General features: G+C 67.6%; 49 protein-coding genes and 1 pseudogene (1 of these 50 running past the window's edge). 28 read left to right on the plus strand and 22 right to left on the minus strand.

Annotation, left to right across the window (positions count from 1 at the left end):
• On the minus strand, positions 1 to 3,968 hold a 3,968-nt coding region (locus HWX87_RS17205), incomplete at its 3' end, for an autotransporter-associated beta strand repeat-containing protein (protein WP_176048239.1).
• Here HWX87_RS17205 and HWX87_RS38045 point away from each other — a divergent pair.
• Positions 3,967 to 4,107, plus strand: coding sequence for a hypothetical protein (locus tag HWX87_RS38045; RefSeq protein WP_244137698.1), 141 nt, complete (start codon positions 3,967 to 3,969; stop codon positions 4,105 to 4,107). The two genes, HWX87_RS17205 and HWX87_RS38045, sit on opposite strands and share 2 nt — an antisense overlap.
• 565 nt (positions 4,108 to 4,672) lie before the next feature.
• Here the strand turns inward: HWX87_RS38045 and HWX87_RS17210 are convergent.
• Together HWX87_RS17210 and HWX87_RS17215 are read right to left on the minus strand one after the other, a co-directional pair.
• Positions 4,673 to 5,332: a YdcF family protein gene (locus tag HWX87_RS17210; RefSeq protein WP_176048240.1), complete on the minus strand. Its 660-nt coding sequence runs from the start codon at positions 5,330 to 5,332 to the stop codon at positions 4,673 to 4,675.
• A gap of 259 nt (positions 5,333 to 5,591) precedes the next feature.
• Positions 5,592 to 6,626 (minus strand): rod shape-determining protein, encoded by a 1,035-nt coding sequence (locus tag HWX87_RS17215; protein WP_176048241.1) that lies wholly within the window; start codon positions 6,624 to 6,626, stop codon positions 5,592 to 5,594.
• A gap of 271 nt (positions 6,627 to 6,897) precedes the next feature.
• Between HWX87_RS17215 and HWX87_RS17220 the strand changes: the two genes are divergently transcribed.
• Positions 6,898 to 9,303, plus strand: a complete 2,406-nt coding sequence (locus HWX87_RS17220) for a patatin-like phospholipase family protein (protein WP_176048242.1) — start codon at positions 6,898 to 6,900, stop codon at positions 9,301 to 9,303.
• A gap of 197 nt (positions 9,304 to 9,500) precedes the next feature.
• Here the strand turns inward: HWX87_RS17220 and HWX87_RS17225 are convergent, their stop codons facing one another.
• Together HWX87_RS17225 and HWX87_RS17230 are read right to left on the minus strand one after the other, a co-directional pair.
• A complete protein-coding gene (locus HWX87_RS17225; protein ID WP_119338161.1) occupies positions 9,501 to 10,631 on the minus strand; it encodes an ATP-binding protein in 1,131 nt (376 codons plus the stop codon).
• Positions 10,632 to 10,695: 64 nt separating this feature from the next.
• Positions 10,696 to 11,406: a response regulator gene (locus HWX87_RS17230; protein ID WP_176048243.1), complete on the minus strand. Its 711-nt coding sequence runs from the start codon at positions 11,404 to 11,406 to the stop codon at positions 10,696 to 10,698.
• A 220-nt stretch (positions 11,407 to 11,626) separates the two neighbouring features.
• Here HWX87_RS17230 and HWX87_RS17235 point away from each other — a divergent pair, with 220 nt between their 5' ends.
• The 3 genes from HWX87_RS17235 to HWX87_RS17245 all read left to right on the plus strand — a co-directional run bounded on the left by HWX87_RS17235 (position 11,627) and on the right by HWX87_RS17245 (position 13,790).
• Positions 11,627 to 12,541 (plus strand): glutaminase, encoded by a 915-nt coding sequence (locus tag HWX87_RS17235; protein WP_176048244.1) that lies wholly within the window; start codon positions 11,627 to 11,629, stop codon positions 12,539 to 12,541.
• 341 nt (positions 12,542 to 12,882) lie between these two features.
• Positions 12,883 to 13,116, plus strand: coding sequence for a hypothetical protein (locus tag HWX87_RS17240; RefSeq protein WP_011549124.1), 234 nt, complete (start codon positions 12,883 to 12,885; stop codon positions 13,114 to 13,116).
• A 173-nt stretch (positions 13,117 to 13,289) separates the two neighbouring features.
• Positions 13,290 to 13,790 (plus strand): hypothetical protein, encoded by a 501-nt coding sequence (locus HWX87_RS17245; RefSeq protein WP_208456536.1) that lies wholly within the window; start codon positions 13,290 to 13,292, stop codon positions 13,788 to 13,790.
• Positions 13,791 to 13,966: 176 nt separating this feature from the next.
• Here HWX87_RS17245 and HWX87_RS17250 read toward each other — a convergent pair whose 3' ends face one another.
• Together HWX87_RS17250 and HWX87_RS17255 are read right to left on the minus strand one after the other, a co-directional pair.
• The gene (locus HWX87_RS17250; protein WP_208456537.1) at positions 13,967 to 14,506 is read right to left on the minus strand and encodes an ATP-binding protein; all 540 of its coding nucleotides are present in this window, start codon (positions 14,504 to 14,506) and stop codon (positions 13,967 to 13,969) included.
• 211 nt (positions 14,507 to 14,717) lie between these two features.
• Positions 14,718 to 15,104: a VOC family protein gene (locus HWX87_RS17255; RefSeq protein ID WP_176048245.1), complete on the minus strand. Its 387-nt coding sequence runs from the start codon at positions 15,102 to 15,104 to the stop codon at positions 14,718 to 14,720.
• 321 nt (positions 15,105 to 15,425) lie between these two features.
• Here HWX87_RS17255 and HWX87_RS17260 point away from each other — a divergent pair, with 321 nt between their 5' ends.
• Complete coding sequence (locus tag HWX87_RS17260) at positions 15,426 to 16,061, plus strand: isochorismatase family cysteine hydrolase (protein WP_176048533.1); 636 nt, start codon at positions 15,426 to 15,428, stop codon at positions 16,059 to 16,061.
• A gap of 135 nt (positions 16,062 to 16,196) precedes the next feature.
• On the opposite strand, the gene HWX87_RS17265 is transcribed toward HWX87_RS17260, so the two are convergent.
• The 3 genes from HWX87_RS17265 to HWX87_RS17275 form a co-directional block, all read right to left on the minus strand.
• The gene (locus HWX87_RS17265) at positions 16,197 to 16,928 is read right to left on the minus strand and encodes a ribonuclease T2 (protein WP_176048246.1); all 732 of its coding nucleotides are present in this window, start codon (positions 16,926 to 16,928) and stop codon (positions 16,197 to 16,199) included.
• Between the two features lie 265 nt (positions 16,929 to 17,193).
• On the minus strand, positions 17,194 to 17,772 hold the full coding sequence (locus tag HWX87_RS17270; RefSeq protein WP_176048247.1) for a hypothetical protein: 579 nt from the start codon (positions 17,770 to 17,772) through the stop codon (positions 17,194 to 17,196).
• A 93-nt stretch (positions 17,773 to 17,865) separates the two neighbouring features.
• The gene (locus HWX87_RS17275; RefSeq protein ID WP_176048248.1) at positions 17,866 to 19,263 is read right to left on the minus strand and encodes a DUF308 domain-containing protein; all 1,398 of its coding nucleotides are present in this window, start codon (positions 19,261 to 19,263) and stop codon (positions 17,866 to 17,868) included.
• A 340-nt stretch (positions 19,264 to 19,603) separates the two neighbouring features.
• Here HWX87_RS17275 and HWX87_RS17280 point away from each other — a divergent pair, with 340 nt between their 5' ends.
• The 7 genes from HWX87_RS17280 to HWX87_RS17310 all read left to right on the plus strand — a co-directional run bounded on the left by HWX87_RS17280 (position 19,604) and on the right by HWX87_RS17310 (position 27,227).
• Positions 19,604 to 20,242, plus strand: a complete 639-nt coding sequence (locus HWX87_RS17280; protein ID WP_176048249.1) for a hypothetical protein — start codon at positions 19,604 to 19,606, stop codon at positions 20,240 to 20,242.
• A gap of 84 nt (positions 20,243 to 20,326) precedes the next feature.
• A complete protein-coding gene (locus HWX87_RS17285; protein ID WP_176048250.1) occupies positions 20,327 to 20,884 on the plus strand; it encodes a helix-turn-helix transcriptional regulator in 558 nt (185 codons plus the stop codon).
• 81 nt (positions 20,885 to 20,965) lie between these two features.
• Entirely contained in the window at positions 20,966 to 21,547 is a 582-nt protein-coding gene (locus HWX87_RS17290; RefSeq protein ID WP_176048251.1) for an HD domain-containing protein, read from the plus strand.
• A gap of 54 nt (positions 21,548 to 21,601) precedes the next feature.
• The gene (locus HWX87_RS17295; RefSeq protein WP_176048252.1) at positions 21,602 to 22,330 is read left to right on the plus strand and encodes a class I SAM-dependent methyltransferase; all 729 of its coding nucleotides are present in this window, start codon (positions 21,602 to 21,604) and stop codon (positions 22,328 to 22,330) included.
• Between the two features lie 268 nt (positions 22,331 to 22,598).
• The gene (locus HWX87_RS17300) at positions 22,599 to 23,792 is read left to right on the plus strand and encodes an efflux RND transporter periplasmic adaptor subunit (RefSeq protein WP_176048253.1); all 1,194 of its coding nucleotides are present in this window, start codon (positions 22,599 to 22,601) and stop codon (positions 23,790 to 23,792) included.
• 2 nt (positions 23,793 to 23,794) lie between these two features.
• The gene (locus HWX87_RS17305) at positions 23,795 to 25,840 is read left to right on the plus strand and encodes a MacB family efflux pump subunit (protein WP_176048254.1); all 2,046 of its coding nucleotides are present in this window, start codon (positions 23,795 to 23,797) and stop codon (positions 25,838 to 25,840) included.
• A 13-nt stretch (positions 25,841 to 25,853) separates the two neighbouring features.
• Positions 25,854 to 27,227 (plus strand): efflux transporter outer membrane subunit, encoded by a 1,374-nt coding sequence (locus HWX87_RS17310; protein ID WP_176048255.1) that lies wholly within the window; start codon positions 25,854 to 25,856, stop codon positions 27,225 to 27,227.
• A gap of 34 nt (positions 27,228 to 27,261) precedes the next feature.
• On the opposite strand, the gene HWX87_RS17315 is transcribed toward HWX87_RS17310, so the two are convergent.
• Entirely contained in the window at positions 27,262 to 28,800 is a 1,539-nt protein-coding gene (locus HWX87_RS17315) for an MFS transporter (protein ID WP_176048256.1), read from the minus strand.
• A gap of 178 nt (positions 28,801 to 28,978) precedes the next feature.
• Between HWX87_RS17315 and HWX87_RS17320 the strand changes: the two genes are divergently transcribed.
• Positions 28,979 to 29,899, plus strand: coding sequence for a LysR family transcriptional regulator (locus HWX87_RS17320; RefSeq protein WP_176048257.1), 921 nt, complete (start codon positions 28,979 to 28,981; stop codon positions 29,897 to 29,899).
• A 43-nt stretch (positions 29,900 to 29,942) separates the two neighbouring features.
• Here HWX87_RS17320 and HWX87_RS17325 read toward each other — a convergent pair whose 3' ends face one another.
• The 6 genes from HWX87_RS17325 to HWX87_RS17350 all read right to left on the minus strand — a co-directional run bounded on the left by HWX87_RS17325 (position 29,943) and on the right by HWX87_RS17350 (position 37,413).
• Positions 29,943 to 31,082 (minus strand): enoyl-CoA hydratase/isomerase family protein, encoded by a 1,140-nt coding sequence (locus tag HWX87_RS17325; RefSeq protein WP_176048258.1) that lies wholly within the window; start codon positions 31,080 to 31,082, stop codon positions 29,943 to 29,945.
• Complete coding sequence (locus HWX87_RS17330; RefSeq protein WP_176048534.1) at positions 31,079 to 31,870, minus strand: enoyl-CoA hydratase; 792 nt, start codon at positions 31,868 to 31,870, stop codon at positions 31,079 to 31,081. Before HWX87_RS17330 ends, HWX87_RS17325 begins: the two co-directional genes overlap by 4 nt.
• On the minus strand, positions 31,870 to 32,769 hold the full coding sequence (gene mmsB / locus HWX87_RS17335) for a 3-hydroxyisobutyrate dehydrogenase (RefSeq protein ID WP_069252269.1): 900 nt from the start codon (positions 32,767 to 32,769) through the stop codon (positions 31,870 to 31,872). Before mmsB ends, HWX87_RS17330 begins: the two co-directional genes overlap by 1 nt.
• Positions 32,770 to 32,787: 18 nt before the next feature.
• Positions 32,788 to 34,302, minus strand: a complete 1,515-nt coding sequence (locus tag HWX87_RS17340; RefSeq protein WP_176048259.1) for a CoA-acylating methylmalonate-semialdehyde dehydrogenase — start codon at positions 34,300 to 34,302, stop codon at positions 32,788 to 32,790.
• Positions 34,303 to 34,412: 110 nt separating this feature from the next.
• Positions 34,413 to 36,119 (minus strand): AMP-binding protein, encoded by a 1,707-nt coding sequence (locus HWX87_RS17345; RefSeq protein ID WP_176048260.1) that lies wholly within the window; start codon positions 36,117 to 36,119, stop codon positions 34,413 to 34,415.
• Between the two features lie 160 nt (positions 36,120 to 36,279).
• Entirely contained in the window at positions 36,280 to 37,413 is a 1,134-nt protein-coding gene (locus HWX87_RS17350; protein ID WP_023477775.1) for an acyl-CoA dehydrogenase family protein, read from the minus strand.
• Between the two features lie 137 nt (positions 37,414 to 37,550).
• Here HWX87_RS17350 and HWX87_RS17355 point away from each other — a divergent pair, with 137 nt between their 5' ends.
• From HWX87_RS17355 to HWX87_RS17375, 5 genes and pseudogenes are all read left to right on the plus strand, one after another.
• Entirely contained in the window at positions 37,551 to 38,585 is a 1,035-nt protein-coding gene (locus HWX87_RS17355) for an AraC family transcriptional regulator (protein WP_176048261.1), read from the plus strand.
• Between the two features lie 121 nt (positions 38,586 to 38,706).
• Positions 38,707 to 40,263: a nodulation protein NfeD gene (locus HWX87_RS17360; RefSeq protein ID WP_176048262.1), complete on the plus strand. Its 1,557-nt coding sequence runs from the start codon at positions 38,707 to 38,709 to the stop codon at positions 40,261 to 40,263.
• Positions 40,260 to 41,033 (plus strand): slipin family protein, encoded by a 774-nt coding sequence (locus HWX87_RS17365; RefSeq protein ID WP_176048263.1) that lies wholly within the window; start codon positions 40,260 to 40,262, stop codon positions 41,031 to 41,033. The genes HWX87_RS17360 and HWX87_RS17365 overlap by 4 nt, the downstream gene beginning before the upstream one ends.
• A gap of 155 nt (positions 41,034 to 41,188) precedes the next feature.
• Positions 41,189 to 42,130 (plus strand): Abi family protein, encoded by a 942-nt coding sequence (locus HWX87_RS17370; protein WP_176048264.1) that lies wholly within the window; start codon positions 41,189 to 41,191, stop codon positions 42,128 to 42,130.
• A gap of 318 nt (positions 42,131 to 42,448) precedes the next feature.
• Positions 42,449 to 42,682: pseudogene (locus HWX87_RS17375) on the plus strand (slipin family protein); the annotation flags it as partial.
• An 81-nt stretch (positions 42,683 to 42,763) separates the two neighbouring features.
• On the opposite strand, the gene HWX87_RS17380 reads toward HWX87_RS17375, so the two are convergent.
• Positions 42,764 to 44,041 (minus strand): haloacid dehalogenase-like hydrolase, encoded by a 1,278-nt coding sequence (locus tag HWX87_RS17380; RefSeq protein ID WP_176048265.1) that lies wholly within the window; start codon positions 44,039 to 44,041, stop codon positions 42,764 to 42,766.
• Between the two features lie 438 nt (positions 44,042 to 44,479).
• On the opposite strand from HWX87_RS17380, the gene HWX87_RS17385 reads away from it, so the two are divergent.
• From HWX87_RS17385 to HWX87_RS17410, 6 genes are all read left to right on the plus strand, one after another.
• Entirely contained in the window at positions 44,480 to 45,379 is a 900-nt protein-coding gene (locus HWX87_RS17385; protein WP_176048266.1) for a M24 family metallopeptidase, read from the plus strand.
• Positions 45,380 to 45,424: 45 nt separating this feature from the next.
• Complete coding sequence (locus tag HWX87_RS17390) at positions 45,425 to 47,212, plus strand: SDR family oxidoreductase (RefSeq protein ID WP_176048267.1); 1,788 nt, start codon at positions 45,425 to 45,427, stop codon at positions 47,210 to 47,212.
• A gap of 29 nt (positions 47,213 to 47,241) precedes the next feature.
• A complete protein-coding gene (locus HWX87_RS17395) occupies positions 47,242 to 48,150 on the plus strand; it encodes a metal-dependent hydrolase (RefSeq protein ID WP_176048268.1) in 909 nt (302 codons plus the stop codon).
• A 79-nt stretch (positions 48,151 to 48,229) separates the two neighbouring features.
• Complete coding sequence (locus HWX87_RS17400; RefSeq protein ID WP_176048269.1) at positions 48,230 to 48,517, plus strand: hypothetical protein; 288 nt, start codon at positions 48,230 to 48,232, stop codon at positions 48,515 to 48,517.
• Positions 48,518 to 48,769: 252 nt separating this feature from the next.
• Positions 48,770 to 49,147: a DUF2917 domain-containing protein gene (locus HWX87_RS17405; RefSeq protein WP_176048270.1), complete on the plus strand. Its 378-nt coding sequence runs from the start codon at positions 48,770 to 48,772 to the stop codon at positions 49,145 to 49,147.
• 326 nt (positions 49,148 to 49,473) lie between these two features.
• Complete coding sequence (locus HWX87_RS17410) at positions 49,474 to 49,848, plus strand: DUF2917 domain-containing protein (protein ID WP_176048271.1); 375 nt, start codon at positions 49,474 to 49,476, stop codon at positions 49,846 to 49,848.
• Positions 49,849 to 50,008: 160 nt separating this feature from the next.
• Here HWX87_RS17410 and HWX87_RS17415 read toward each other — a convergent pair whose 3' ends face one another.
• Positions 50,009 to 50,287 (minus strand): hypothetical protein, encoded by a 279-nt coding sequence (locus tag HWX87_RS17415; RefSeq protein ID WP_006480752.1) that lies wholly within the window; start codon positions 50,285 to 50,287, stop codon positions 50,009 to 50,011.
• A 783-nt stretch (positions 50,288 to 51,070) separates the two neighbouring features.
• Here HWX87_RS17415 and HWX87_RS17420 point away from each other — a divergent pair.
• The gene (locus tag HWX87_RS17420) at positions 51,071 to 52,372 is read left to right on the plus strand and encodes an NCS2 family permease (RefSeq protein ID WP_176048272.1); all 1,302 of its coding nucleotides are present in this window, start codon (positions 51,071 to 51,073) and stop codon (positions 52,370 to 52,372) included.
• 90 nt (positions 52,373 to 52,462) lie between these two features.
• Here the strand turns inward: HWX87_RS17420 and HWX87_RS17425 are convergent, their stop codons facing one another.
• The 3 genes from HWX87_RS17425 to HWX87_RS17435 all read right to left on the minus strand — a co-directional run bounded on the left by HWX87_RS17425 (position 52,463) and on the right by HWX87_RS17435 (position 55,457).
• Positions 52,463 to 54,421: a serine protease gene (locus tag HWX87_RS17425; RefSeq protein ID WP_176048273.1), complete on the minus strand. Its 1,959-nt coding sequence runs from the start codon at positions 54,419 to 54,421 to the stop codon at positions 52,463 to 52,465.
• A 232-nt stretch (positions 54,422 to 54,653) separates the two neighbouring features.
• A complete protein-coding gene (locus HWX87_RS17430; protein ID WP_011354308.1) occupies positions 54,654 to 54,941 on the minus strand; it encodes a DUF1488 domain-containing protein in 288 nt (95 codons plus the stop codon).
• A 240-nt stretch (positions 54,942 to 55,181) separates the two neighbouring features.
• On the minus strand, positions 55,182 to 55,457 hold the full coding sequence (locus HWX87_RS17435) for a DUF2964 family protein (protein ID WP_235212474.1): 276 nt from the start codon (positions 55,455 to 55,457) through the stop codon (positions 55,182 to 55,184).
• A 185-nt stretch (positions 55,458 to 55,642) separates the two neighbouring features.
• Between HWX87_RS17435 and HWX87_RS17440 the strand changes: the two genes are divergently transcribed.
• Entirely contained in the window at positions 55,643 to 57,547 is a 1,905-nt protein-coding gene (locus tag HWX87_RS17440; protein WP_176048274.1) for a sigma-54-dependent Fis family transcriptional regulator, read from the plus strand.
• 82 nt (positions 57,548 to 57,629) lie between these two features.
• A protein-coding gene (locus HWX87_RS17445) for a 2Fe-2S iron-sulfur cluster-binding protein (RefSeq protein WP_077220533.1) crosses the window boundary here: on the plus strand, positions 57,630 to 57,671 show its beginning. Its footprint extends 261 nt past the window's final position; 42 of the gene's 303 nt are visible here — the first part of the coding sequence; the start codon lies at positions 57,630 to 57,632; the stop codon falls past the right edge of the window.

Raw genomic sequence — 57,671 nt, forward strand, 5'->3', positions numbered from 1 at the left:
GTACCGGTGAGGTTCACTGCGCCGCCCGCCGCAAGGCTGCCGCCTGCGCCCAGCGCCAGCGTGCCGTTCGCGATCGTCGTGCCGCCCGTGTACGTGTTCGTACCCGTCAGCGTCTCCGTGCCGGTGCCCGACTTCGTGATCGCACCGGTACCGCCGATCGTGCCGCCGAACGTGTGATTGCCGGCGTCGCCCAGCGTCAGGTTTTGCGAGCCGAGATTGACCGCCGAGCCGGCCGCGCCCGCGAGCCCCCCGATCGCCTGCGGCGTGGTCGACGCGCTGACGTCGAGCGTCGTGCCCGCATTCGCCAGATTCACCGTGCCCGTCGCCGACAGCGAACCGCCTGCGCCGATCGCCAGTGTGCCCGCGTTGACCGTCGTGCCGCCCGTGTACGTGTTCGCGCCGGTCAGCGTCTCGGTGCCGCTGCCTTGCTTCGTGACGCCCGCCGTTCCGGTGATCGAACCGCCGAACGTCTGGTTCGTGCCATCGCCGAACGTCAATCCATTGCCGCCCAGCGCAACCGTCGTGCCGGCCACACCGCTCAGCGCGCCGACCGTCTGGTTCGCACCCGATGCGCTGATATCGAAGCTAGCGCCCGCGCCGCTCAGGTTGACGGCGCCGCCCGCCGCAAGGCTACCGCCTGCGCCGAGCGCCAGCGTACCGCCCGCGATCGTCGTGCCGCCCGTGTACGTGTTCGTACCCGTCAGCGTCTCCGTGCCCGTGCCCGACTTCGTGATCGCACCGGTACCGCCGATCGTGCCGCCGAACGTGTGATTGCCGGCGTCGCCCAGCGTCAGGTTTTGCGAGCCGAGATTGACCGCCGAGCCGGCCGCGCCCTCGAGACCGCCGATCGCCTGCGGCGTGGTCGACGCGCTGACGTCGAGCGTCGTGCCCGCATTCGCGAGATTCACCGTGCCCGTCGCCGCAAGCGAACCGCCCGCGCCGATCGCGAGCGTGCCCGCATTGACCGTCGTGCCACCCGTATACGTGTTCGCGCCGGTCAGCGTTTCGGTGCCGGTACCCTGCTTCACGATCCCACCCGTGCCGCCGATCGAACCACCGAACGTCTGGTTCGTCGCGGTACCGAAGGTCAGCGTGTTGCCGCCGAGTGCGATGTTTGACCCCGTCACGCCACTCAGTGCGCCAACCGTCTGGTTCGCACCCGCCGCGCTGATGTCGAAGCCGGCACCCGTACCGGTGAGGTTCACTGCGCCGCCCGCCGCAAGCGAGCCGCCCGCGCCGATCGCCAGCGTGCCGTTCGCGATCGTCGTGCCGCCCGTGTACGTGTTCGTGCCGGTCAGGGTTTCGGTGCCGCTGCCTTGCTTCGTCACGCTGGCCGTGCCCGTGATCGCGCCGCCGAACGTCTGGTTCGTACCATCGCCGAACGTCAATCCATTGCCGCCCAACGCAACCGTCGTGCCGGCCACGCCGCTCAGTGCACCGATCGTCTGAGCCGCGCCCGAACCGCTGACGTCGAACGTTGCGCCCGCGCCGCTCAGGTTCACCGCGCCGCCCGCCGCAAGGCTGCCGCCTGCGCCCAGCGCCAGCGTGCCGCCCGCGATCGTCGTCCCGCCCGTGTACGTGTTCGTGCCCGTCAGCGTCTCGGTGCCCGTGCCCGACTTCGTGATCGCACCCGTGCCGCCGATCGTGCCGCCGAACGTGTGACTGCCAGCGTCGCCCAGCGTCAGGTTTTGCGAGCCGAGATTGACCGCCGAGCCGGCTGCGCCCGCGAGCCCCCCGATCGCCTGCGGTGTGGTCGACGCGCTGACGTCGAGCGTCGTGCCCGCATTCGCCAGATTCACCGTGCCCGTCGCCGACAGCGAACCGCCCGCGCCGATCGCCAGTGTGCCCGCGTTGACCGTCGTGCCGCCCGTGTACGTGTTCGCGCCGGTCAGCGTCTCGGTGCCGCTACCTTGCTTCGTGACGCCCGCCGTGCCCGTGATTGCGCCGCCGAACGTCTGGTTCGTCGCATCACCGAACGTCAGCCCGTTGCCGCCCAACGCAACCGTCGTGCCGGCCACGCCGCTCAGCGCGCCGACCGTCTGTGCCGCGCCCGAACCGCTGATGTCGAACGTCGCACCCGCGCCGCTCAGGTTCACCGCACCGCCCGCCGCAAGGCTGCCGCCCGCGCCCAGCGCCAGCGTGCCGTTCGCGATCGTCGTGCCGCCCGTGTACGTGTTCGCACCGGTCAGCGTTTCGGTGCCGGTGCCCTGCTTCACGATCGCGCCCGTGCCGCCGATCGTGCCGCCGAACGTCTGGTTCGCCGCATCGCCCATCGTCAGCGTGTTGCCCCCGAGCGCGACGGTCGAACCGGCCACACCGCTCAACCCGCCGATCGTCTGGTTCGCACCCGACGCGCTGATATCGAAGCTGGCGCCCGCGCCGGCGAGGTTCACGGCGCCCGTCGCCGCAAGCGAGCCGCCCGCGCCCAACGCCAGCGTGCCCGCATTGACCGTCGTGCCGCCCGTATAAGCGTTCGCGCCCGTCAGCGTCGTGGTGGCGGCCCCGTTCTTGGTCAGGCCACCGGCCCCGGACACCTGCCCCGACAGTTCGAGGTTGTTGCTGCCCCCCAGCGTGAGAGTCGCACCGGTGTTGATCGCGATGTTGTTGCCGACCGTCATGCCGGCGTTGGTGTCGAGCGTGCCTGATCCGCCGACGGTCAGCGTGCCCGTGCCGAGTGCGGCGCCGTTGCCGAGCACGATGCCGCCGCTGTTGAGGTTGGTGCCGCCCGAGTAGGTATTCGCGCCGCTGAGCGTCAGCGTGCCCGTGCCGTTCTGCGTCAGGCTGCCGCCACCGTTGATCGAGCCGGACAGCCCGAGATTGTTGCCGCCCTGCACCGTGAGCCCGCCCGCGCCGAGCGTCACGTTGTTGCTGAGGTTGACGGCCGAGTTGGCGCTCTGGATCGCCCCGCCGTTGCCCGTGATCGTGCCGGTGCCGAGCCCCGCGTTGTTGTCGACGATCGCGACGCCGCCGCTCAGCGTCGCGTCCTGCGCGGTGGATGCACCGCTCAGCGTCCACGTACCGCTGCCGACGTCCAGGTGCTGAAAATTGATGTAGTTGCTGCTGTTGATCGAGCCGGTCGCCGGCCCGCCGCCCTGCTGCTGCAGGTTGAGCGTGTTGTTGCCGCCCGCGCCGCCGTCGACGATGCCCGTCGCCGCCACGTTGAGCGTGTTCGGGCCGACCGTGATGTTGAACGCGCCGCCGGTGCCGCCCGCCGCGTTGACCGACGAGCCCGTCATGGCATTGAACGTGTTGTTGCTGTTCGCGCCCATCGACACGCTGCCGTTGATCGTGCCCGAGTTGGTAAACGTATTGCCCTGCCCGGGCGTGCCGTTCGAGCCGAGCGCGACGCGGCCGTTGATCGTGCCGCTGTTCGACATGTTGACCGTGGCGCCGCCGTATGCGGTGACCACGGGCGCGTCCGCGCCGACGAGCGTCGCACCGACCAGCGGGTTGGACCCGATCGTGCCGGTGTTGGTGATATTCGACGTGCCGCCCGTGCCGTTCTGGACCGACAGCGCCATGCCCGTCACGCCGCTGATCGCCACGCCGGTCGAACCGTTCATCGTGCCGTTGTTGACGACGGTGGTGTTCGCGCTCGCCGACGCATTGCCGACCACGGCCCCGCTCGACAGCACGCCGAGGCCCGTGCCGAGTGCGGACGGATCGATCGTGCCGTTGTTGGTCAGCGTGACGCCGTTGCCGGTCAACGACATCGCGGTACCGCCGACGCCGAGCAGCACGCCGACGCTTGCGCCGGGGTTGACCGTCGCGTGCACGTTGTTGGCGCTGTTCGAGTAGCTCGGCTGAAGCGGGTTCGCGACCCCGGAGCAGGTCACCGTCGTGCCTGCCGTGCTGCAGGTCGCATTGGCAGGCACGATACCCGCGCCGGACAATGCCAGGAAAACGCCCGTGGGTAACAGCAGTCTCGGAAACGGCTCACCGGCTTTTTTCGAACGCGCAAGGTTCATGCTTTCCCTCGTTTTTGGCTTTGGTTTTGATATTGGTATTGCGGCCGTACCGGACCGCGCGCAGCAGAAAATCACGGACAAAAGCGTCCGCCCCGGCAGTCGCGATGCGACGTCGGTTTATTCATGGATGGATTTTTAATCAGCCCGGGATCGGGATTGCAGACGCAAGACTAGTCGAATGACATGATGGTGGCCCCTGTTTTTCTGCAGCAACTTTCTGGTTGATTTGATTACTGCCCTGCTTTTGTCAGACAAGGCTATATCAAACTCAAACCATTTTCCAGTCGATGTTTACCCATCGGATCAAGGGCTGGCGAGCATGTATTTTTTACTTGCCAAAAGACGCCCCGCGACGACGTCCCGCATGCTTTTCGTCTTTCCGATTTGATTTTTCGCAAAAATAACAGAATCACCGCATCCGTGAAAACGCTGATGCGCAGCTTCGCTTCAAGGTATATGCGTCCCGCAGTGCAATATTTTAATTCTCACAAATCGCCGACACGATTAATCAGCATCCACTTAATAATTGGATTAAACCTGGATTTTCGGGTGCCTGGCGAAATTGCCTTGATTTTCACCTTGCATCAAAACTGCAATGCGAATCGTTATCGCTTGCCGAATGTCTGAAACATGCGTGCCGCGAAGAGGAAACCGGAAGGAAAAAGAGAACCACGCGCACGCGGCAGCGTTCGCCGTGCGGCGCGTTACGAAAACAGGCTCATCAGATAAAGCATCGGCCGGAACGAAACAGGCCGCGCATCGGGGTTCACCCACAACCGCACCGCATACACCGCGTAGGCCGGCACTTCGCGCCAGCTCGAATAGACATCGCGCAACTGGAAACGGCCCGGATACGCGGCAGAGATGTTCGCCCTTGCGATGCCGACGCGCTCGAATGCGAGGCGCGCTCGCGCGAGGTGGTAGTACTGGCTGACGATCAGCACGCGCGACAGGTTGTGCGCCTGCAGGTACGCGAGCGTGTGCTGCGCGGTCGCGAGCGTGTTGTCGCCCTGGTCGTCGACGGCGATCCGGTCGGCCGGCACGCCATGCGCCACCAGATAGTCGCGCATCGCGGTCGCCTCGTTCAGCCCGGGGCCGTCGATCGCGCCGCTGACCAGGAACGCCGGGCACTGCCCCGTGCGGTAGCAGCGCACGCCGACATCCAGCCTGGCGGCAAGCACCGGCTTCGGCGCACCGGTCTCGTCGAGCGCGTTGCCGAAGATCACCGCGACATCGGCCGGCTCGCTCGGCATCCGCATCCCGTACGTGACGAGCGCAACGGCTGCGACGATCCAGAGGCAAGCAACGACGGCCAGCAGGCGGCCCGTTCGGGCAAGGAAGCCCCGTTTGGTGTGGTTTTTCAAGGTTTTCGGTCTCTCAGGTCGTCGGGCTCGTCGTGCGTTTCGGCTTGCCCGGTCCCGCACGGGCGCGTAACGCTAGCACGGTGCGCGTTCGGGTGTCCACGCGACGGGCCGATGCCGGACGGCGGCCAGCCTTCCGGCAAGTCGACCGGAGAAGCGTGCCCGGCGGTGCAGGCAGGCAAGACGGAGGTCTGCGAAGATCTGCGGAGATCGAAAGAATGCGAATGGCCGCGCCGCGATGCACGGCCCGGCAGGGCCCGAATCAGTCGACCGGGCACATCGCGAGCCGCCCCATCGCCTCGCCGGCGCCGCGCACCGCGCAGGTGGCCGGTTCGTCGGCGATCCGGGCGACCAGCCCCGTCTCGTCGTGCAGCAGGCGTTCGAGATCGGCGAGCAGCGCGCCGCCGCCCGTCAGCACCACGCCGCGATGCGCGATGTCGGTCACGAGCTCGGCCGGTGCGTTTTCCAGCACCGACTTCACCGCACCGATCACCTGCTTGAGCGGCGCGGTCAGCGCGTCCGCGACGTCGTGGTTGGACAGCTCGACCGAGCGCGGCAGGCCGTCGCTGATGCTGCGCCCGACGGCGCGCGTCGACGTGCGCGGCACCGCGCTGGTGGCCGAGCCGATCGTCTTCTTCACGTGCTCGGCCGTCTGCTCGCCGAGCAGCACGCCATACAGGTTGCGGACATGATTGACGATCGCCGCGTCGAACTGGCTGCCGCCGACGCGGATCGCCTCGCGGTAGACGATCCCGCCGAGCGCGATCACCGCGACTTCGGTCGTCCCGCCACCGATGTCGATGACCATCGAGCCGACCGGCTCCGTGACCGGCAGGCCGGCGCCGAGCCCGGCCGCGAGCGACTCCTCGATCAGTTCGACGTCCGATACACCGGCCGCGAACGCGGCCTCGCGGATCGCGCGGCGCTCGACGGCCGTCGCGTCGGACGGCACGCACAACGTGACCTCGACACGGCGGCCGAAGCGCGAGCGCGTGCGCGACATGTCGATGAAGCTGCGGATCATCTGCTCGGCCGCGTGCGCGTCGGCGATCACGCCATGCCGCATCGGCCGCACGGCTTCGAGATGCCCCGGTTCGCGGCCGAGCAGCGCCTTCGCGAGTTCGCCGACCGCCTCGAGCGTCGGCCGTGCGTCGGTCGCGCCGCCCTTGCGGAAGCAGACGACCGACGGCTGGTTCAGCACCACGCCGCGCTCGTGCGTATAAATCCGCGTACTCGCCGTTCCAGGGTCGATCGCAACGGGTTGCGCAAACAACTTTCCGAACAGCGGTGTCGACATATCAAACCTTTGTGAACGAACGGGCCAGGACAGCCGCGCCGAATTTTTCGCGGCGCGTCCATGCCGCCCCATCACGAGCTTAGCGGCAAATCGTTCCGATACTTTAGGCAATTCCGATGATTTTTTCGCGACGCAATTGTCAAATTTGCCGTTCCGGACGCATCCGGCTACGCAACGGCCTCTCGCATTGCCTCTGTAAAACACGGTAATCTCTCGGTCTTGCCTGCTCCCGGCAGGCCTCAGACGCCCGATCACGCCAGGTATTTCCACCATGACAGCGACCGTTTCCTTCCGCTGGGCGCGGGTGCGCCCGCTCTGCACGACGCTCGTCGCCTTCTGGTGCTGCACGGTCGCCGCGCAGCCGCTGCCGGCCACCGCACCCGCCGCCGCCCCGGCCGTCACCGCTGCCGCTGCTGCTGCCGCGCCGGCTGCCACGCCCGCTGCGCCGGCGAACGCCTGCACGGCCGACGGCGGCCCGGCCGGCCGCCCGTCGATCGGCCTCGTGCTGTCCGGCGGCGGTGCGCGCGGCTACGCTCACCTCGGTGTACTGAAGGTGCTGGAAGACAACCGCATCCCGATCGACTGCATCGCGGGCACCAGCATGGGCGCCGTCGTCGGCGGCCTGTACGCGAGCGGGATGGCGGCCGACGAGATGCAAAAACGGCTGTCGGAGGTCAACCTCGCGGATATCGCGTTCGACGTGACTGAGCGCGCGGACCTGCCGCAAACCAGCCGGGAAGACGAACGGCTGTACATCAACGGGCTGACGCTCGGATTCGGCAAGAAAGGCGTGAAGGCGCCGGTCGGCCTCGTGCAGGGCAACCGGCTGCAGGCGCTGCTCGCGAACTGGACGGCCGCCGTGCCGACCAACCAGCCGTTCGACCACCTGCCGATCCCGTACCGTGCGGTCGCGACCGACCTGCAGACGGGCCAGATGGTCGTGCTCGACCACGGCTCGCTGCCGCTCGCGGTCCGCGCGAGCATGGCGATGCCCGGCCTGTTCGCCCCGGCCGAGATCAACGGGCGCGCGCTCGTGGACGGCGGGCTCGTCAGCAACCTGCCCGTCGACACCGCGCGGCAGATGGGCGCGAACGTCGTGATCGCGGTCGACATCGGCTCGCAACTGCGCCCGCTCGACGCGCTTGCATCGCCCGCCGACGTGATGCAGCAGATGGTCGGCATCCTGATCCGCCAGAACGTGACCGCCCAGCGCAAGCAGCTCGACGCACAGGACGTGCTGCTCACGCCGGACCTCGGCGCGCTCGCGTTTACCGATTTCCAGAACGCGAAGCAGGCGATCGCCGCCGGCGCGGCCGCCGCGACCGCCGCGCTGCCGAAGCTGCGGCGTTTCGCGCTCACGCCGGAGCAGTACGCGGCCTACCGGTCCGCGCACGCGCAGCCGCTGCCGCCGCCGATCCGGATCACGCGCATCGACATCAAGACCAGCGGCGGCGTGCCGAAGCGCGTCGTCAGCAACGCGCTGCACGTGAAGCCCGGCGATACCTACGATCCGCAGACCGTCAGTCAGGATCTGCTCGGGCTCACGACGGGCGGCAATTTCGAGAGCGTCACGCAGCAGATCGTGAGCCACGGCGACGACAACGTGCTCGAGATCAACGCGCGAGAGAAGTACTGGGGGCCGAATTTCCTGCTGTTCGGGCTCGGCATGTCGAGCAGTTCGACCGACGAGGGCGGCTTCCGCCTGCATGTCGGCTACCGGCGGCCTTGGCTCACGGAATCGGGGCTCGAATTCCGCGCGGACACGACGATCGGCAGCGACCTGCAGTCGGCGCGCGTCGAATTCCGCCAGCCGCTGTCGATGGCCTACGGCGTCTACCTGTCGCCCTACGCGGAGTACCAGCGCCGCTACGCGAACCTGTACGACGACACCGGCGACGTGAAGATCACGCAGTACCTGATGCAGACGGCGCGCGCCGGGATCGATTTCGGCCTGCCGATCGCGCGGCTCGGCGACTTCCGGATCGGTATCGGCTACGTGACCGGGCACGGCTCGCCGACCTACAACCTGCCGTTCGACGACGGCAGCGGCCAGAACCTGCTGTGGCCGAGCTTCACCTCCCAGGCGCTGACCGCGCGCGCACGCCTCGTCATCGACCAGCTCGACGATCCGCTGTTCCCGCGCAAGGGCTATTTCACCGAACTGCGCGTCGAGCGCTCGCTGGTGTCGCGCAACGGGGGCTCGGCGAGCCAGTTCGACGACAGCATCAACAACGCGCCCTACACCGAGATCTACGGCAAGGCGATGGTGGCGCAGCAGTTCGGCCGGCACAGCGTCAGCGCGACGATCGAAGGCGGCAAGAGCATCGGCGGCACCAACCTGATCAACGCGTTCAACTTCACGCTCGGCGGCTTCCAGCACCTGTCCGCGTATGCGGCCGACCAGCTGAACGGCAACGAGCTCGCGTACGGTCAGATCACCTACATGAACCAGCTGATGACGTTCAACGCGTCGCCGATCAAGGCGCTGTCGGTCGGCGCCAGCGCGGAAGTCGGCAACGTGTGGTCGAGCGGGCAGCAGATCGGCGGCGGCGCGCTCAAGCAGAGCTATACGTTCTTCACGAGCCTGTCGACCGCGTTCGGGCCTGTCTACATCGGCGTGGCGCTCGCGCCGGGCGGCCGCCGCAACTTCTACCTGCAGCTCGGCCGCACGTACTGAGCATGCGCGGATGCCGCTTCGGCGGCATCCGCGTTTTACCGCGTTGCCGTCTTGCCTTCGCACTCCCGATCAGAAATCCCCGGCCATCGCCACCGCCCGCGCTTGCGCGTGCTCGATACTGTCGTGCGCCCTCGCATTCCACGTGCAAGCGCGCCGCGATTGCGGCGATCGAGGATCGAACCTCATCTGCGGAATGGCTAGACCGGCCAGCTGATTTCGAAGCGCGCGCCGCCGAGCTCGACCGGATCGACGACCGCGATCCGGCCATTGTGCGCATGGAGCACCTGCCGCGTGATCGACAGGCCGAGCCCGTAGCCGCCGGTGCGGCGGTCGAGGCGCACGAAGGCATCGAAGATCCGTTCGCGCTCGCTCTCGGGCACGCCGGGGCCGTCGTCCTCGACGAAGATCCCGATGTTGCCGTGTACGAGCGAGATCCCGACGACGATCCGCGATCGCGCGTACTTGCTCGCGTTGCGCAACAGGTTGCGCATCGCGTATGACATCAGCCGCCGGTCCATCTTCACGCGCAGGTCCGATGCGATCGCGATGCGCGACTCGATCGCGCGCTCCGGATACAGCAGCTGCGCGTCGTTGACCTGATGCTCGAACCACGCGACGGGCGCGGTCATCTCGAGGTTCGACTGCAGCGAGCTGTACTCGAGCCGCGCGAACGTCAGACTCATGTCGATCAATTCCTCGAGCTCGGTCACGTCCTGCGCGATGCTCTCGAGCGCGCTCTGGTATTCGGCCGCGGAACCCGGCTCGCGCAGCATTTCGAGCGCAAAACGCACGCGTGCGAGCGGCGTGCGCAGTTCGTGCGAAATGCCGTTCGTCAGGTCGCGCTGCGCGGCGATCAGCCGCTCCATGCGCATCGCCAGCGCGTTCAGCGTCCGCGCGAGCGGGCCGATGATCACGCTGTGCGATTCCCGCGCACGCGTGTTGAAGCGCCCGCCCGTGAAGTCGATCGCGCGTTCGCGCACCATCACGAGATCCGACCAGACGGGCCGCATCCACCGGTACGCGGCGAGCGCGGGCGCGGCGAACACGAACGCGAGCACGATCCAGATATCGCCCGGCAGCGAGTCGAACGCATGCCACACGACCTGTGGCGACAATTCGACGCACAGCGCGAGCGCCGGCACGAGCGCGGTCAGCAGGACGAGGCCGAGCAGATGCAGGTAGGTCCGCACATAGAGGCGCGACCAGCTCGGAATGCGGTCGGCGCGCGTGTCGGTCCACGCGCGGCGGAAATGCAGCCAGCGCCATTTGACGTAGCGCAGCGTCGGCAGCGGCGGTGCATCGGGGTGCGAACGGGTTCGTCGGATCATCGCGGCTCCCGGCCGGCGGGCGGAATGCCCGCGCGGAACGTGACGGCGTCGCGCGCTGGCCGCGTCATTCCCACGCGTGCTTGCTGAATTGATAACCCTTGCTGCGGATCGTCTTGATCCGCTGCGGGTTGCTCGCGTCGTCGCGCAGCTTGCGGCGCAGCTTCGAGATGCGCCCGTCGATCGTGCGGTCGAGGCCGTCGAATTCGACGCCGCGCAACTGCAGCATCAGGTCGTCGCGGCTGACGACTTCGCCCGCGTGGCACACGAGCGCCCACAGCAGGTCGAATTCGGCCGACGTCAGGTCGGGGGTGCTGCCGTCGGGCAGCACGACGGTGCGGTCGGTACGGTCGATCGAGAACTTGCCGAACGCGTAGCGCTCCGGCTGCGGCGCGGCGCTCTCGGTCGCGCGCGCGGGCGCACGGCGCAGCTGCGCCTTGATCCGCGCGAGCAGGATGCGCGGCTCGACCGGCTTGTGCACGTAGTCGTCCGCGCCGAACTCGAGGCCGAGCAGCTCGTCGAACGGCTCGTCGCGCGCCGTCACCATGATGATCACGCCGTCGTACTGCTTGCGCGCCTCGCGGCAGATTTCGAAGCCGTCCTTGCCCGGCAGGTTCACGTCGAGGATGACGAGATCGGGACGAAGGGACAGGATCGCCGGCACCGCGGCGTCGCCGTGCAGCACAGTGTCGACTTCATAGTCGTTCTTGCGCAGGTAGCCGGCGATCAGCGTGGACAGGCGGGTGTCGTCTTCGACGAGCAGGATACGAAAAGACATGGGCAGCGGTCGGATCATCAGGAGGGCCGCGGCGGCGCCGGCCGGTGCCGGACGCCGGCCATCGGCCGAAACGTACCGCATGATACTGCGACCGCCGCTTGCCCGTTTGACGGTCTTGAAAATAAGGGCGCGATACCGTCCGAGCTTGACGAATCGGCGCCGGGACGGTTCCATACGGGCTCGCCGGAATCCGGGCCGCGCCTCTACCCTGCCTGACGTGATGAATTACCAGACGATCCTCGAACGCATCCACACCGAACTCGCCCCCTGGATTGGCCAGGGGCGGGTTGCCGACTACATTCCCGAACTCGCGAAAGTGCCTGCCGACAAGTTCGGGATGGCCGTCGTGACGCTCGACGGGAACGTTTACACGGTCGGCGACGCGCACGAGCGTTTCTCGATCCAGAGCATCTCGAAGCTGTTCGCGTGCACGCTCGCGTTCCAGCTGCTGGGCGACGACCTGTGGGAACGGGTCGGCCGCGAGCCGTCCGGCAACGCGTTCAATTCGCTGGTCCAGCTCGAGAGCGAACGCGGCAAACCGCGCAATCCGTTCATCAACGCGGGCGCGCTGGTCGTCACCGACGTGCTGTGCCGCCGCTTCGTGAAGGCCGAGACGGCGCTCGTCGAGTTCGTCCGGCGGATGATCGGCACGAACGACATCGACTACGATTCGCGCGTCGCGCAGTCGGAGCTGCAGCATGCCGAGCGCAACCGCGCGATGGCGCATTTCATGGCGAGCTTCGGCAACATGCAGATGCCGCCCGACACGGTGATCGACGCGTATTGCCGCCAGTGCGCGATCACGATGAACTGCGTCGAACTCGCCAGCGCCGCGCTGTTTCTTGCGAACGGCGGCGTCGCGCCGGTGACGGGCGAGCGGATCGTCGATTCGAGTTCGGCGAAGCGGCTGTCGGCGCTGATGCTGACTTGCGGCACTTATGATGCGGCCGGCGATTTCGTGTATCGCGTCGGGCTGCCGGCGAAGAGCGGCGTCGGCGGCGGGATCGTTGCGGTGCTGCCGGGGGAGATGGCCGTGTGCGTGTGGGCGCCGGGGCTGGATGCGAACGGGAACTCGCTGGCGGGGACGTTGGCGCTGGAGTGGTTGACGACGTATACGGGGCGCTCGATTTTTTGAGGCGTCAAGGTCAAGCACGCCTCATCTGGCGCAGCGGCGGCAGATTCATGTCGGCGCGCGCCGGCCCGCTCAATGGGGAATTCGGCTATCGGCAGCAATCGACCCTGAACGGCCCTTCAGACTCATCCAAAGCGGCCAATCGTTGTGACCTGCGGCGGGATTGTGTAGCCAAGCTCGATGAGTATCTTGGCCTCGGCGCGACTGCGGAATCATTCCCGATTGAATCGCTTCTCCCGCAGCGTACCGTTGGAACCTTCAACGGAGTCGTTCTGCCAAGGGCGGCAAGAACGGACACAGCGTGTACGATCTGGTCTTCAAGCAAACCATCCAAGGAGAGAGGAATGAATCCGGAACAGGCCCGAGCCGAAGAAACCCAGGCGATGGAGCGCATGGTGGCCGCCACGCTGCGCGTGCAGAGTACGTTTGCCTCGATGCAGAAGCAATTTCCGCCGCAAGGCAGCGGCGAGCCTTCGCCGTTCGCGCTGCAAACCTTTGATGCCGCCCTGCAGGAACTTGAAGACGCACAGGCCGCGTTCGATGCGCTGCTGAACGATCTGATCGACGGTAACCGCTAAAGGCTACGCCCTTATCTGCACCGGTTGTCGACGATCTAAATTGCTGTGTCGAACGGCCGTTTGTGGCCGATCCCGGTCATCGAGCGAGGCGCAGCACTTGCACGCAGTTTGTGCCGAAGGCACGACATGTCAGTTCATATTGCCGGAGCGCCGGCACGTTGGCGCTGGAGTGGTTGACGACTTATACCGGAAGGTCGATTTTTTCAGGCGGGAAAGTTTGGCGTGCTGAATCTGGTGCGACAGCGGCAGGTGAATATCGGCACACTCTGCAGGCGATCCAGTCCGCGTTGCTCGCCGAGATCAGCCTGATCCTGACACGCGGCTACGAGCCGCGAGCATCCGGCCTCGGTTTCGCCCGTCGTCAGTTTCGCTCGCCGGGAATCGGCACGTTCCGCTTGCTCTATCCCGCCCGCCGAGACGAACTGGCCGATATGTTCGGCAGCAACGGACACGATGTCGACGGAACGCATATCGACGTTTCATTCAGTCTGAACGGTCAGCGTGTACGGATGTTGCCGCTGGGCGTATTCACGCCGCCTTTCTGGCAGCGGCGCCGCGTGCGGCGATGCGCGTCAGCCCTCGCGAAAATCCAGGCCGCGCTGATGCAGCACGGGTTTCAAATTCACCGCAACACAATGGAAAGCCTGCAGATTCATGGTGATCTGGTGCACTAGCGGAGATGATCGTCGGCACCACCGCAAGCGTTCCGCCAATCAATCGAACTATCGACCTTCCGTGAATCGGGCGCTCGAAAACTCGAGCACCACCTTCGAGTGCAGGAGCCGAGCGCTCCAACTCCTGCCGCTCCGCTACCTGTACCCAAAAAGCAAGCGCCAGCCCGATCACACGATCACGCAGCCGCGATATGAGAATCGAACACGATTGCCGATGTGAGTTCGAGCGACGTCGGCGCTTCGAATTCCTTTTCCATGAAGTCGAACATGGCAGGCGAAACCTCGAACGAAAACGTCTCGCCCTTTTCCGAATTCCTCGCCAAAACACGGCCGCGGCGGATGTCAGGCGGGGCCGTGACAAAGTGCAATTCACTCGAAATACCAGCGTCCCTGGCTCGATCGACAAACGCCGAACGATTTCGCGCCTTCATGAAACCGAGATCGAGAATGACGTTCCCGCCATTTTTCGCGATCTGCTCGGCAGTACGCCAGATTTGACTCTCGCAGCGCTGCACCCGCTCCATGAGCCAGCTCAATTGAAGCGGCTCCGGAAGATCCGGCCCGTACAGCTGTGCCATCCACTCATCGATCGAGAAACGCGTCGCGCCGGACGACGCTGCGAGCGTACGCGCGTAAGTCGACTTGCCGGCACCTTGCGGCCCAAAAACGATATGTACCACTCCCATGAATTCCCCTTCTTCCAGGTCGAGCGCCAAAGTGGCGCCTGTTTATCGTGTCCGGCGTTGTCGAGGCGGCACTGCCCGACCGCCGGATGTCATTGATTTCGATGCCGCCATCTGACCATCCGCGTCGACTCCGGATTCGAGCCGCCGCCGAAAATGGCGAAGCGATCGGGCTGCCGAATCGATCCGCCCCGACGCAAACCCAATGAGGCATGCGTCGCTTGAACGCTAACGCCCTGCGCGCTCATTCAGCTTGCGCGAAGTTCAACTCGACGCCGTTTCCGCACGGATCGTTGAAGAAAATCTGCACCTGGCCCATGAGCAGAACGTACTCGCGTGTGAATTCCACGCGGGCGTCGGTCAGGTGACGCGCCATTTCGCTGGCATCCGCGCAGGAAAACGCGACGTGATCGAACGTATTGGCAACGTTCGACGAACGCGACTCGTCCGGCCGCGCTTCCGTCAGATGCAGCACGTCTTGCTTACCCGCGTACACCCCATACCCGAAGCGCTTGAACGGCGGGCGAAACCCTTCCTGCAAGCCGACGATGTCGACATGGAAATCGCGAAGCACATCGAGTGTCGATCGATCCGCCCGCAGATTGTAGTGATTGAATCCGGCAACTGGCATGACCTGTAGCTCGTGTTGGCGCAACGTGACATGAAATGGCACCGCCGCTTTGGACACGATCCACGCGAAACCGGCCAACCGGCAGCGGCGAACAGTTGCAGCCGACCATCAACATCGGCGTCGCCCTGCCGCGACCGACCGTTGGTCGATCACGCGCTCGCCAGTATATTGCGGCCGCGCGCAAACCTGGCGTCGCTGCGACGAAAACTGCCGCGCGACGCAGCAAAATGCCCCTACGAAAATCGCATCGGCGGCCGACCCGATTTTCCGGTACAAATCGGGGACGCTGAAATTCCCGCGGGCTATCGGAGACCCTCGTTCATGACTCGGCAAAACGCACCGGATATCGCATCGACACCCCGCACGAACCCCGGCGACGACCCATCCGCGCCGATTCCCGCCATCGTGCCGTCAAGCACGGCGCTGCTCGTCATGCATTACCAGACCGACATCCTCGGCCTCTTTCCGTCGGTCGCGCCCGGGCTGCTCGCCAATACGCGCCGACTCTGCGATGCGGCGCGGGCAAGCGGCATCGGCGTCTGGTTCGCGAACCTCCGGTTCAGCCCCGGCTATCCGGAAGTCAACCCGCGCAACAAGAACGGCCAGGGGATCAAGCAGCTCGGCCTCTTCATCGACGACGGCCCGTCGCCGGAGCTCGGCCGGCAGGCCGACGAGCCGCTGATCGTCGCGCACCGCGCCAGCGTGTTCTTCGGCACCGATCTGCAAGCGCGGCTGGTTGAACAAGGCGTCGATTCGCTGATCATGGTCGGCATCGCGTCGACGGGCGTGATGCTGTCGTCGATCGCCCACGCGAGCGACGCGGACTTCCGCCTGTATACGGTCAAGGATTGCTGCTACGACCCGGACCCGGTAGTTCACGAGCACCTGTTCTCCACCGCCTTCGAATCGCGCACGACGGTGCTGTCGCTCGAGGACGCGTTGCGGCTGCTCGCATAAGCGCACGCTACGCGCACACGAGCCGAGCCGCAGCGCGACGCACCGAAACCGGCCCGGCTGCCGTGGCCGGGCATTCCGCCGAAGGTGCAATGGGCGACGGCGTGCGCGACGACGCACGCGCCGCCCCCCTCCCCGTTACTTCGCGATGTACACGCCCGACGTCGGGCACGTGCCCTGCGTATTGCCGTCAGTCACGAGCGACGCCGTGCTCGGGAACTGCGCGGCCGCATTCGTCTTCACCGCGATCCAGGCTTCGGTGAAGTAGCTCACGCCGTTCGTCTTCGTGCACTTCAGCGACACCGCGCTGCGCGTATTGCTGCCGAATGCGCCTTCGAATGCGGACAGCAACTGGTTGCGCGTAACCGTCTTGCCCGCGTTCGCCTGCAGGAATGCGTTGAACGACGTATTGCCGAGCCGGCTGATCATGCCCGACGCCTGGTTCCAGTAAGCATCGGGCGTCGCCGAATTCGAGCAGGTGCCGTGCTTGAACCATTCGTGCTTGTCGAGACACGACGCGACACCCGGCATGTACGTCGACAGCGTGTTGCGGGTCGCGCTGCTGATCGGATAGGCGTCCATGCTGCACCACTGGTGCGCGTTGTCGAGGTCGATGTCGTTCTGCGGCACGCCGCAGTAGAACGGCTGGTTGCCGTCATAGCGGTTCGGCCACAGGCCATGCAGCGACAGGCTCGTCGCCGCATACGAGCCGGCGAGGTTCGTGCATTCCGGCGTGTCGTGCGACGCGCAGAAGCCGGGCTCCCACGATGCGGCGAGCAACAGGTAGTCGTAGCTGGTCTGCGCGGCGGCGTGCAGCGACACGGAAGCGACGGCGAGTGCGGCAGCGGCGCGGGCGAGCGTCTTGAGCATGGCGTGTTTCCTCGGAAAAGGCATGCGGTCGCGGGATGCGCCGCACGGTTGTCGAATGTCTGCCCGCGATTGTTGCCGTCGCAACGTGGCACGAATATGAAGGTGGACGAAAGAATTCGCGGGCCGCCCGGACACCCGGCATGCCGATACGGGTCAGGCCGGCCACGATCGCGAGCGGCCGACCGTCCCGCCGCGCGCCGGACACCGCACTATCGATGCCGGCACGTCGACGGCCGCGCGACACGCATCCGCGGCGAACGGGCACTCACGAACCGGTGCCGAGCTGCGTGCACGCACGCGCGGACGCTTCGGGGCCTTCGAGCGCGAGAATCTGCCACACGCCGATGCTGACGCGCTGGCGCGCCGCCGTCGACGCATCGGCCAGCAACGCCTCGACACGCGGTGCGGCATCGGGCGCCTTCTGCTGCAGCGCCGCGTGATGCCGCGCGCGCGACGCCGGCTCGGATTCGTACACGTCGCAGAGGCGCACCATGCCGGCGAGCCCGGCCACGTCGTCGTCCTTGTCGATCGCGCCGGGCTCGACGGGCGCGAGCCCCTTGCGCTCCTCCGGCGGCAGCTTGTTGCGCGCGCCTTCGTCGATCGCCGTGGCGGACGCCGGCGGCAAGCCGCCGATCGCCGCGACGATCCGGCTGCCCGCGGCGATCATGTCGCCCTGGCATTCGATCTTCTCGGCGGCCGCGACGTTCGAGCAGAACGATACCGACGTCCGGTACACGTCGTTGCTCATGCGCGGCACTTCGTCCGTGCTGGCCTGCGCGAGGCCGGTGCTGGCCAGCACGAGCGCAGCGGGAATCAGGATACGGAAAGCTCTCGTCTCGTTCATTGTCGTCGTCTGTGGGTTGTTATGGCGGGCACACTCGCCGGGCCGCACGGTGGCGCCCCCTGTCACGCCGGGCCCTCGTCCGGCGCCACGCGATCACTTCATCGACGCCGCCTCCGATCCGCCGGGCGACAGCGCCGCACTGTCCTGCTCGCGCCACGCACGGCGCGACGCCATGATCGCCTTCACCGCCGAACGCGCGACCTTCCACCACGCGAACGGCCGCGGATCGGCGAGCATGCTGAGCGCGCGTGCATAGTCGAGCGTGAGGCCGGGCGTCCACGCCATCGTCACCGCGCGCTTGCGGATCTGCGCGGCCACCCACAGCTCGGGCGTCAGCAGCAGCCGCACGAACGCGCCCCACCCGGCCCGCGTGCCCTTCAGCCGCCACACCGCGCCGTCGAGCGCGGCTTCGAGCGCATTCGACACGGTGCTCGAGCAGTTGCGGTGCGTGAGGTTGTACGTGACGTCCTGCCGGTACGACGACCAGAATGCGCCGAGCTTCGCCGGATCGTAGTTGCGGATGCGCACGCGCACGGTCGACGGGCACCACGCGTTCGACTCGGTCGCGTAGTCGGGCTGGAACAGGCCCGGCACGTCGTTCTCGTGCGTCGCACGCAGGATGCGCGTGAATTCATCCGGAGAACGATCGATTTCGACGCCCGGGTACAGGCTGATATAGATGCCTTCGGGCGACTCCAGCGCCGCATGCCCGGTCGAGATCACACCGTTGACGTCCACCGCCGCGATATAGCGGTCGATCACCGGATAGCGCTGCGCTTCCGCCTTCGACGTGCCGGTCGGCGTCCACACATGCACGGTGAGCGCAGGTTCGCCGTCGGCCGGCGGGCCGTCCCATTCGGATTGCGCGAACCGCGGCCGGTCGCGTGCATCGTCGAGATCGGGCACGAGCGCGGGCGAGGTCGCGAACGCGGGATTGCGCGTCAGCCGCCGCACGCGCGCGGCGAGGCTCAGCATGTGCATGCCGCCGAACATCAGCAGCAGGCCGAGGCAGTACGGCACGGTGCCGACGTAATGCGTCGGGTACGGCTGGAAGAAGAACACCGCCAGCAGGATCTCGATGACGCCCCACGCGAACGCGACGTTCCAGCGGCGGTAGCGCACCATCCACGCGGACGTGCACTGCAGCAGCCCGTCGACGAGGAACAGCGTGCCGAAGATCATCGACAGCAGGAAATGGCCGTGGTGATGGCCGGCGAACACGAGCCCCGCGGCCACCACGACCACGATGCCCTTCACGTAGCGCAGGATGCGCTGCCCGCCGACGCCGCTACCGGCCACCGCGAGCGTCGCGAGCCCCTCGATCAGGAACAGCCACGCGAACAGCTCGATCGGGAAATGCAGCGCGCCGTCGAGCGCGTCGACGAAAATGCCGACGCCGGCTGCCACCCACACCCAGCCGAGCACGGTCAGGCCGCGCCAGCGGGTTCGCAAGTATTCGATGCCCAGCAACAGCAACACCAGTCGTACCATCGCGCCCTCGTGTCGTTTTTCGGGATACGCGCGGCCTCGCGTTCCCGGTCATGTCGGCCTGGCGTCGTGCGACGCGGCGGCCGGAAGGCGGTCATCGTTGCCGGCGCGTCATGCCTCGACATGACCGATGGCGGCCGGCACGCGCCGCTCTGGCCGAATAATAAGATATGGCGGAGCCGGTTGAAAGCGGGACGAAAACGTTTTCGTCCGCGGGCGGGTCAGTCCGGCCGGCCGCTGCCATGGCAGATTTCCCGTTCGACAAGCTGCCGCGGATACGCGAGAATCCGGCTTCCGAGGGCGAAAGCCACCAAACCGAACCGCACAGACGGGACAACAAGAAATGAGCACATTCATCACGCGCCGGCGCCTGCTGGTCGCCGGCATGGCCGCGAGCAGCCTCGCGCTGTCGGGCTGCTTCACGCCGAAGCTGTACAAGGACGACGCATACCGCGAATACGTCACGAGCTTCATGATCACCCAGGACGGCAAGAAGCTGGTCGTCCTCGGCACGAACTACCATTACATCTTCGACCTGCCGGCGCAATTGCGGCCGGTACTGTTGTCCGGCTACCGGAAATCGCTGCATACGACGTTCGCCGACTTCCATGCGCGCGGCGGCAGCATCACCGGGCACTACCGGATCGTCTTGCCGAAGGACGCGCCGGACGACGCCCGCCAGGCCGCGAGCACCGACGGATTCACCGCCGAGCCGGCCGGCCTCGTGCTCGAAGGCGACATCGAAGGCAAGCGCTATTCGACGGAAGGTTTCGCCGAGCAGGACAAGGGCGCCGCGCAACCGTTCAACCAGCGGTACTCGGTGTACATCAAGGAATCGCCGTCCGTCGTCGGCATGGGCCTGCGGATCCTCGCCACGCCGATCACGGTGGCCGCCGATGGCGTGCTCGTGCTGGGCGGCATCGTGCTCGTGCCGTTCGCGGCCATCGCGATCGAGGCAAACGGCGGCCTCAAGATCATGTGACGGCGCAGGCGTCGCCGCCGTTGCGCCGGTGACGCCAGACCACGACACGCGAGCGCAACCAACGACCGCAACCGGAGCGTCGCCATGACCGCGTCACCGCTACACGCGCCGCCGCTCGGCCCGCAGCTCAAGCGCTGGCGCGCGCTGCACCGCGTCAAGCAAAGCCATGCGGCCGAACTGTTCGGCGTCGCGCAGTCGACGATCTCGCGCTGGGAAGCCGGCCGCCAGCAGATGTCGCCCGACGAACGCGCGACGGCCGAGCGGCTGCTCGCCGCGCGCCTCGATTCCGCCGGCGATCACGCGCTCGCGCGGCTGATCGCGGGCAGCGCGGGCCGCATGCATCTCGTGTGCGATCTCACGCACACTCTGCTCGCCTGCTCGCCAACGCGCGCAGCCGAATTCTCGCAACCGCTGTCGATGCTGCTCGGTACGTCGCTGTGGTGCTTCGCGACGCCGGAGATCGTCCGCATGGAAGCCGCGCTCGACCCGCTCGGCTGGCATGACCGCGCGGGGCCGCCGAGCGTCGAGTTCGACACGGGCGCGAACGCGTCGCGCGTCGTGCCGATCCGCGGCAGCCGGTGCCGATGGACGCGCATGACGCTGTCGGACGGTTCGGCCGCGCGGCTCGTCGAGACGCTTTAGCGCGCACCGCGCATATTTCATGCGTGGACGAACCGCGCGCGGCCGGCGTACGCTGGACGGCTCATCGCAAGGACGACGATCATGAACCCCGATACGATCCACGCGCGACTCGATTTCCTGCGCGAAGCCGAACGCCTGAAGGACGTGCTGCGCAGCGGCCACACATCGGGCGGCCGTCCCGAAAGCACGGCCGAGCACAGCTGGCGGCTGTGCCTGATGGCGCTCGTGTTCGCCGACGCGCTGCCCGGCATCGACACGCTGAAGCTGCTGAAGCTGTGCGTCGTCCACGATCTCGGCGAGGCGCTGCATGGCGACATCCCCGCGATCGAGCAGGCCGCACACCCCGACAAGAGCGCGCACGAACGGGACGACCTCTTGACGCTGACCGCATCGCTCGACCGCGCGCGGCGCGACGAGATCGTCGCGCTGTGGGACGAATACGAGGCAGCGGCGTCGCCGGAAGCGCGCGCGGCGAAGGCGCTCGACAAACTCGAAACGATCCTGCAGCACAACCAGGGCAGCAATCCGCCCGATTTCGACTACGCATTCAATCTCGACTACGGCCGCCGCCATACCGACGCCGCGCCGCTGTTCAGCGCGATCCGCGCCATCGTCGACGCCGACACGCAGCGCAGGATCGACGCGGGAAGGCACCCCGCGTAAGCTCGCGGGTTCGGGCACGCCGCACCGTGTGCCCGCTCGCACGAGGCCCGACGCATGGCGCAGAACATCTACGACGACCCGGCCTTCTTCGAAGGCTACAGCCGCCTGAACCGCTCGGTTCTCGGGCTCGACGGCGCACCCGAGTGGCCCGCGCTGCGTGCGTTGCTGCCCGACCTGCGCGGCCGCAGCGTGCTCGACCTCGGTTGCGGCTACGGCTGGTTCAGCCGCTGGGCGGCCGATCACGGCGCGGCCAGCGTGCTCGGCGTCGACGTATCGGAGCGCATGCTCGAACGCGCGGCATCGACTGCCGCGCATCCGGCGATCACGTACCGTCGCGCCGACCTCGAAACGCTCGCGTTGCCGGACGCCGCGTTCGATCTCGCCTACAGCTCGCTCGCGTTCCACTACATCGCGCATCTCGACACGCTGCTGCGCACGATCCATCGCGCGCTCGTGCCGGGCGGGCAGCTCGTGTTCTCGATCGAGCATCCGATCTACACGGCACCGCGCCGGCCCGGCTTCGTCGTCGACGCGCAAGGCAAGCGATCCTGGCCGGTCGACGGATACCAGTGCGAAGGCGAGCGCGTGACCGACTGGCTCGCGCCGGGCGTCGTCAAGCAGCATCGCACGCTCGGCACGCTCGTGAACCTGCTGATCGGCAACGGCTTCACGCTCACGCACCTGGACGAATGGGGGCCGACGCCCGAGCAAGTCGACGCGATGCCCGCACTCGACGAGGAACGCGACCGCCCGATGATGGCGATCGTCGCCGCGCAGCGGTAGCTGCGAGCCCGCGCGCGATGCCTTCCCGGATCGCAATCCCGACGCCGCCCGCCCCCGCTCGCGCGCGGCATTCGCACAATTCAGCACAATTTCCACACGATTTGTCGCGAAATCCTCGCTTACCATGAGCGCCTGATTCGACTCGGCACGCCCGCGCGATGCGAACGCGGATGCTGTCGCGGGCGCTACGCCCGGCATGCGACGCCGACCGGATCGTCCCGCTCGGCCGCACGCATCGCCGGCGCCGCTTCATCCTCGCAGTGTTCTCATGGCCCAGAAGACCCATCGCCGCCGGCGCATCGTGCTGGCTACCCTTGCCGTCGTCGCGATCGCCGCCGGCCTCACGCTGAAGGCCTGCGCGCCCGACAAGCATCCGCAGTACCTGTCCGCGCCCGTCACGCGCGGCGATCTCGAGAACGCGGTGCTCGCGACCGGCGCGCTGCAGGCCTTCAAGCAGGTCGACGTCGGCGCGCAGGTATCGGGGCAGTTGAAGACGCTGAAGGTCAAGCTCGGCGACAAGGTCACGAAGGGCCAGTGGCTCGCCGAAATCGACCCCGTGATCTCCGAAAACACGCTGCGCCAGGCGCGCGCCAGCGAAGAGAGCCTGCGCGCGCAGCAGCAATCGACCGCCGCGCAGGTGACGCAGGCCGAACTCGCGTTCCGGCGCCAGCAGGCGATGCTGCCCGACGATGCGACGTCGCGCGAATCGTTCGAGGCCGCGCGCGCGACGCTCGACGTGCAGCGCGCGACCCTCGCGTCGCTCGCCGCGCAGATCCGCTCGGCCCGCATCCAGATCGAAACGGCACAGGCCAACCTCGGCTACACGCGCATCGTCGCGCCGATCGACGGCGAAGTCGTCGCGATCGTCACGCAGGAAGGCCAGACCGTGATCGCGCAACAGCAGGCGCCGGTGATCCTGAAGCTCGCGAATCTCGACACGATGACCGTGAAGGCGCAGGTATCGGAAGCCGACGTGATCCGCGTGAGCGCCGGCCAGACCGCGTATTTCACGATTCTCGGCGAACCGGACAAGCGTCACTACGGCAAGCTGCGCGCGATCGAGCCGGCGCCGCAGAACTACGCCGACGCACAAAGCACGCTCGGCGGCGGCGCGGGCGGCAGCGCCAAACCGAACGCCGCGGTGTTCTACAACGCATTGTTCGACGTGCCGAATCCCGAGCACCGGCTGCGCATCTCGATGACCGCGCAGGTCAACATCGTGCTCGGCAACGCGCGCAACGCGCTCAGCATCCCGGCCGCCGCGCTCGGCGAGAAGCGCAAGGACGGCGCCTATGCGGTGCGCGTGCTGCGCGCCGACGGCAGCACGGAAACGCGCAACATCCGCATCGGCATCAACAACAACGTGCGCGTCGAAGTGCTGGCCGGCCTGAAGGACGGCGAGCGCGTCGTGATCGGCGAAGCCTCCGCCGACGACCACGCACCGCTGTCGGACGTGGTGTGACGATGAGCCAGCCCCTGCTGAAACTCTCGGCCGTCACGCGCCGCTTTCCGGCCGGCGACAAGGACGTCGTCGTCCTGAACGACGTCAGCCTGTCGATCGACGCGGGCGAGATCGTCGCGATCGTCGGCGCATCGGGCTCCGGCAAGTCGACGCTGATGAACATCCTCGGCTGCCTCGATCATCCGAGCGAAGGCATCTATACGGTCGGCGGGCGCGACACGCACATGCTCGACAGCGACGAGCTCGCGCAGCTGCGCCGCGAACACTTCGGCTTCGTGTTCCAGCGCTATCACCTGCTGCCGCACGTCGACGCGGTCGCGAACCTCGAAATGCCGGCGATCTACGCGGGCACCACGCGCGCGGCGCGGCACGCACGCGCCCGCGAGCTGCTCGCGCGCCTCGGGCTCGCGGATCGCGCGCACCATCGCCCCGGGCAGCTGTCCGGCGGCCAGCAGCAGCGCGTGAGCATCGCGCGCGCGCTGATGAACGGCGGCCAGGTGATCCTCGCCGACGAACCGACCGGCGCGCTCGACACGAAAAGCGGCCAGGACGTGATCCGCATCCTGCACGAGCTGAACGCGCTCGGCCATACGATCGTGATCGTCACGCACGACAAGGCCGTCGCGCGCCACGCGCGGCGCATCATCGAGATCAGCGACGGCGAGATCGTCGCCGACCGGCCGAACCGCCAGTACGCCGAAGCGCTCGCGGAAGCCGGCATCGAGGCGGCCGACGCCACCGCGACGGCAGCCGCCGCGCCGCGCGCAACCGATCGCCACGACGAACCGACGCCCGCAGACACCGGCGCCGATACCGATACCGGCCCGCGCGCCCCGCGCTTCGCGGCCGGCACGGGCCGCTTCGCCGAGGCCTGCCGGATGGCGTGGATCGCGCTCGTGTCGCACCGGCTGCGCACGCTGCTGACGATGCTCGGCATCATCATCGGGATCACGTCGGTCGTGTCGATCGTCGCGGTCGGCGAAGGCGCGAAGCGCTACATGCTCGACGAGATCGGCAGCATCGGCACCAACACGATCAACGTCTATCCGGGCACCGACTGGGGCGACAGCCGCGCGGACACGATCCAGACGCTCGTACCGGCCGACGTCGCCGCGCTCGCCGAGCAGCCGTACGTCGACAGCGCGACGCCCGAAACGTCGCGCACGCTGCTGCTGCGCTACCGTAACGTCGACGTCAACGCGCTCGTGAGCGGCGTCGGCGACCGCTTCTTCCAGGCGCGCGGGATGCGCTTCGCGTTCGGCGCCGCGTTCGACGACGACGCGGTGCGCCGCCAGGCGCAGGTCGCCGTGATCGACCAGAACACGCGCCGCAAGCTGTTCGGCGCGACGCGCAACCCGATCGGCGACGTGATCCTGGTCGACAACGTGCCGTGCGTCGTGATCGGCGTGACGGCCGACAAGAAGAGCGCGTTCGGCAGCGTGAAAAGCCTGAACGTGTGGGTGCCGTACACGACCGCGAGCGGGCACCTGTTCGGCCAGCGCTATCTCGACAGCATCACCGTGCGCGTGCGCGACGGCCAGCCGAGCGCCGCCGCCGAGAAAAGCCTCGAGAAGCTGATGATCCAGCGCCATGGCCGCAAGGATTTCTTCACGTACAACATGGACAGCGTGGTCAAGACCGTCGAGAAGACCGGCCAGTCGCTGACGCTGCTGCTGTCGCTGATCGCCGTGATCTCGCTCGTCGTCGGCGGGATCGGCGTGATGAACATCATGCTGGTGTCGGTCACCGAGCGCACGCGCGAGATCGGCATCCGGATGGCGGTCGGCGCGCGCCAGTCCGACATCCTGCAGCAGTTCCTCGTCGAAGCGGTACTCGTCTGCCTGCTCGGCGGCACGATCGGCATCGCGCTGTCGTTCGGGCTCGGCGCGCTGTTCTCGATGTTCTTCACGCAGTGGAAGATGGTGTTCTCCGCCGGCGCGATCGTGACGGCGTTCGTCTGCTCGACGCTCACCGGTGTGATATTCGGCTTCATGCCCGCACGCAACGCGTCGCGGCTCGATCCGATCGATGCGCTCGCGCGCGACTGACGCAAGGCCCGCCATGACGCATTCCTCACCGCTTCGCCGCCTCGGCGCATTCGCCTGTGCGGCCGCGCTGCTCGCCGGCTGCGCGGGCACACGCCACGATCCGCTGCCGGCCGTCGCGATGCCCGCGAACTGGGCCGCGCCGATCGCGGCCGACGCGCCGGCCACCACGCGCGACTGGTGGCGCAGCTTCGGCGATCCGCAACTCGACGCGCTGATCGACGACGCGCTGCGCGCCAACAACGACCTCGCGATCGCGGCGATCCGCGTGTATCGCGCGCAACTGCAAGCCGGGCTCGCCGATACGAACCTGACACCCAACGTGACGGCCGGCGCGAACGGCGCCGTGTCGCGCACGCTCGATACGCACCGGATGAGCCGGTCGAGCGGCATCAACGGTTCGCTCAGCTATGAAATCGACCTGTGGGGCCGGCTGGCCGCGCTGCGCGACGCCGCGCGCTGGGAAGCCGATGCGACGGCCGCCGATCTCGAAGCCGCCCGGCTGTCGCTGATCGGCACGACCGCGTCGCTGTACTGGCAGATCGGCTATCTGAACCGGCAGATCGCGCTCGGCGACGCGAACATCGCGTATGCGGTGCGCACGCTCGCGGTCGTCCGGTCGCGGCACACGGCCGGCGCCGTGTCGGGGCTCGACCTCGCGCAAGCCGAACAAAGCCTCGCCGCGCAACGCGCCGCGCAGACGCAGCTGATCCAGCAGCGTACCGAGAACCGCCACGCGCTCGCCATCCTGTTCGACCGACCGCCGCAGCAGCGTGCGGCCGAACCGCCGGCGCTGCCCGACGCGGCGCCGCCGGAAGTGGCGGCCGGCCTGCCCGCGAGCCTGCTCGGCCGGCGGCCCGACTTGCGCGCGGCGGAATTCCGGCTGCGCGAATCGCTCGCGCAGGTCGACGCGACGCGCACGAGCTTCTACCCGACCTTCACGCTGACCGGCAGCGCCGGCACGACGAGCACGAGCCTCGAGCGCGTGCTGACGAATCCGGTCGGCACGCTCGGGCTCGGCCTCGCGCTGCCGTTCATCCAGTGGAACACGATGCAGTTGCAGATCAAGGTGTCGAAGTCGCAGTACGAGGAAGCCGTGGTCGGATTCCGCCAGCGGCTCTACACGGCGCTCGCGGAAGTCGAGAATGCGCTGTCGGCACGCGTGCAGCTCGAACGCGAAGCCGAGCAGCGCGCACTGTCGCTGGCCCAGGCGCAGCGTGCCGAGCGGCTGGCCGCCGCGCGCTTCGCGGCCGGCGCGACCGCCGTGCAGCCGTGGCTCGACCAGCAGCAGGTGCTGAGGAGCGCGCAAAGCGCCGACGAACTGACGCGCCTGAACCGGCTCAACAACCAGATGACGCTGTACCGCGCGCTCGGCGGCGGGACGTCCTGACGGACAGTCGAATCCGGCAGGCGGCCCGGCCGCGTCATTCGCACACGGCCGCCCCGCGCCGCGCGGGCGCGAACGCCACCGCGCTCGCGGTCGCCAGCACGGCCACACCGGCCGCGCCGTACACCATCACCCAGCCGAAGCCGTGTACGAGCGCCGCATGCAGCGCCGCACCGGTCGGGTCGGCCTGCGCGAGCGCCGGCGCGATCGCGTGCAGCCCGTCGGTGCGGCCCGACGCGATCTCCTGCGCGAGCCGGCGCAGCGCCGCGTCGCCGATCGCGCCCGCCGCCCCGCCCTTCAGGCTCGCGACGATCCCCGCGACCAGCACGAAGCCCATCGCCGCGATGTTCAGCGCGAGCGAGATCATCCGCGCGCTCATGTCGATCCCCGACGCCATCCCGGCGCGCGAACTCGGCACGGCCCCCGTCGTCGTATTGGTGACCGGCGTGTTCGTCAATCCGAGCCCGATGCCGGCGATCACGCAGCCGGGCAGCATCGTCAGCCAGCTCGCATGCTCGGCCGCGCTGCCGAGCCGCATCAGCGCGAAGCCGGCCGCGATCGTGAACAGGCCGCCCGGAATCACGACGCCCGGCCCGTAGCGCAGCGCGAGCCGTTCGCCGAACGGCGGCGCGACCAGCGTCGGCAGCGTATACGCGAGCAATGCGAGGCCGGCCGTCACGCTGTCGTAGCCGAGCGCGACCTGGAACCAGATCGGCAGGTAGATCATGAACGGCCAGAAGCTGAAGTTCATCCCCATCGAGCCGAAGATCGCGCCGGTGAACGCGCGGATCCGGAACACCGAGAAGTCGAACATCGGCCGTGCGCTGGCGCGCTCCGCGATGACGAAACCGATCACTGCGAGCACGGTTGCGCCGAGCACGCCGAGACCGGCCGCGCTCGCGAGCCCCAGCTCGGCGCTTTGCGTGATGTAGAACGCGAGGCCTAGCACCGCGAGCGACAGCGTGACGATGCCTGCGACATCGAGCGTGCCCGCATGCGGATCGCGCGACTCCCGCACCGCGCCGCCGATCAGCACGAGCGCGACGGCCGCGAGCGGCGCATGGACGAGGAACACCCACGGCCAGCTCGCCAGCGCGACGATCGCGCCGCCGACGATCGGCCCGAAGCCGAGCCCGATGCCGAACACGATCCCCCAGATCCCGAATGCGCGACCGCGCTCGCGGCCCTCGCGGAACTGGTGCGACAGTACGGCAATCTGGCAGATCAGCATCGCGCCGCCGCTCGCGCCCTGCAGCAGCCGGCCCGCGACGAGCACCGGCACGTTCGGCGCGAGCCCGCACAGCAGCGACGTCGCACCGAACAGCACGGTGCCGATCACGTACACGCGCTTGCGGCCGAACCGGTCGGCAAGCGTGCCGGCCGCCATCAGTACCGTCGTGCATGCGATCGTGTACGCGTTCATGATCCACTGCATGCCGTTGAAATCGCCATGCAGCACGTGTTCGAGCGTCGGCAGGATCACCGGCACGCTCGAGATTTCGAGGCCGAACATCAGCGACGTGAGACAGACGGCCGCGAGCGCGACCGCATTCCTGCGGGAGTCGGATAGCGTCATGCGTATTGCGCGGCGGCCCGGCGACAGGCCGCGCGCCTCCAGGTGAGTGGGATTCGCCGCGTGCGGCCGGCATCGCACGCTGGACGGGAATCGGTACTATAGTGAGAATTCCCATCCCCATTGACGCATGCATTTCCACGAACTGGGGAATCTCAGGACTCAATCGACGCAACCCGTGATGACCGACAGACTCGACGGCGTAACGACCTTCGTTCAGGTAGTGGAATCGGGCAGCTTCGCGCTCGCGGCGGAACGGCTCGACATGACGCGCTCGGCGGTCGGCAAGGCCGTCGCGCGGCTCGAGAAGCGGCTCGGCGCGCGGCTGCTGCAGCGCACGACGCGCAGCCAGAGCCTGACCGACGACGGCCAGGCGTATTACGACCGCTGCGTGCGCGCGCTGGCGGAACTGGAAGCGGCGGAAGCCGATCTCGATTGCGGCCGCAACGAAGCCCGCGGCAAGCTGCGGCTGAGCGTGCCGCTCGCGTTCGGGCACCACTGCGTGACGCCGATCGTGCTCGACCTCGCGCGCAATTACCCGCACCTGCGGATCGACGTGTCGATCACCGACCGGTTCGTCGATCTCGTCGAGGAAGGCATCGATCTCGCGGTACGGATCGGCACGCTCGCGGACAGCACGAGCCTCGCGGTGCGCCGGCTCGGCACGCAATACGGCAGCCTCGGCGCCGCGCCGTCGTATCTCGCGCGCTACGGGATGCCGAAAACGCTCGACGACCTGAAGCAGCACCGGACGATCGCGTATTCACGCTCGGGCGTGGTCCAGCCGTGGGACTTGCGCGCGCCGGACGGCTCGACGGTGCGCATCGACATGCCGCATCAACTGAGTTTCGACGACGTGCAGGCGATCGCGGCGGCCGGCGCGTCGGGGTTCGGGATCGCATGGGTGCCGAGCTGGCTGCTCGACCATTACGTCAAGCGCGGCGAAATGGTCGTCGTGCTCGATCGCTGCTTCGTCTGCGAAGGCGACATTCACGCGATCTGGCCGAAGACGCGCTACCTGCCGCGCAAGACGCGCTGCGTGATCGACGCGCTCGCGCAGGCGATTCCGCCGATGATCGAGCGGCCGGACGAAGCGCGCTGAGATGAGTTGAAACCGACGCGCCGCCGCACGGCGCGCCGGGAGATCACGCCGCGCCGAGATCGGCGAGCGGATGCGCGAACAGCTTCCACGGCGACGTCAGGAAATGCCGCACGCGTTCGGCGCGCACTTCGACGAGCGACGCGGGCGCCCAGCGCGGCTTGCGATCCTTGTCGACGAGATGCGCGCGCACGCCTTCGCAGAAGTCGCCTTCCTCGATCGCGCGCGCCACGATGCCGAGTTCCATCCGGAACGATTCGGCCAGCGTCATCTGCCGGCCGCGCAGCAGCGCTTCACGCGTCACGGAGAGCATCGTCGGCGAATGGCTCGCGAGCGCATCGAGCGTCGCCTGCAGCCATTGACGGTGCTCGCGCGACAGGTCTTCGCGTGCGAGTTCCTGCGTCAGCGTCGCGACGATCCGCTCGACGGTCGAGCGCTTGTCGAAATGGCGCACGATCCACGGCATCTGGCTGTCGAGCGCCGCATGCGGCACCACGTTGCACGGCGGCTCGAATACCTTGCGCAGCAGCGGCAGCGCGTCGCCGTCCCACTTGACGTTTTCGATGCGCGTCTCGAACGTGTCGAGCCACGCGGACGGCACGCACAGATCCGCGAGTTTGGCGGTCAGCGCGTCGGCGCCCGACAGCATCGCGCCGGTCAGCCCGACGTACAGCTCGAGTTCGACCGGCATACGCGACAGGAAATGCGTCGCGCCGACGTCGGGCACGAGGCCGATGCGCGTCTCCGGCATCGCGATCTTGCTGCGCTCGGTCGCCACGCGCAGCGCGGCGCCTTGCGCGAGGCCCATGCCGCCGCCCATCGTCACGCCGTCCATCAGCGCGACCACCGGCTTCGGGAACGTGTGGATCGCGTAGTCGAGCCGGTATTCGTCGACGAAGAACGGCAGCCAGGTTTCGCGCTGCGCGACCATCCGGTACAGCGCACGCACGTCGCCGCCCGCGCAGAAGCCCTTCTCGCCCGCGCCGCGCAGCACGACCGCGACGATCTGGTCGTCGGCGCGACAGCGCTCGAACAGTGCGGCCAGTTCGCCGATCATCGCGTACGACAGTGCGTTGAGCGCGGCCGGACGGTTCAGCGTGATCAGCGCCACGCGGTTCACGACGCGGAACAGCACCTCGGGCGCGTGCTCCGCGAACGCGTCGTGATTCGTGACCGGCGTGCTCATCGTTGCGGCTCTCCGTCGGTGTTCCACTGCGGCGCGCGCTTGCCGAGGAACGCGGCCACGCCCTCGCGCGGATCGTTCGTCTCGAACAGGTCGACGAAGCGTTCGCGCTCGACCGCGAGCGCCGCGCTGCGCGGCACGCCGCGGCGCGCGAGGCCGATCAGTTCCTTGCTGTACGCGACCGCGTGCGGGCTCTGCCGCGCAACATTGCGCGCGAGCGCCAGCGCCGCATCGCGTGCGGCGCCGCTTTCGACCACGTCCTCGACGAGGCCGATCCGCAGCGCGGTGGCCGCATCGACCCGCGCGCCGGTCAGGATGATCTTCTTCGCCCAGCCTTCGCCGACGAGCCAGGGCAGCGTCTGCGTGCCGAGCCCGCACGGGAGCAGGCCGACCGACGGCTCCGGCAGCGCCATCTGCGCATGCGTCTCGGCGATGCGCAGGTCGCACGCGAGCGCGCATTCGAGCCCGCCGCCCATCGCATAGCCGTTGATCGCGGCGATCGTCACGACGCGCGCGTCATGCAGCGCCTCGAACGCCGCGCCGAAGCGCGACGCCATCGCGCGCGCGACCGCGCGGTCGCCGTCGGCGAACGTGTTGAGGTCGGCGCCCGCGCTGAAGAACTTCGGGCCGTCGCCGGTGATCACCAGTGCGCGCACGCGCGGGTTCGCATTCAGTTCCGCGACGGTTGCCTGCAACTGCTGCAGCCCGTCGGCGGTAAAGGCGTTCGCGGGCGGACGCTTGAGCGTCGCGCACGCGATCGCGCCGTCGTCGACGTAGTCCAGTTCGATCATCACGCGTCCTTCTTCGTTGCCGGTTGATACAGGCGGATCACCGCCGAGAAATCGAGTTGCCCGTCGCCGCGGCTGCTCATCGTCTGGTACAGCTGCTGCGCGAGCGCGCCGAGATAGACGGGTTGGCGCGCCTGCTTCGCCGCGTCGTTCGCGAGGCCGAGATCCTTCAGCATCAGGTCGGTGCCGAAGCCGCCCGAGTAGCCGCGCGACGACGGCGCGGTCTCGATCACGCCCGGATACGGGTTGTAGGTGTCCGAGCTCCAGCAGCGGCCCGTCGACGTGTTGACGATGCCGGCCAGCACCTTCGGGTCGATGCCGAGCGCGACGCCGAGCGACATCGCCTCCGACACGGCCGCCATCGAGATGCCGAGCACGAGGTTGTTGCAGACCTTCGCGACCTGCCCCATGCCCGTCGCACCGCAATGGACGATGTTCTTGCCCATGCCGGCGAGCACGGGCTTCACGCGCTCGAAATCCGCATCGCTGCCACCGACCATGAAGGTCAAGGTGCCGGCCGCCGCGCCGCCGGTGCCGCCCGACACCGGCGCATCGACGAACGCGCCGCCGTGCTCGCGCACCAGCGCGCCGAACGCCTGTGCGCTGGCCGGGTCGATCGTGCTCGAATCGATCACGGTCGCGCCCGCGCCGAGGCCCGCCAGCACGCCGTTTTCGCCCGACAGCACCGAGCGCACGTGCGGTGCGGCCGGCAGCATCGTGATGACGAACGTCGCGCCCGATGCGGCATCGCGCGGCGACGCGGCCACCTGCGCGCCGGCGTCCTGCAGCGCGCGCAACGCATCGGCGCTCAGGTCGAACGCATGCACTTCATGGCCGGCTTTCAGCAGGTTCAGCGCCATCGGCGCGCCCATGTGGCCGAGGCCGATAAATCCGATTTTCATTTTGGAGTCCTCCGCCGCTCAATGCAGCCGGATCGTCGTGTTCACCGGGCCGGCCGTCGTGTCGTCGTCGAACCAGCGCGCGGTGACCGTCTTCGTCTGCGTGTAGAACTGCACGACCTGCTTGCCGTACGGGCCGAGATCGCCGAGCTTCGAGCCGCGCGAACCGGTGAAGCTGAAGAACGGCACCGGCACCGGGATCGGGATGTTGATGCCGACCTGGCCGATGTCGATTTCGCTCTGGAACTTGCGCGCAGCCGCGCCGCTCTGCGTGAACAGGCCGACGCCGTTGCCGAACGGGTTCGCGTTGACGAGCGCGATCGCTTCGTCGAGCGTGTCGGCTTCGAGCACGACGAGCACCGGGCCGAAGATTTCGTGCGTGTAGATCGACATGTCGGTCTTCACGCCCGAGAAGATCGTCGGGCCGATGAAGTTGCCGCTTTCGTAGCCGGCCACCTTCACGTCGCGGCCGTCCAGCTCGAGCTTCGCGCCTTCGCCCACACCCGCTTCGATCAGCGAGAGGATGCGCTCCTTCGCGGTCTTCGACACGACCGGGCCGACGTCGGTGCCGGCTTCCGCGCCCGAATTCACCTTCAAGAGCTTCGCCTTTGCGACGAGATCGGGCAGCCAGTCGCGCGCTTCGCCAACCAGCACCGCGACCGATGTCGCCATGCAGCGCTGCCCTGCCGCGCCGAAGCCGGCACCGACGAGTGCGTTGATCGTCTGCTCGCGGTTCGCATCGGGCAACACCACCGCATGGTTCTTCGCGCCCATCATCGACTGCACGCGCTTGCCGTGCGCGCTGCCGAGGTTGTACACGTGCGTGCCGACGGCCGTCGAGCCGACGAACGAGATCGCCTTCACGAGCGGATGCGTGCAGATCGCGTCGACGACTTCCTTGCCGCCGTGCACGACGTTCAGTACCCCTTTCGGCACGCCGGCCTCGATCGCGAGCTCGACGAGCTCCATCGTCGACATCGGATCCTGCTCCGACGGCTTCAGCACGAACGTGTTGCCGCAGACGATCGCCATCGGGAACATCCACAGCGGAATCATCGCGGGGAAGTTGAACGGCGTGATGCCCGCGCACACGCCGAGCGGCTGGCGCAACGTGTAGGTATCGACGCCGCCCGCGACGTTCTCCGCGAATTCGCCAAGCTGCAGCGAACCGATCGAGCACGCGTGCTCGACCACTTCGAGGCCACGGAAGATGTCGCCCTCGGCATCGGGAATCGTCTTGCCCTGCTCGGCCGTCAGCGTCTTCGCGATGCGCTGCTGGTTCGTGCGCACGAGATCCTGGAACTTCAGCATGATGCGCATGCGCGCGGCGATCGGCGTGTTCTTCCACGTCGCATAGGCGGTGTGCGCGGCCTGCACGGCCGCGTCGACTTCCGCGACGGTCGCGAACGGCACGCGCGCGAGCACCTGTTGCGTCGCCGGGTTGACGATGTCGCGCCACTCGTTCGTGGCGGACTCGACGAAGGCGCCGTCGATCAGCAGCTTGACCGTCGGCACGTCTTTCGAATTCGCGTTCATCGATCCTCTCTCCTTGCAGAGGGCCGCGAAGCGCGATTTCGCCGCGCGGCCGGTTCAGTTCGGCTGCGGGCGGCGGCCGCGACAAGCGGCGCGCCCGGCCCGCGGTCACGTCATTTCAGTTCGGCAGCAAAATCTTCTTCCCAGTATTCGCCGGGCATGCGCGCGCTTGCGTCGTCGCCACGCTCGATCTCGCGGCGGCGCAGCTCGACGCGGCGGATCTTCCCCGAGATCGTCTTCGGCAGATCGGCGAACTGCAGGCGGCGGATGCGCTTGTACGGCGCGAGCTTCTCGCGCGAGAAACGGAAGATCTCCAGCGCCAGCTCGGGGCTTTCCTCGTAGCCCTGCCGCAGCGTGATGAAGGTCTTCGGCACCGACAGCCGCACGGGGTCGGGGCTCGGCACGACGGCCGCTTCGGCGATCGCCGGATGCTCGATCAGCACGCTCTCGAGTTCGAACGGGCTCAGCCGGTAGTCGGACGACTTGAACACGTCGTCCGCGCGGCCGATGTACACGTAGTAGCCGTCGTCGCCGCGCATCGCGATGTCCGACGTGCGGTAGTGACCGTCGCGCATCGCATGGGCCGTCGCATCGGGATTGTTCGCGTAGCCGGTCATCAGCCCGACCGGGCGCGTGACGTCCGCGCCGATCGGCAGCGCGACTTCGCCTTCGGTCACGGGCGCGCCGTCCGGGTCGAGCAGCGTGATCCGGTAGCCGGGCAGCGGCCGCCCCATCGAGCCCGCGACCACCGGCTGGCCCGGCGAGTTGCCGATCAGGCAGGTCGTCTCGGTCTGGCCGTAGCCGTCGCGAATCGCGATGTTCCACGCCTTCTTCACGCGCTCGATGATCTCGGGATTCAGCGGCTCGCCCGCGCCGACGATCTCGCGCAGCTTCACGTCGAACGACGCGAGCGGCTGCTGCACGAGCATGCGCCATACAGTCGGCGGCGCGCACAGCGTCGTCACCTGGTATTTGACGAGCGCATCGAGCACGACCTTCGGCTCGAAGCGCGCGTAGTTGAATGCGAACACGCAGGCCTGCGCATTCCACGGCGCGAAGAAGCAGCTCCACGCGTGCTTCGCCCAGCCCGGCGAGCTGATGTTCCAGTGGATGTCGCCCGGCTGCAGGCCGACCCAGTACATCGTCGACAGATGGCCGACCGGATAGGTGCGGTGCGTATGCTCGACGAGTTTCGGCTTCGACGTCGTGCCCGACGTGAAGTACAGCAGCATCGGATCGTTCGCGTGCGTGACGGCGTCCGGCTCGAATTCGGCGCTCGCCGCGTAGCCGTCGTTCATCGCGAGCCAGCCCGCGCGCGGCGCGCCGGCGACGATCTTCTGCGCGAGGCCGAGGTCGGGCTGTTCGAATTTGGCGGTTTCGTTCTCGTCGACGATCACGTATTTCGCGCCGCCGATCTGCACGCGGTCGCGCACGTCGTCGGGCGACAGTTGCGTGGTGGCAGGCAGCACGATCGCACCGAGTTTCATCGCGGCAAGCATCGCGTCCCACAGCTCGACACGGTTCGGCAGCATCAGCAGGATGCGGTCGCCGCGCACGACGCCGATCGAACGCAGCCAGTTCGCGATCCGCGACGAACGCTCGGACATCTGCGCGAACGAATACGGATCGCCCGTACCGGTCGCCGCGTCGACGATCCACAGCGCGGGCTGGTCGTTGCCGCGCGCCATCGGGTCGAAGTAGTCGAGCGCCCAGTTGAACGCATCGAGCACCGGCCATTCGAAATCGCGGTACGCGGTGTCGTAGTCGGTGCGATGGCGCAGCAGAAAGTCGCGTGCGTTCAGGAATGCCTGTACCGTCATCGTTTCCTCCAGTCTCCATGTCTCGCGGTCAACCGGCGCATGCGCTGCAGCCCATGCGCGGTTTCCCCTGGTGCGGCGCACGGTCACGTCGTTGCGTGCCGCGTTCGCCGCGCTGCCCTCGTGCCCTGCTTGATGTTTCGACCGGGGCGACCGTCGCGGCTCAAAGCTGCCGCGCGATCACCATCCGCTGCACTTCGCTGGTGCCTTCGTAAATCTGCGTGATGCGCGCGTCGCGATAGTGACGCTCGACTTCGTAATCGACCAGGTAACCGTAGCCGCCGTGGATCTGGATCGCATCCGAACACACGCGCTCGGCCATCTCGGACGCGAACAGCTTCGCCTGCGACGCTTCCGACAGGCACGGCAAGCCGGCCGTGCGCAGCTTCGCCGCGTGATGCACGAGCAGGCGCGCGGCGTTGATCTGCACGGCCATGTCGGCGAGCTTCTGCTGGATCGCCTGATGCTCGGCGATCGGCTTGCCGAACTGCACGCGCTCGCCCGCATAACGGCGCGCCTTGTCGAACGCCGCGCGCGCGATGCCGAGCGCCTGCGCGGCGATGCCGATACGGCCGCCCTCGAGGTTCGACAGCGCGATCTTCAGCCCTTCGCCACGGTTGCCGAGCAGGTTCTCTTCCGGAATCGCACAGTTCTCGAACGTGATCGGGCACGTATCCGACGCGCGGATACCCATCTTCTTCTCGGGCTTGCCGACGATGAAGCCCGGCGTATCGGTCGGCACCAGGAACGCGGAAATGCCGCGCTTGCCCGCTTCCGGGTCGGTCATGGCAAAAACGATCGCGACGCCGGCGCGCTGGCCGTTGGTCACGAACTGCTTCGCGCCGTTCAGCACCCATTTGCCGTCGCGCAGCTCCGCACGCGTGCGCAGGTTGTTCGCCTCGGAACCGGCGTGCGGCTCGGTCAGGCAGAACGCGCCGATCACGCGGCCGGCCGCCATGTCGGCCAGCCAGCGATCCTTTTGCGCCGGCGTGCCGAAGCCGAGGATCGGCCCGCAGCCGACCGAGTTGTGCACGCTCATCATCGTCGCGCACGCGGCGTCGCCGGCGGCGACTTCTTCCATCGCCAGCGCGTAGGCCACGTAGTCCGTATACGAGCCGCCCAGCTCCTGCGGCACGATCATCCCGAGCAGGCCGAGTTCGCCGAGCTGCGCGACGATCGCGTCGGGCAGGTGCGCGTCGTGGTCCCACTGCGCCGCGTTCGGCGCCAGCATCTCGGTCGCAAAGGCGCGCGCGGCATCGCGGATCATCCGCTGGTCTTCGGTATAAAGCTCGTCCATGGTGCTGCTGTCTCCCGCGGCCGCCGGGCGCGACCGTCCTTGCGTTTCGATGCAACAAGTGTAGGCAAGCCGGCGCGACTGTTCGATGCTCGCGTCGCTCATTTACACTGAGCGTTTTTGCCACACCGGCGGCACGGATGAAGCAGGAAGACAAGGGAACCGTCGCGATCAGCCTCGTCGCTTACAGCGTCGCGCTCGCCACGCGGCGCGGCGTCGCGGCCGAGCCGCTGCTCGCGCAGGCCGGCATCGCACCCGCGCTGCTCGAGCAGCCGCGCGCACGCGTGAGCGCGCAGCAGTACGGCGCGTTGTGGAACGCGATCGCGCGTACGATGGACGACGAGTTTTTCGGGCAGGATCGCCACCCGATGCGTAGCGGCAGCTTCATCGCGATGAGCCAGTCCGCACTGTCCGCGCGCGACGGGCTGCACGCGATGGCGCGCGCGCTGAATTTCATGCACTGCGTGCTCGACGACCTGCACGCGGAACTCGACGCGAACCCGCAGCGCGTGCGGCTGCGCTTCGTGCACCGCAACAACGGCGCGACGCCCGCGATGTTCACGTACGCGACCTATTTCATCATCGTGTACGGGCTCACCTGCTGGCTGATCGGGCGCCGCATTCCGCTGCTGCACGCGAGCTTCCGCTGCGACACGCCACCCGCCGACCACGAATACCCGTCGATGTTCTGCGACGACATGCGGTTCAACGAACCCGATTCGTATGTCGATTTCGATCCCGAATTCGCGACGCTGCCGGTCGTGCAGAACGCGAAGACGCTGAAGACGTTCCTGCGCAACGCGCCGGCCAGCTTCATCGTCAAGTACCGCAACCCGAATGCGCTCGCGCAGCGCGTGCGCGCGGTGCTGCGCGGGATGCCGCCCGCCGCGTGGCCGGGCGCGGGCGGGATGGCCGCGCGGTTGCACGTGGCCGAGGCCACGCTGCGCCGCAAGCTGCACCAGGAAGGCCAGGCCTACCAGTCGATCAAGGACACGCTGCGGCGCGATCTCGCGTTCGAGGCGCTGGCCGACCCCGCGCGCACGATCGCCGACGTCGCGGCCGCAACCGGTTTCGCGGAACCCAGCGCGTTCTACCGCGCGTTCCGCAAATGGAGCGGGCGCAGCCCGGCCGATTATCGCGACGAAGTGCTCGCGCGCGGCGGCGGCGCGGTCTGACTCTACGCGACGCGGCCACGGTTTCGCGCTTTCCGCCGAAACCGCCTAATCTTTAAGCATCGGGCCCACGCCCTTTCCGCGAGCCGGACGGCGCGCGGCCGCGCGCCGCCCGGACGTCCCCATGCGCTTTCACCGTCATGAGCCGCCGGCGCCTGCCGAGCCCGACGGCCGCCCCCGTCACCCGCTGTCCGCGCGGGTCGCACGCGCCGCGCTGTTCGCGGCGCTGCTCGTCGTGTGCGCCGCAGTCGCCGCACCGCCGCCCGTCGACGCGCCCGCCGCACGCCCGGTCGTCGTGATCCCCGTCAACGGCGCGATCGGCCCCGCCAGCGCCGATTTCATCGTGCGCTCGCTCGACCGCGCCGCCCGCGAGCACGCGCCGCTCGCGATCCTGCAACTCGACACGCCCGGCGGCCTCGATACGTCGATGCGGCAGATCATCAAGGCGATCCTCGGCTCGCCGGTGCCGGTCGCCGCGTTCGTCGCGCCGGGCGGCGCACGGGCCGCGAGCGCGGGCACCTACATCGTCTATGCGAGCCACTTCGCGGCGATGGCGCCCGGCACCAATCTCGGCGCGGCGTCGCCCGTGCAGATCGGCGTCGGCGGCGCCGCGCCGCCGGGCGCGAACCCCGCTGCGCCACGGCCGCCCGCCGCCGGGACGCCCGGTGCCTCGGGCGCGTCGGGCACGTCGCCGGCCGGGCTGCCGACCGATACGCAATCGACCGAGATCCGCAAGGCGATGCAGGACGCGTCGGCCTATATCCGCGGCCTCGCGCAATTGCGCGGGCGCAATGCCGAATGGGCCGAGCGCGCGGTGCGCGAAGCCGTCAGCCTGTCGGCCAGCGAGGCGCGCGCGCAGCACGTCGTCGACCTGATCGCGCAGGATCCGGCCGATCTCGCGCGCCAGCTCGACGGCCGCAGCGCGACGACCACCGCCGGCACGGTGCGGCTCGCGACCGCGCATGCGCCGCTCGTCGTGGTCGAACCCGACTGGCGCAGCCGCTTCCTGTTGATCATCACCGATCCGAACGTCGCGCTGATCCTGCTGACGATCGGCATCTACGGCCTGTTCTTCGAGTTCGCGAACCCCGGCTTCGTGCTGCCGGGCGTCGCCGGCACGATCTGCCTGCTGGTCGGGTTGTTCGCGATGCAGTTGCTGCCGATCAGCTATGCGGGCCTCGGCCTCGTGCTGCTCGGCCTCGGTTGCCTCGTCGCCGAGGCGTTCCTGCCGACCTTCGGCGTGCTCGGCTTCGGCGGGATCGTGTCGTTCACGATCGGCGCGCTGATGCTGATCGACACCGACGTGCCCGGCTACGGGATTCCGTGGCCCGTGATCGCGAGCCTCGCGCTCGGCGGCGGGCTGCTCGTCGCGGGCGTGTCGAGCGTCGCGCTGCGCGCACGGCGGCGCCCGGTCGTGACAGGCGCCGAGGCGATGCTCGGCAGCATCGGCGAAGTGCTCGACGACGGCCTTCAGGCCGACCAGCCGCACGGCGCGGCCGGCGCTGCGCCGTCGGCGGCCGGCTGGGCGCGCGTGCGCGGCGAGCGCTGGCGCGTGGCGAGCAGCGCACCGCTCGCCGCGGGCTGCCGCGTGCGCGTCACCGGCCGCCACGGGCTGCTGCTCACCGTCGCTCCGCTCTACGACATACCGGCGCAAGAACAACATCAAGGAGAGCCGTCATGATCGGCTACACGTTCGGCTTCAGCAGTGTCCTGATCGTCTTCGTCGTGGTGCTCGTCGCGTCGTCGATCCGCATCTTCCGCGAGTACGAGCGCGGCGTGGTGTTCATGCTCGGCCGGTTCTGGAAAGTGAAGGGGCCGGGGCTCGTGCTGATCATCCCGATCGTCCAGCAGGTCGTGCGGATCGACTTGCGCACCGTCGTGTTCGACGTGCCGCCGCAGGACGTGATCACGCGCGACAACGTGTCGGTGAAGGTCAACGCGGTCGTGTATTTCCGTGTCGTCGATCCGGAGAAGGCCGTGATCCAGGTCGCGCGCTTTTTCGACGCGACGAGCCAGCTGTCGCAGACGACGCTGCGCTCGGTGCTCGGCAAGCACGACCTCGACGCGTTGCTCGCCGAGCGCGAGCAGTTGAACGCGGACATCCAGAAGACGCTCGACGCGCAGACCGATGCATGGGGGATCAAGGTATCGACGGTCGAGATCAAGCACGTCGACCTGAACGAGACGATGATCCGCGCGATCGCGCGGCAGGCCGAAGCCGAGCGCGAGCGGCGCGCGAAGGTAATTCACGCGGAAGGCGAACTGCAGGCGTCGGAGAAGCTGCTGCAGGCCGCGCAACGGCTCGCGCTGCAACCGCAGGCGATGCAGCTGCGCTATTTGCAAACGCTGACGACGATCGCCGCGGACAAGAACTCGACGATCGTGTTTCCGCTGCCGATCGACCTGATCGGCGCGTTGCTGGAGCGGCTGGGCGGGAAGCGAGAGGGGTGAGGCAGACATCCGGATCCTCACCGGATTCGCCGGACGAGGGGCAACAGGCATCGATACCGGCTGGCGCCCCATCTGCCGAATGGTATGGAAAGCGGCCGCTCACGGTCCGATGGCGTATACAACGAGATCCGCATGCATGGCAGTACGGATCAACGATGGGCAAGACACGGACAAGGAAGACGGCATCGGCGACGCCAATCAGGGCCTATGGCAAGGTCGCCCTCAGCGCCGAGGAAACGCTGCATCGACTGTGGCAACGCGGCCTGCGCATCGACGATCGCCCCGCGAACTTGCGAATGCTCCGGTCGATCGGCCATTTCCGGTTGCTGGTCTACATGCGCCGGTTCCAGAACCCCACGACCAAGCGATTCTGGCCTCGCACCCGATTCTCCGACATCGTTGAACTCTACGCATTCGACCGACGTCTGCGCTCGATCACCATGGACGCGGTCGAGCGCATCGAGGTTGCGCTGCGCGCCGCACTCAGCAATCCCCTCGCAATCGACTACGGCAGCCACTGGTACGTCGAGAGGGACCGTTTCGTCGACCTGCGCCACTACGCGCGCGTCCTGGATCAGATCGCCCGGGAGTGTGAAACCCGGAAAGGCTCGGCGCTGACTCATTACTATCGAACTTATGCCAGCCCCGACCTGCCGCCGATCTGGCTGGTCTGCGAGCGGCTGAGCCTGGGCGCGTTGTCCCGAATCTTCAGTGCGCTCTCGACGCGCGACCGCAAGGTCGCCGGACGCCATGCGTGGCCGGACATCCCGGATACGGTGCTCACCAGCTGGCTGCAATCGCTCACCGACCTGCGCAACGCGTGTGCGCACCACGCCCGGCTTTGGGGAATGAAGCTGACGGTATCGCCTCCCGCCAAGCCGGCCGGGCGAACGCTCGCCCGATATGCCCCGGAAATGACCCGGCCGGAGACTTTCTACGCCCGCGCAACGATGATGAAGGCCTTGCTCGACCCACTCGGTCATGGGGCCGAATGGCGCGAAGCCTTGCGAGCGACGTTGACGGGATGTGAGCACGTGGACGCGGCGACCCATCTCGGCTTCACGACCGATTGGCATTCGACGCCGGCGTGGCAGTGAGTTCAGCGCGGATACAACCGAACACGCGGCAGGATGCCTGTCACGCTCCGTTTTCGACGAGATGCATTTTGACATTCCGACGATACTTCGCTAGCATCGTCGATGAAAACGCTGGGGACGCCTCTCGACGATGCGCAACACTTCAGACGGCAAAAGGACGCGCAAGCGTCCTTTTTTTATTGTCCGCCCCCTCGGCTGTGAGCCCGATCCGCTCTCCTTTCCAGATTCGGTGCCACTCCCACACCCGATCGATCGTCCAGCGCCCTCCTCGTTCCCGGCCCCCGGTCCGGAACTTCTCCTTCATTCCCCCGTCGCCAGCTCGCGCAGACGAAGTTGCGCACGGCGCTCGGCAAGCACGACCTCGCCGAGCGCGAGCGGCGCGCGAAGGTAATTCACGCGGAAGGCGAACTGCAGGCGTCGGAGAAGCTGCTGCGCTATTTGCAAACGCTGACGACGATCGCCGCGGACAAGAACTCGACGATCGTGTTTCCGCTGCCGATCGACCTGATCGGCGCGTTGCTGGAGCGGCTGGGCATGCCGCGCGAGCGCTGAAACGCGCGTGTTCCGGACTGCGCGGCGCCGCCGTCGCACCCGACGGATGCCGGACTGAGACGGCCCGGCACCCGGCACACATCAAGCAAGCAGCTTGCGCTCGGTCTTGCCGTACTTGATCGACTTCTCGTCCGGGATCATCAGGCCCGTGTGCTCGTCGCGGCCCTGCAGCAGGAAGCGCGCGTCCTGCTGGCCGATCTGCTCGGCCGCGAGCTTGCTGTCCGCGCCGATCTCGCCCTTCTTCATCCGGTTGACGATCACGCCGGCCGCGGTGTCCTTGAAGTCGCGCAGCATCCACGCGTCGCCGTCGCTGTCGCCGAACACCAGCAGCGGGCCGTAGCCCTTCTTCGATTCGAGCACGTTGCGGATGCCCACCGTCTTGCCGGGCCCCCAGTTGAAATGCCAGCCGGCCGGATAGGTGCTCGTGTACTTGCCGTCCCGCATGTCGAGGCGCAGGCCGATCACGTTCTCCGGCGGCACGCCGTAGCCATAGTTCGGATTGCCGGCGAACACGCGCACGACGTCGTCGAGCGACGCGGTGCTCACGTACACGTCGATGCCGTTCGCGCGCAGCGTGTGCATCACGGCGCGGATTTCCTCATGAATGCGAATGCCGTGGAAATGCGTGTCGGCCACCACGCCGGCCTTGCCCGGCAGCGTCTTCGGGCTTTCGTAGCGGACCTTGCGCAGCGCGTCGCCGATCCCGTAGTTGTCCGACGCTTCCGCCATCGCCTGCAGCTCGGCGGTCGTCATGTTCTTGTAGAAGTAGATGATCCACTTGTAGCCGACTTCGAGCGGGTGCGTGTCGCAGATCGCGTCGTACATGAAGTACAGCTTCGCGCGGAAATCCTTGAACTGGTCGGTCTCGCGAATCTCGTCGAGGCTCTTCTCGCCGCCGAACCCCTTGTAGTTCGCGTAGAGCCAGCGGTAGTCGGATTCGACGTCGGCGGCGAGATCCTCCATCGTCACCGGCTTGCCGTCGACGGTCGTGTAGTCCTTCATGAACGCGCCCTTCGGCACGTCCTTCCACATCACGGCGACGAATTCGTCCGGCGTCAGCTTGTACTGAAGATGGTTGATCTGGTACATCAGCAACGCTTCTTCGCAGTCGTTCATGATGCACGTGTTGTCCCAGTCGAACACCGCGTACGGGCGGCGCTTTTCGTCGTAGCGCGCGCTCGCGACGCCATGCCGGTCGAGCACCGCCTGCAGGCGCGCGGCGTTGAACGGCGACCAGCGGCCCGGGTCCAGCGGATCCGGCACGGCTGCGCTCTTTGCGTCGGCGGTGCCGGCCTTGAGCATCAGCGACGTCGCGGCGGTCGCCGCGGCAAGGGTGTTCATGAACTGGCGGCGTTGCATGGTCTCTCTCCTCGAAATTGTCGAATCGGCTTCGGTCACTGCCCCGTGCGGCGCACTGGCGGCTCATCGCCGTCGCGAAGCCGGGGCGGCTTCGAATTGGGGGCGAATGATGTGACGAAATTATTTCGGCAATTTGACAGCGTCACGCCGCGACGCGACGGCGAGTTGATCCGGCGCGACATGCCGGGCGCCACAAGACGGCCGAACCCGGCCATCCGGGCCATCCGGGCCGGCAACGGGCCCGCTCGCGCCATCGTCGGGAAACCTAGAGGCTCCCCTCCATTTCCCCCTTCCATTAGGACAAATCCTCACTTCCCGGCGCGCGTATCCGTCTATGATCTTTACATCGCTCAATGACACATTAAATGCTGACTGAATAACCCGCGACGGCGACGCCGGCGGGCGCGTTCCGGATCAGCGCCCCAACGGAGACGCACCATGGCCGACCATCACCCGCTGCCGGAAGTCCACCTCGACGAGCTGCCGCAATTCCGCGCGGTCCAGCAGCTGGCGTACCGCTGCGTCGAAACCGTCGGCGCGATGCTCTACCCCGGCATCACCGAGAAGGAAGCCGCGCGCCTCCTGACCGAATGGCTGCAGGACAACGGCGTGCACGACTGGCTGCACAAGCCGTTCGCGTGGTTCGGCGACCGCACCGCGTTCGAGGGCTTCTCGGGCCTCAAGCACATGGGCGGCTTCAATCTCGCGTTCTTCCCGAGCAACCGCCAGCTCGAAACCGACATGCCGGTGATCCTCGACGTCGCGCCGGTGCTCGACGGCATCGTCGCCGACGTCGGCTACGCGCACTGCCTCGGCCACAACCCGATCCTCGAACAGTTGCAGGACGACCTGATGGACCATCGCGAGATGATCGTGCGGCTCGTGAAGGAGCGCCGGCCGATGGCCGAGGTCGCGCAGGAAGTCGACGCGCTGTGCCGCCGCCAGGGCGTCGAGCCGCGCCACAAGGCCTATCCGTTCAAGGTGCTCGCGCATCGCGTCGCGAAGATCCACAAGCTGTCGAAGCCGCGCTTCGTCGCGCGCTTCGGGCTGAACGCGACGCGCAACCTGCTGCTCGACCAGGGCCGCGCGGCGAAGCAGCAAGGCTGGTCGCCGCTGTGGTCGATCGACCGCCGCTCCGAGCATGCGCCGGTGCCGGGCCTGTGGGCCGTCGAGCCGCATCTCGGCTTCGCCGGCGTCGGCGCGAAATTCGAAGAGCTGCTCGTCATCACCGAAGACGACGCGTACTGGCTCGACGAAGACCTGCCGCACGTGCGCCGCTGGCAGCACCGCCAGGCCGAGCGTGCGCAGGCCGTCGCGACCGTGCCGGCCGCCGCCTGACGCGAACGCGCCCTTCCTCCCGAATCCCTGAACGACGGACTCACGATGCAGCCTCTTTCCGACGAAGCGCCGCTGGCCCTGTTCGAATCGGTTCATAGCGAAACGGCGGTCGCCTCCGGCGACCTGACGCTCGCGGTCAAGACCTGGGGCGACCCGGCCCGCTCGCCGGTCGTGCTGGTGCACGGCTATCCCGACGACAGCAGCGTCTGGCAGCACGTCGCGCCGCTGCTCGCGCGCAAGCACTTCGTGATCGCCTACGACGTGCGCGGCGCGGGCCTGTCCGGCGCGCCGAAGCGCACGGCCGACTACCACCTCGCGAAACTGACCGACGACTTCGTCGCGGTGATCGACGCGCTCTGCCCCGGCCGCGCCGTGCATCTGATCGCGCACGACTGGGGCTCGATCCAGGGCTGGGAATTCGTCACCGATCCGCGCCTCGCGGGCCGCATCGCGTCGTACACGTCGTGCTCGGGGCCGTGCCTCGATCACGTCGGCTTCTGGCTGCGCGAACGCGTGCTGCGCCCGACGCCCGCGTCGCTCGCCAAGCTCGGCGGCCAGCTCGTGCGGTCGTGGTACGTGTATCTGTTCCACCTGCCGTTCATCCCCGAGCTCGGCTGGCGGCTGTGGCTCGGCCGCGCGTGGCCGCGCCTGCTGCGCCGGCTCGAGAAGACACCGGCCATGCCGCGCCCGACGCAAGCCGACGACGGCGCGCGCGGCGTGCGCCTCTATCGCGCGAACTTCATCCGCTGCCTGTTCGCGCCGCGCGAACGCTACGCGCATGCGCCGGTGCAGACGATCGTGCCGCTCGGCGACAAGTACGTGAGCCCCGCGCTGTCCGAGAACCTGTCGCGCTGGGTGCCGCAGTACTACCGCCGTGAGGTCGCGGCCGGCCACTGGCTGCCGCTCGCCGATCCGGCGCGCTTCGCGGATCTCGCCGGGCAACTGATCGACGCGGTCGAATCGGGCAACGAACCGCCCGCGCTCGCGAACGCGCGCCGCCGCGCAACGAGCGGCCGCTTCAGCGGCAAGGTCGCGGTCGTCACCGGCGCGGGCAGCGGCATCGGCCGCTGCGCGGCGCTCGCGTTCGCCCGCGAAGGTGCGACGGTCGTGGCGTGCGACATCGATCTCGCGAGCGCCGAACGCACCGCGCTGCTGCTCGGGCTGACCGGCGCGCGGGCACACGCGAAACGCGTCGACGTCGGGTCCGCCGACGAGATGGAAGCACTCGCGACGTGGGTCGGCAGCGAACTCGGCGGCGCGGACATCGTGATCAACAACGCGGGCATCGGCATGGCCGGCGGCATCCTCGACACGAGCGCGCGGCACTGGGAGCGCATCCTGCACGTGAACCTGTGGGGCGTGATCCACGGCTCGCGGCTGTTCGCACAGCAGATGGCCGCGCGCGGCACCGGCGGGCACATCGTCAACACCGCGTCGGCTGCCGCGTTCGGGCCGTCGCGCGACCTGCCCGCGTATGCGACGACGAAGGCCGCCGTGCTGATGCTCAGCGAATGCATGCGCGCGGAACTCGCGGAGCAAGGCATCGGCGTGACGGCCGTGTGCCCGGGTTTCGCGGAGACCGGAATCATGGCGTCGACGCAATACGCGGGCGCCAACGCACAGGACGAAGCGCGGCTGCGCAAGCGCGCGACGAAGCTGTACCAGATGCGCGGCCTGAAACCCGAAACCGTCGCGCAGGCGATGGTCGACGGCGTGCTGCGCAACCGCCCCGTCGTCGCGGTCGGCGGCGAGGCGCACGCGATGCGCTTCGTCGGCCGCTTCATGCCGTGGCTCGGCCGGATGATCGCCCGCGTCAGCATGGCATCGCATTGACGGCGCATGACGCCGCACAGGGAGACAACATGACCGATACCACCGCCGACTACCACAAGATCAAGGCCCGGCACGTGAAGTTCGACTTCAGCGACACGCCGATCACCTGGGTGCCGAACGATCCGGGCAGCACGCACATCATCAACACGCTGAACCTGCTGTTCCCGGAAGGCGAGCTGTGGTTCTGCCGCGTGTACAACAAGGCGCTGCCGCTGATCACCGATGCGCGCCTGCGCGACGAGGCCGAAGGCTTCCTGAGGCAGGAAGCCGTGCATTCGCGCTCGCACGGCGGCGTGCTCAAGCACTACTACGACCGGCACGGCATCGACACGAAGCCGTTCACGCAGAAGCTCAACCGGCTGTTCACGCGCGTGCTCGGCGAGCAGCCGTTCGGGCTGAAGATCGGCCATACGCGCTTCTGGCTGCGGCAGCAACTGGCCGTCATCGCGTCGCTCGAGCATTTCTTCGGCTATCTCGGCAACTGGGTGCTCAATGCGCACGGGCTCGACGAAGGCCGTGCCGACCCGACGATGGTCGACCTGCTGCGCTGGCACGGCGCGGAGGAAGTCGAGCACCGCACCGTCGCGTTCGACATCTACCGGCACCTGGGCGGCAGCTATCCGGAACGCTGCGTACACATGGCGTTCGTGATCCTGCTGCTGCTCTACTACATCACGACCGGCGCGAAATTCATGTACAAGCGCGATCCGGACGCCGGCCGCTACCCGGGCTTCGTGCTCGCGTGGTGGCAGGGTTCGCGGCGCGGGCACCTGCCGTCGTTCTGGAAGGTGATCGGCGCGGCGCTGCGTTATTTCAAGCCGAGCTATACGCCGCACCACGAAGGCTCGACCGAACAGGCGCTCGCCTACCTCGAGCGTTCGCCGGCCGCGCAAGCCGCCGCGCACGGCGGCAACTGGGGCACGACGAAGGGCGCCTGAGCGTGTTTCCGGCCGGCTCGGCGGGCAGTGCCCGCCGAAATGCGTACAATCGCGGCTTCAATTTCCCGGAGGTGCCGCGATGGCCATGAAGAAAACCGATCTCGAAAAGAACAAGGCGCTCAAACTGACGCAAGCGATGAAGCAGTCGGGCTCCGCGCGTTTCGGCAAGGGCGCCGACGACGCCGCCAAGCTCGACCGCCGCGCGCAGCGCAAGCTCGACCAGGAACAGGGCCTCGTGCCGTTCGCGTGCAAGCTCAACGCCGAGCTCGTCGAACAGCTGAAGGCACGTGCGGCCACGCACCCGGAAGGGATGACGGGCCTGCTGTCCGAGCTGCTCGTGAACGGCCTCGCGCAACGCGACGCGTAACCGCCACGCATCTCGAAATTTCCGTTGACATTGCTGCGGCGCCACGACACACTCGTTCGCATGCCTATGCTCAAGCCAATCGCCATCGCGCATGAAAATCGAGTGAACGCCCATACGTGGCGATCACCGGAGGCGCTTGTGCATTAGCATCGCGATTCAGTTACGCATGTCACAAGGCCTCGCCGGATTCGGATGAGGCCTTTTTTGTTTTGGCGCGCGTCATCCTGTCCGGCTCAACGGATGGAGATGACGATGGACCAAGCAAGCCGGCTGGTTGTTTGCCCCGATCGGTGCCGCACCGATACGATCGCATTGCCTAGAGTCGAGTTGCATTTCACGGTTGCGCCGCGCAGGACGCTGGCGTGGCGCGCGCAGCACGACGCCGAGATCCGCGTGCACGATGCGACGCTGTGGATCACGCGGATGGGCTGCCTCGACGATTACTGGATACGAACCGGCGACGTGCTGTGCGTGCAGCGCGGCGATCGCATCTGGATCAGCACCGACGACGAGCGGCCCGCCGCAGCGTCGATCACGACCGCGTACGTGATGAAACGCGACGCATGGCTTGCGCGTGCGCTCGCGCAGATGCGCCGCATGCTGGGCGGACGATGTCGAAGTCGCGCATGACGCATGCATCGCCGCGCGCTTGATCCGGACGCGCATCGACGTCGTGATACGCAGCACACGTGCGACAACGGATCACCCGCGCATATCCCGAAAATAGTCGTTGACAACACCGCATCCCGACAACAAAATCGTTCGCATGCCTACGTTCAAGCTCATCGCCGTCGCGATTCATTGCTCGATGAACATTCGAAAGAATGATTCACGGGAGGCGCTTGTGCGTTAGCAATCGAGCAGTACCGCATGTCACACAAGGCCTCACCGGAAACGGATGAGGCCTTTTTGTTCTGGTGCGCGTCATCCATCCGGCTCAATCAATGGAGAAGACGATGGACCAGGCAAGCCAGTTGTTCGACCGTCCCGATCGGCGCCGCGCCGGCACGATCGCGTTACCGACTGTCGTGATCCGTTTCGCGATCGCGCCGCGCACGACGATGACCTGGCGCGCGCCGCAGGATGCGGAGCTGCGCACGCATGGCGCGGCACTGTGGGTCACGCGCCCGCCGAGCGTCGACGATTACTGGGTGCGGCCCGGCGACGTGCTGCGCATCGCGCGCGGCGAGCGCATCTGGCTCGGCACCGATGCCGACCGATCGGCCGAAGCGACGCTCACGACCGCGTACGTGCGGCGCGGCGAGCGCTTCAGGCGCACGCTTGCACAAGTGCAACGTTTGCTCGTCGGGGTATGGAGAAGAAGCGGATGAGCGACGTGCCGTCAAGCACGCGAGACGCGGAACGGCCGCGACCGGAAACGGACGCACCTGCGGCGCAGCACGCCGCAGGTGCGCATCGAATGCCGCGGCACGCAACTGCGTGCCGCGAGCGATCGCACGCCGTGCGCAGCAACCGGATGCAATGCGTGCATCAGGTGCTGGCGGCGAGACGCGGGCCCGTGCTCCGGGGAGTTGAATCGAGGTCGGGACGTTGCGCTGCCTGCGAGGTCACCCACGGATCGATGCCCTGCTTCTGCACCTCTTCGAGGAATGACACTCGTGTGCGCCAGTAATCCGCTTGTAATTTCGCATCGATGACGCGCTGTTCGGCTGCGAACAGTTCCATGCGCGCCGTCACGAGCATCGACGCAGCGGTTTTTTCCGGCGTGGGGGCGTGTCGCATCGCCCAACGGCTGATCCAGTTCAACATGCTGACCTCCGTGATTACGGACGAACCCGCATCGGGCAATCGCAATCGGCCGTGCCTGCCCGAACGCGCAACGGCCTTGACCGCCATTCACCGCCTGGCCTGCACGGACTGCGACTCCCCCGCGTCGGCAATTACCGGCCGGCGTGTGCATGCGCGGTGTATCTATCCTAGAAAGACTTGCCGGTTTACGCGATGGGGTCTTGCAATCTTTTACACAGAAACCACAGTCGCCCCCGCATCGCGAAATGACAGTTGCGGACGGGATGGCTTCGGCGCACGATAGCCCGATATCTGCCACCGCCTGGACTGACGAATGGCCGCTGCACGCCGCTGCCGTGCATCCGCACCGGCCGCGCACGTGCGTCCGCGCGCACGCGCAGCCTGCACCGCGTTCGTGCAGCATGCGGGCGCTCCGTTTCAGTCGCGTGTCATCGCGCACCCGCCACTCGCGACGCAGCCGCCGTGCCGTTGCGCACGCATCGGCCGGTTTCGCCCGTTCCTCCCGCTTGCCTTTCCACCGTTTCCGCCATTTACGCCATTTCTGCCGGTCCGTGCCGCGCGAACCGGTAAAATGCGCGCCTTCGTCGCGCGGCCGGGCTGCCAGACCGTTCGCGCGCAGGCAACCGATCGTGCCCTCCAACTATATCGTCCGAGCTATCCGCGCTATTACAATCCGCCGATAGCCGGGCAATAGTGGCTGGTTACATTAAGCCGGCCGCGCGCTGCCTTTACAACAATTCGGCACAACAATCAACACGACAACCCGACCGGAGAAACGCCTTCATGGAATCCATCAAGCGGTATTTCGGCTTCGCTGAAGCCGGCACCGACTTCCGCACCGAAATACTCGCGGGCGTCACCACGTTCCTGACGATGGCCTACATCATCTTCGTCAACCCCGCGATCCTCGGCGATGCCGGCATGCCGAAGGAATCCGTGTTCGTCGCGACCTGCCTCGTCGCGGCGCTGGCGTCGATCATCATGGGGCTGTACGCGAACTACCCGATCGCGTGCGCGCCCGGCATGGGCCTGAACGCGTATTTCGCCTACACGGTCGTCAAGGGGATGGGCTTCACGTGGCAGGCCGCGCTCGGCGCGGTGTTCATCTCCGGCTGCCTGTTCCTGCTCGTCACGCTGTTCCGCGTGCGCGAGGCGATCGTCAACGGCATTCCGAAATCGCTGCGGATCTCCATCACCGCCGGTATCGGCCTGTTCCTCGGCATCATCTCGCTGAAGACCTCGGGGGTGATCGTCGGCAACCCGGCCACGCTCGTCACGCTCGGCGACCTGCACAAGCACGACACGATCCTCGCGATCGTCGGCTTCTTCACGATCGTCACGCTCGACCACCTGCGCGTGCGCGGCGCGATCCTGATCGGCATCATCGGCGTTACGGTCCTGTCGTTCTTCTTCGGCGACAACCAGTTCCACGGCGTGTTCTCCGCGCCGCCGTCGATCGATGCAACGCTGTTCAAGCTCGACATCCGCGCCGCGCTGTCGACCGGCATCATCAACGTGATCCTCGTGTTCTTCCTCGTCGAGCTGTTCGACGCAACGGGCACGCTGATGGGCGTCGCGAACCGCGCGGGCCTGCTCGTCGAAGGCAAGATGAACCGGCTGAACAAGGCGCTGCTCGCCGACAGCACGGCGATCGTCGCGGGCTCGGTGCTCGGCACGTCGTCGACCACCGCGTACATCGAAAGCGCATCGGGCGTGCAGGCGGGCGGCCGCACGGGCGTGACGGCGATCACCGTCGCGGTGCTGTTCCTCGCGTGCCTGTTCATCGCGCCGCTCGCCGGCGTCGTGCCGGCCTACGCAACGGCGCCCGCGCTGCTGTACGTGTCGTGCCTGATGCTGCGCGAGATGGTCGAGGTACCGTGGGACGATGCAACGGAAGCCGTGCCGGCCGCACTGACCGCGCTGCTGATGCCGTTCACGTACTCGATCGCGAATGGCGTCGCGTTCGGCTTCATCGCGTACGGCGGCCTCAAGCTGCTGACGGGCCAGGCGCGCACGGTCAAGCCGATCGTGTGGGTCATCGCGGCCGTGTTCCTGTTCCGCTTCTTCTATCTCGGCAGCGAGTAAGCGACGCGCATCGCCGCGCGGCACGATGAAAAAACGCCACCTTCGGGTGGCGTTCTTGCTGTGCATGCCGTGCCGCCTCGTCCGCGCGGATCAAGGCGTCGCGACACCCCTGAGCTCCGCGTCGTACAGCCGCTGCGCCAGCGTCGAATCGAGCGTCTTGACGCGGCGATACAACTGCACCGCATCATCGACCCGCCCGGTGCGGCGATAAGCGACCGCCAGGTTGGCCATGACTTGCGCGTCATCGGGATACGTGCGGTTCATCTCCTCGAAGATCCCGACCGCCGCATCGGGCCGCTTGCCGCGAATCGCCGCGATGCCCATCGCCTCCCGCGCCAACCGGTTCGACGGATCAAGCTTCAATGCATGCGCGGCCGCGGCCGACGCTTCGTCGGGCTGGCCGGTCTCGTTCAGTTCGCCCGCGAGCACCACCCACCCCGCCGCCAGAGATTCGTCCAGCGCAACCGCGCGCCGGAACGATGCGACGGCATGCACATGCTGGCCCAGTTGCGCCAGCGTCACGCCGTGCATCCGCCATGCCCTCGCGTCGCTGTCGTTCAGCTTGAGGGACCGGTCGAGCGCGCTCAACGCATCGACATAGTTCGACTGCGTCATGTACAGCGCGCCGAGCCGCAACCAGTATTCGGCATTGTCCGGCGCCGCTTCAACCGCACTGTGCATCGCGCTGGACGCGTTGCCGGACTGGCCTTGCAGCGCATACGCCTGGGTCAGCGCGCCCTGGATGAGCGCGGTTGCGGCGGGATCGCCGCCCTTCTGCGCCTTCAGCGCGTGCTGGTAACTGGCGATCGCGTCCGCCAGGTGGCCGAGATCGTATTGCGCACGGCCGAGTGCGTACCAGAGCCGCACATCGTCGGGAAAGGCCTTCAACCCGTCGTACAGCACGCCGATGGTTGCCTGGGCATCCTGCTGCGTCGAGGCCAGCAGGCTCCACGCATCTGCCTGGCGCGAACCGGACAGTTCATGTACGCCCCGTTCGAACAACGGTCGCGCATCGGCCTTGTCGCCGCGCCGCAAATACGCGATGCCGAGATTCATCGGCAGCATCGCGTCCGACGGATCGGCACGCATGCCGGCATGAAACGCGTCGAGTGCGCGATCCATCTGCCCCAGCTCGGCATAGGTGTTGCCGAGCGACGACCAGCCAAATGCGTATGACGGATCGTTTTCGACCGAACGGCGATAGGCGGCCAGGCTGAGTGCACCGCGATCGGGCAGCCGGCTCGTGCGGTAGGCATTGCCTAGGTTGTTCCACGCCCACGCGCTTTGCGGTCGCGCGGCCGTCCATGCAAGGTCATGGCGAATCAGCCCGTCGACGTCGTTTGCCACCGCGTACGCGCGCGCCTGGCTCATCCAGGCGGTCGCTTCGAGCGGCAGGTCGACGGCCGGCATCTTCGCCGCCACGGTCGCCATCCACTCGACCGGCAGGACCATGTAGAGCGACGCGGCATTGTCCGCGCGGACGCCCACCATGCCGATCAGATTGCCTTGCTCGTCGTAGACGCCGGCGCCCGGTTCGGGCAGGCGCGGCGACGCCGGATCCGGCGACACGAGCAGGCCGGAATGCATGCCGCCGTCCGCGGCCCATGCATGGCAGCACACGCGCAGCGCGACGGGATCACGACGGTCGAATCGCGCGCCCGCCAGATAGGCGGTCGTGGCCGCTTCCGGACTTCGCGCCGTCAACGGCACGGCGGCGACGTCGAGACCCGTCGCTTCGACGATGCAGATGTCCCGATCCTGGTTGCCCGCGACGAGTCGCGCGGGAAGACGGCGGCCATCGGCCGATGCGATGTCGAATGCCGGCCGGCCGGCGAGCCGATGACACGGCGTCGCGACACGCCCCGGCGCCACGACGATGCCACCCGTCGTGACGTCGCCCGCGACGATGTCGACCTCACCGGGTGCGCGCCGACCGATCGCGTCGTCGTCCGATCGAACGGCCCCGTCGGCCATCGACATGCCGGCCGCGAGCAACCATGCGCCTGCCAGCAGACGGCGCGCCTTCCCCCATCCCGAACGATGCTCCACGTGCGGTGCCCTCTTTTTATTGTGTTGGAATTCGAATGATTTTCTCTGCGATCCTGACGAATCGAGACGCCGGTTCGTGTCGGCACACCAGCAGCCGCCCCGATGCGGCAGCAATCCGGCGCCACCCGCATACGAAAATGCCGCCCGACTCCGCCGAACGGCATTGCGTGAAGGCAACGTCTTCGCGTGCGCCGCGCTCGGTCGCGCGCGCCGCAAGACGAGCGTCGTGTCGTCAGCGCCAGTTGGCCTCGTAGAAGCGCACGTAACCGCTACGCAGCGTCACGCATTGCGCGCGGGTTTCCGACAGCAGGCGTCGTGCAGCCGCCTCGATACGGTCGCGGTGCTGGTCGAATGCGCCGACCATGTCCTCGAAGCGCGGCGATGCCGCACCGAAGTGGTCTTCCAGCGCCTCGGCGGTGATCTGACATTGGACGCGCTCGCCATTGACCAGTGCCGTGAATGCAAGCATCAGGTCACGCCCCGAATACTCAGGCTTCTCATTCGTGAAATGGATCTGCATGGGAGCCGCCTCGACCGGTAGAAAACGAATGACCGCGTCCGTCGTCCGCTACCGGCCGGACGAAATGTACGCGGGCTCGCCGGCGGAGGCCCCGACCGCGGAGTGTGGCGCGGTCAATGCATGCCGGTTGATTTCCACTTTAGACGGTTTCGCGCAGGAGACAAATATTCCCGCGTGCGTCGTTCCGACGCGTCATTCATCAGATCAGCGCGGCATCAGGCACCGTTTCGGAAACGGACGTCAGTGCGGATCGGTAGGCCAGACGTTGAGCGCGATCGCGGCAGTCGTGACGCCCACCGCAATCGCGGCCGCCCCGTATCGCACCGCATCGGTCAGATCGAACAGCAATCCGTGGATCGCCACGGCAATGCCGCCCAGCATGATGAACGTGGCGATGGCCGCCAGCACGACTCTCAGTTCCGTCCGAACCATGATGCGTCTCCCGAACGGATGCATGTCGCGTCGCATGCATGTTGCAATGCGGAACACGGCGCGTGCGTGCTCCATTTCCATCATTGCAGGTGGGCGCTTAAAAGCAAGGGGATTTTGTTCGCGGTCGCGCATCGCACGTGGCGCTTGTATGATGATGCGTACCCGGACGGTCGGCTGTCGCGCCGGATGGTGCACCGCGAGCGGAGCAGCACTCCGCCGCCGGTTCCGATTCGGTCGGCCCGGGTTGCCCCGGGAACAGGAGACAAGTCATGCCGCAACCCTTCGTGCAGCCCGTCACCGCGGGTCGTACCGACCTGCTCGCGCAGGCGCATGCGCGTTCGACCGCGGTCGGCCTGCGCGCGCACGAACGCCCGGATTTTGCACCGCTGTCGCGCATCGCGCTGCGCGAACTGCTCGACACGAATCACGCGCTGTTCTCGCACGCGCGCCCGGTGATGGAAGATCTCCACGCGCAGATCGCCGATACGCAAAGCCTGGTGCTGCTGACCGACGCCGACGGCGTGATCCTGCACAGCATCGGCGATGCGGACTTCATCGAGAAAGCCAACCGCGTCGCGCTGTGCACCGGCGTGTCGTGGGCCGAAGGCGCGCGCGGCACCAATGCGATCGGCACCGCGCTCGCGTCGGGCCAGGCCGTCGTCGTGCACGGATCCGAGCACTTCCTGCGCGCGAACCACATCCTCACCTGCTCGTGCGCGCCGATCGTCGATCCGTTCGGCCGCACGCTCGGCACGCTCGACGTGAGCGGCGACCCGCGCGGCTCCAGCCCGCATACGCTCGCGCTCGTGCGGATGTCCGCGCAGCTGATCGAGAACCACCTGTTCGCGAACCAGTGCGGAGAAGCGCTGCGCCTGCGCTTTCATGCGCACGAGGATTGCGTCGACTCGCTGTTCGCCGGGCTCGTCGCATTCGGCCCCGACGGCGGGCTGATCGCCGCGAACCGCAGCGCGCAATTCCAGCTCGGCGCGTCGTTCGACGCACTGCAGCATCAAGCCAGCGATGCGCTGTTCGGCATGCGCTTCGGCCAGCTCGCGCAGCAGGCCGCCCGCGCGCCGGGCGCGACGTTCCGCCTGACGCTGTCGACCGGCGTGCGCGTGCTCGCACGCTGCGAATTCCCGGACGCGCAGAAGACGGCCGTCGCCGTCACGCCGCCCGCGCCGGCCGTGCGCGTACGCGCGCCGGACCCCGACACGATCACGTTCGCGACGCTCGATACCGGTGACGCACGCATGGCCGCCGTGCTCGAACGCGTCGCGAAGATCCGCGGGCGCGACCTGCCGCTGCTGATCCTCGGCCAGACCGGCACCGGCAAGGAGTGGCTCGCCCGCGCGCTGCACCAGGCGTCGCCGCGCGCGGACGGCCCGTTCGTCGCGGTCAACTGCGCGGCGCTGCCCGATTCGCTGATCGAGGCCGAGCTGTTCGGCTATGAAGACGGCGCGTTCACGGGCGCGCGCAAGCGCGGCAGCCCCGGCAAGATCGCGCAGGCCGACGGCGGCACGCTGTTTCTCGACGAGATCGGCGACATGCCGCTCGCGCAGCAGGTCCGGCTGATGCGCGTGCTGCAGGAGCGCGCGGTCATGCCGCTCGGCGGCGCACGCGCGCTGCCGGTCGACGTGCGCGTGGTCTGCGCGACCCATCGCGACCTGCGCGCGATGATCGCGGACGGTACGTTCCGTGAAGACCTGTTCTACCGGATCAACGGGCTTGCAGTGACGCTGCCGGCACTCGCCGCGCGCACCGACCTGCCCGCGCTCGTCGACCGGATTCTCGCGCGGCTCGCGCGCAGCGAACCGATGCCGCGCCGTATCGCGGCCGACGTGCTCGATGCGTTCACGCGCCACCGCTGGCCCGGCAATCTGCGGCAGATGACCAACGTGCTGCGCACGGCCGGCATGCTCGCCGAAGACGAAGCCGAAATCGCGCTCGCGCATTTGCCCGACGATTTCTGGCTCGACTGCGACGATGCGCCGGCTGCGACGGCAGCGGCCACACCGTCCGCATCGGCTACAGCGCACGCAGGCACGACGCTGCAAAGCCACCAGGCCGCGGTGATCGACGCCGTGCTCGCGCGGCACGGCGGCAACGTATCGGCGGCTGCGCGCGAGCTTGGCCTCGCGCGCAACACCGTGTACCGCTACCTGCGGCGGCATTGACGCCCACGGCCGGCGGACGCTGCCCGCCGGCCGGTTCGGGTATGCTTGGCGCGTTGCCGCCGAACCGCCGCCCGCTTCAGTCATGACCGATCCCGACCACCCGCCCCTCGTGCGCATCGAGCCG

It is taken from the genome of Burkholderia sp. BCC1644, assembly GCF_902833225.1.
GTDB lineage: Bacteria > Pseudomonadota > Gammaproteobacteria > Burkholderiales > Burkholderiaceae > Burkholderia.

Coding starts and splice junctions, on each gene's coding strand:
- HWX87_RS17270 (WP_176048247.1), bottom strand. CDS start 17,772: ATGAACGAGACGAGAGCTTTCCGTATCCTGATTCCCGCTGCGCTCGTG.
- HWX87_RS17240 (WP_011549124.1), top strand. CDS start 12,883: ATGAATCCGGAACAGGCCCGAGCCGAAGAAACCCAGGCGATGGAGCGC.
- HWX87_RS17310 (WP_176048255.1), top strand. CDS start 25,854: ATGACGCATTCCTCACCGCTTCGCCGCCTCGGCGCATTCGCCTGTGCG.
- HWX87_RS17355 (WP_176048261.1), top strand. CDS start 37,551: ATGAAGCAGGAAGACAAGGGAACCGTCGCGATCAGCCTCGTCGCTTAC.
- HWX87_RS17300 (WP_176048253.1), top strand. CDS start 22,599: ATGGCCCAGAAGACCCATCGCCGCCGGCGCATCGTGCTGGCTACCCTT.
- HWX87_RS17395 (WP_176048268.1), top strand. CDS start 47,242: ATGACCGATACCACCGCCGACTACCACAAGATCAAGGCCCGGCACGTG.
- HWX87_RS17280 (WP_176048249.1), top strand. CDS start 19,604: ATGAGCACATTCATCACGCGCCGGCGCCTGCTGGTCGCCGGCATGGCC.
- HWX87_RS17400 (WP_176048269.1), top strand. CDS start 48,230: ATGGCCATGAAGAAAACCGATCTCGAAAAGAACAAGGCGCTCAAACTG.
- HWX87_RS17440 (WP_176048274.1), top strand. CDS start 55,643: ATGCCGCAACCCTTCGTGCAGCCCGTCACCGCGGGTCGTACCGACCTG.
- HWX87_RS17330 (WP_176048534.1), bottom strand. CDS start 31,870: ATGATCGAACTGGACTACGTCGACGACGGCGCGATCGCGTGCGCGACG.
- HWX87_RS17305 (WP_176048254.1), top strand. CDS start 23,795: ATGAGCCAGCCCCTGCTGAAACTCTCGGCCGTCACGCGCCGCTTTCCG.
- HWX87_RS17235 (WP_176048244.1), top strand. CDS start 11,627: ATGAATTACCAGACGATCCTCGAACGCATCCACACCGAACTCGCCCCC.
- HWX87_RS17220 (WP_176048242.1), top strand. CDS start 6,898: ATGACAGCGACCGTTTCCTTCCGCTGGGCGCGGGTGCGCCCGCTCTGC.
- HWX87_RS17405 (WP_176048270.1), top strand. CDS start 48,770: ATGGACCAAGCAAGCCGGCTGGTTGTTTGCCCCGATCGGTGCCGCACC.
- HWX87_RS17265 (WP_176048246.1), bottom strand. CDS start 16,928: ATGCTCAAGACGCTCGCCCGCGCCGCTGCCGCACTCGCCGTCGCTTCC.
- HWX87_RS17365 (WP_176048263.1), top strand. CDS start 40,260: ATGATCGGCTACACGTTCGGCTTCAGCAGTGTCCTGATCGTCTTCGTC.
- HWX87_RS17315 (WP_176048256.1), bottom strand. CDS start 28,800: ATGACGCTATCCGACTCCCGCAGGAATGCGGTCGCGCTCGCGGCCGTC.
- HWX87_RS17290 (WP_176048251.1), top strand. CDS start 20,966: ATGAACCCCGATACGATCCACGCGCGACTCGATTTCCTGCGCGAAGCC.
- HWX87_RS17360 (WP_176048262.1), top strand. CDS start 38,707: ATGCGCTTTCACCGTCATGAGCCGCCGGCGCCTGCCGAGCCCGACGGC.
- HWX87_RS17410 (WP_176048271.1), top strand. CDS start 49,474: ATGGACCAGGCAAGCCAGTTGTTCGACCGTCCCGATCGGCGCCGCGCC.
- HWX87_RS17370 (WP_176048264.1), top strand. CDS start 41,189: ATGGGCAAGACACGGACAAGGAAGACGGCATCGGCGACGCCAATCAGG.
- HWX87_RS17275 (WP_176048248.1), bottom strand. CDS start 19,263: ATGGTACGACTGGTGTTGCTGTTGCTGGGCATCGAATACTTGCGAACC.
- HWX87_RS17260 (WP_176048533.1), top strand. CDS start 15,426: ATGACTCGGCAAAACGCACCGGATATCGCATCGACACCCCGCACGAAC.
- HWX87_RS17325 (WP_176048258.1), bottom strand. CDS start 31,082: ATGAGCACGCCGGTCACGAATCACGACGCGTTCGCGGAGCACGCGCCC.
- HWX87_RS17295 (WP_176048252.1), top strand. CDS start 21,602: ATGGCGCAGAACATCTACGACGACCCGGCCTTCTTCGAAGGCTACAGC.
- HWX87_RS17285 (WP_176048250.1), top strand. CDS start 20,327: ATGACCGCGTCACCGCTACACGCGCCGCCGCTCGGCCCGCAGCTCAAG.
- HWX87_RS17230 (WP_176048243.1), bottom strand. CDS start 11,406: ATGTCTTTTCGTATCCTGCTCGTCGAAGACGACACCCGCCTGTCCACG.
- HWX87_RS17320 (WP_176048257.1), top strand. CDS start 28,979: ATGACCGACAGACTCGACGGCGTAACGACCTTCGTTCAGGTAGTGGAA.
- HWX87_RS17215 (WP_176048241.1), bottom strand. CDS start 6,626: ATGTCGACACCGCTGTTCGGAAAGTTGTTTGCGCAACCCGTTGCGATC.
- HWX87_RS38045 (WP_244137698.1), top strand. CDS start 3,967: ATGCTTTCCCTCGTTTTTGGCTTTGGTTTTGATATTGGTATTGCGGCC.
- HWX87_RS17350 (WP_023477775.1), bottom strand. CDS start 37,413: ATGGACGAGCTTTATACCGAAGACCAGCGGATGATCCGCGATGCCGCG.
- HWX87_RS17255 (WP_176048245.1), bottom strand. CDS start 15,104: ATGCCAGTTGCCGGATTCAATCACTACAATCTGCGGGCGGATCGATCG.
- HWX87_RS17430 (WP_011354308.1), bottom strand. CDS start 54,941: ATGCAGATCCATTTCACGAATGAGAAGCCTGAGTATTCGGGGCGTGAC.
- HWX87_RS17380 (WP_176048265.1), bottom strand. CDS start 44,041: ATGCAACGCCGCCAGTTCATGAACACCCTTGCCGCGGCGACCGCCGCG.
- HWX87_RS17415 (WP_006480752.1), bottom strand. CDS start 50,287: ATGTTGAACTGGATCAGCCGTTGGGCGATGCGACACGCCCCCACGCCG.
- HWX87_RS17390 (WP_176048267.1), top strand. CDS start 45,425: ATGCAGCCTCTTTCCGACGAAGCGCCGCTGGCCCTGTTCGAATCGGTT.
- mmsB (WP_069252269.1), bottom strand. CDS start 32,769: ATGAAAATCGGATTTATCGGCCTCGGCCACATGGGCGCGCCGATGGCG.
- HWX87_RS17345 (WP_176048260.1), bottom strand. CDS start 36,119: ATGACGGTACAGGCATTCCTGAACGCACGCGACTTTCTGCTGCGCCAT.
- HWX87_RS17420 (WP_176048272.1), top strand. CDS start 51,071: ATGGAATCCATCAAGCGGTATTTCGGCTTCGCTGAAGCCGGCACCGAC.
- HWX87_RS17435 (WP_235212474.1), bottom strand. CDS start 55,457: ATGATGGAAATGGAGCACGCACGCGCCGTGTTCCGCATTGCAACATGC.
- HWX87_RS17225 (WP_119338161.1), bottom strand. CDS start 10,631: ATGATCCGACGAACCCGTTCGCACCCCGATGCACCGCCGCTGCCGACG.
- HWX87_RS17385 (WP_176048266.1), top strand. CDS start 44,480: ATGGCCGACCATCACCCGCTGCCGGAAGTCCACCTCGACGAGCTGCCG.
- HWX87_RS17340 (WP_176048259.1), bottom strand. CDS start 34,302: ATGAACGCGAATTCGAAAGACGTGCCGACGGTCAAGCTGCTGATCGAC.